This window comes from Saccharopolyspora sp. NPDC003752, from assembly GCF_053605825.1.
This window is the reverse complement of sequence record NZ_JBSGJZ010000004.1, coordinates 230687-288357: the sequence shown is the minus strand read 5'-3', so window position 1 is coordinate 288357 and position 57671 is coordinate 230687. Positions and strand designations below refer to the sequence as shown.

Sequence of the window (57671 nt, the reverse complement as noted above, 5' to 3'; positions counted from 1 at the left end):
ACCTGGACGACCTCTTCGACCCGGACCCGGGCGCGGTCGGCAAGTCCTACGCCCGGCACGGCGGATTCCTGGACTCCCCGGCGGCTTTCGACGCCGCGTTCTTCGGGATCAGCCCGCGCGAAGCGCTGGCGATGGACCCGCAGCAGCGGCTGCTGCTGGAGACCACCTGGGAAGCGCTCGAACGCGCCGGGATCGACCCGGAGGCGCTGCGCGGCACCAGCGCCGGGGTGTTCCTGGGCATGATGTACCAGGACTACGCCACCCGGCTGGCCGGTCGTTCGCTCGGGGAGCTGGAAGGGTTCCTCGGCAACGGCAGCGCGGGCAGCGTCGCCTCTGGCCGCATTTCCTACACCTTCGGGTTGGAGGGACCGGCGGTCACCGTGGACACCGCCTGCTCGTCCTCGCTGGTGGCGATGCACCTCGCCTGCCAGTCGCTGCGATCCGGGGAATCGACGCTCGCCCTGGCAGGCGGAGTGACCGTCATGGCATCGCCGGGGATCTTCATCGAATTCAGCCGCCAACGCGGCCTGGCGAAAGACGGGCGTTGCAAGGCCTTCTCCGCCAACGCCGACGGCACCGGCTGGGCCGAAGGCGCCGGCGTCATCGTGCTGGAACGCTTGTCGGACGCCAAGCGCAAGGGGCATCACGTCCTGGCGGTGATCCGCGGCAGCGCGGTCAACCAGGACGGCGCCAGCAACGGCCTCACCGCACCCAACGGGCCGTCGCAGGAACGCGTCATCCACCAGGCGCTCGCGAACGCGGGGCTCACCCCATCGGACATCGACGTGGTCGAGGCCCACGGCACCGGGACCTCGCTGGGCGACCCCATCGAGGCCCAAGCACTCCTCGCCACCTACGGACAGCACCACACCACCGAACGCCCGTTGTGGCTGGGATCGCTGAAGTCCAACATCGGCCACACCCAAGCCGCCGCAGGCGTGGCGGGCGTCATCAAGATGGTCCAGGCGCTCCAGCACGGCGAACTGCCCGCGACGCTGCACGCCGACGAACCCTCACCGCACATCGACTGGAGCAGCGGCACACTCGCGCTGCTCACCGAACCCCAGCCCTGGCCGGAAACCGACCGGCCACGCCGCGCCGCCGTCTCCGCCTTCGGCGTCTCCGGCACCAACGCACACCTCATCCTCGAACAACAGGAGTCCACACAGGACGATCCAGATTCGCCGGAGATCACGGAGGTGGATCGCACCGGTGACGACGTCGTCCCGTGGGTGATCTCCGCCCGAAGTCCGGAAGCCCTTGCAGCACAAGCAGAACGACTGCACGGTCACTTGGCGATCGATTCCGGCTGGACACCGTCGAAGGTGGCGTGGTCGCTGGCCACCACACGTGCCGCGCTCGAACACCGAGCCGTGATCCTCGCGCGCGGCCGCGAGGAGCTGCTCGCGGAACTCCACACCATGTCCCGCGGCAGCGACTCCCCACGGATCGTCCGACGTACCGGGGCCGAGGCACCGGACCCGGACCGCGTGGTGCTGGTCTTCCCCGGTCAGGGCGGCCAGTGGCCCGGCATGGGACGCGAACTCCTCGACACCAGCCCCGTTTTCACCGCCGCCCTCGACGAGTGCGACCAAGCGCTGTCGCGATACCAGGACTGGTCGGTCGCGGAGCTGCTGCGCAGTGGGGACGAGCTGGAACGGGTGGACGTCATCCAGCCCGCGCTGTTCGCCGTCATGGTGTCCCTGGCCCGGGTCTGGCAGTCCTACGGGGTCCGGCCCGCCGCCGTCGTCGGCCATTCCCAGGGCGAGATCGCCGCCGCGCACATCGCGGGCGCGCTCGACCTCGACCAGGCCGCCCGGGTGATCGCGTTGCGGTCGCAGCTGATCCACGCGCACCTAGCCGGACACGGCAGCATGCTCTCCACCGCACTGTCCGTCGACGACCTCAAGCCGTACCTCGACTCGGAGCGGGTCTCGGTCGCGGCGATCAACGGCCCGACCGCGACCGTGCTCTCCGGCGACACCGACGCCATCCGCCGCCTCCACCAGGTGCTGATCGAACAGGGAATTCGAGCGCGGCTGCTACCGGTGGACTACGCCTCGCACAGCCACCACGTCCACGCCCTCCAGCAGCACCTGCTGGAAGAGCTGGCCGGACTCACCCCGCAGGCCAGCGAGATCCCGTTCCACTCCACCGTCACCGGCGACGTGCTGGACACCACCGGACTCGACGCCGAGTACTGGTACACCAACCTCGCCACCACCGTGAACTTCCACGACACCATCACCCGGCTGAACGCCGCCGGGCACCGGGTGTACCTCGAACCGAGCCCACACCCCACGCTCACCCACCACATCGACCACCCCGACGCGATCACCGCGAACACCCTGCAGCGCGACCGGTCCGACAGCGACACCCTGTTGGCCAACGCCGCCCGCCTCTGGACCCACGGCACGCCGATCGCCTGGGCCGAGGTCCTGCCCACCGAGCGGCACATCGCGCTCCCCACGTATCCGTTCCAGCGCGAGGACTTCTGGCTGACCGTGCCCAGCGCCGCGGGCGAACCGGCGCAGCTGGGGCTGACGGGCACGGGCCACCCGCTGCTCGCCGCGCGGACGGAGGTGCCGGACACCGGGGAGACCGTGTTCACCGGGAGCGTCTCGCTCGACACGCAGCCGTGGCTGGCCGATCACGCGGTGAATGGGACGGTCCTGCTCCCCGGCACGGCGTTCCTCGACATGGCGCTGCATGCCGCCGCGCAGCTCGGATGCGAAGGCGTCGAGGAGCTCACCCTCCACGCTCCGCTCGTGCTGCCCGTGGACGGCCGGCTCACCGTGCATCTGACCATCGCGTCCGGCGAGCCCGCCTTGAGCCTGCATTCGAGGGACGAGAGCGACGGTTCCTGGACACGCCATGCCACGGGCGTGCTTCTCGAAAACGCGCTCGACGACGAAGAAGACGTGTTCACCGCGTGGCCGCCGCCGGGCGCGACACCGATCGACGTCGGCGATCTCTACGACGCGGTGTCCGAGCACGGCTTCGACTACGGCCCGGCGTTCCAAGGGCTCCACACCGCCTGGCAGCTCGGCGATCGCGTCTACGCCGAGATCGGGGCCGACGCCCTCCGCAGCGCGGGCGAGTGGGCGGTCCATCCGGCCCTGCTCGACGCCGCCCTCCACACCGCGTTCGTCGGCCAGGCCGAGGACGCCGAGCCCCGAGTGCCCTACTCCTGGTCCGGTGTGCGCCTGCACCAGCACGGGGCGGCGCCGGCGCGGGTCCGCATGACCCGCACCGGCGCCGACACCATCCGGATCAGCACCGCGGACGACACCGGCCGTCTGGTGGCGACCGTCGAGTCGTTGACGCTGCGCCCGCTGCCCGCCGTGCGGACCGAAGCACCGGGCGGCCTGTTCCAGGTCACCTGGACGCCCGTGGCCGAAACGGCCGACGACGCCGAACTCCCGGAGCTCGTCCTGCTCGACCACCGGGCACCCGGCACCGGCGAAGCCCCGCCGGAGCTGGTGGAACGGCTGACCCTGCAGGTCCTCGAAGCGGTGCAGGACTTCCTGAGCCGCGCCGAGACCACTGCCGCTCGACTGGTGCTGCTCACCCGCGGCGCGGTCGCGGTCGACGAGTCCGAAGCTCCTGACCCGGCGACCGCCGCGTTGTGGGGGCTGCTGCGCTCAGCGCAGACCGAGCACCCGGACCGCTTCCTGCTCATCGACACCGATCGACTCGGTGACGACGACGCGGTGCACCGGGCGATCGCAATCGCGTTGCGGCACGACGAACCGCAGATCGCCTTGCGCGGCACCACGATTGTCGCTCCGCGCTTGACGTCCATCGATCCGCAGGACGACGTCGCCCTGCCCGACAACGGCACCATTCTGATCACGGGCGGCACCGGCGGCCTCGGCAGCGCCCTCGCCCGACACCTCGCCGCACGGCACACCGGGCACCTGCTCCTGGCGAGCCGGCAGGGCCCAGCCGCACCGGGAGCCGCCGAACTCCACGACGAGCTGCGGGCCATGGGAGCGAGCGTCAGCATCGCGGCCTGCGACTTCACCGACGCCGATGCCGTGCGGGAGCTCCTCTGCGACGTCCCGGCCGAGCACCCCCTCACCGGCGTCATCCACACCGCCGGCGTCCTCGACGACGCGCCGGTGCACGCCCTGCGCCCGGAGCAGCTGGCGGCCGTCCTGGCCCCGAAGGTCACCGCCACGTGGCACCTGCACCAGGCCACTCGCGACCACGACCTGGCGATGTTCGTGCTGTTCTCGTCCGCAGCCGGGGTCTTCGGCGCGCCGGGCCAGGCCAACTACGCGGCGGCCAACGCCTTCCTCGACGCCCTCGCCCAGCACCGGGTCGCCCACGGCGCTCCGGCCCGCTCCCTGGCGTGGGGCACGTGGAACACCAGCCAGAGCATGACCGAGCACCTGTCCGCCGCCGACCGGGATCGCCTGGTCCGCTCGGGTGTCCTCCCGCTCGAACCCGAGGAAGGCATGCGGCTGTTCGACGCGGCCTGCGGCACGGCACTGCCTGCTTTGGTGCCGCTGCAACTGGACACCGGGGCACTGCGCGCTCTTGCGCGGTCGTCCACCCTTCCGCCGCTGCTGAGCGATCTGGTCCCGCACCGGCGTCGGGGCACCAACTCCCGCTCCCTCGCGGGGCGACTGGCCGGAATGTCCGAAAAGGACGGCGTGCGCGTCCTCGTGGCCCTGGTGCGCGACAACGTCGCGACCGTGCTCGGTCACGGCAGCCCGGAGGGGATTCCCGCCGACCGCGCGTTCGCCGAGCTCGGCTTCGACTCGCTCACCGCGGTGGAGCTGCGCAACCGGCTCGGGGCGGCCACCGGCCTGCGGCTGCCCACCACCCTCGTCTTCGACCACCCCACGCCCGGCGCGCTCGCCGCGTTCCTGCACGGCGAGCTGCTCACCCGCCGTTCCCGCGCGGTGGTCACGCGCGCTGCCACCGACGAACCGATCGCCGTGGTCGGCATGGCCTGCCGCCTGCCGGGTGGCGTGGATTCGCCGGAACGGCTGTGGGAGCTGGTGGCCTCGGGCACCGATGCGATCTCCGGTTTCCCCACCGGTCGCGGCTGGGATCTGGACGCGATCTTCGACCCGGATCCCGACGCGTCGGGGAAGTCGTACGTCCGGCACGGCGGGTTCCTGCACGACGCCGACCAGTTCGACCCGGCGTTCTTCGGGATCAGCCCGCGCGAAGCGCTGGCCATGGACCCGCAGCAGCGACTCCTGCTGGAGACCACCTGGGAGGCGTTGGAGCGCGCGGGAATCGACCCGACCGGCCTGCGCACCAGTGCCACCGGTGTCTTCACCGGGCTGATGTACCAGGACTACGGGATCCGGTTCGCCGGGCAGGCGCCGCCGGAGGCGGAGGGATACCTCGGCAACGCGGGCAGCGTCGCGTCCGGCCGGATCTCCTACCTGCTGGGCCTGGAGGGACCGGCGGTGACCGTCGATACCGCGTGCTCGTCGTCGCTGGTGGCGATGCACCTGGCGTGCCAGTCGCTGCGATCGGGCGAATCCGCGCTCGCGCTGGCCGGCGGGGCCACGATCATGGCGACTCCCGGGATGTTCATCGAGTTCAGCCGCCAGCGCGGGCTGGCGAAGGACGGGCGCTGCAAGGCGTTCTCCGCCGACGCCGACGGCACCGGTTGGGCCGAAGGAGCGGGCGTGGTGGTGCTGGAACGCCTTTCCGATGCCGAGCGGAACGGCCACCAGGTCCTGGCCGTGATCCGCGGTAGCGCGGTCAACCAGGACGGCACCAGCAACGGGCTCAGTGCGCCGAACGGCCCGTCGCAGGAACGCGTGATCCTGCAGGCGCTGGCCAACGCCGGGCTCACGGCGGCCGACGTCGATGCCGTCGAAGCACACGGCACGGGGACGTCGCTGGGCGATCCGATCGAGGCCCAGGCGCTGCTGGCGACCTACGGTCGGCACCACAGCGCCGAACGACCGTTGTGGCTGGGATCGCTGAAATCCAACATCGGCCACACCCAAGCCGCCGCAGGCGTCGCGGGCGTCATCAAGATGATCCAGGCCCTCCACCACGACGAGCTGCCCGTCACGCTGCACGCCGACGAACCATCGCCGCACATCGACTGGAGCAGCGGCACTCTCGCGCTGCTCACCGAGCCGCAGCCGTGGCCGGAAACGGACCGGCCGCGTCGCGCCGCCGTGTCCTCCTTCGGCGTCTCCGGCACCAACGCGCACCTCATCCTCGAACAACCGACTGCGGGGTCCACAAAGGACGACTCTGGTGAGGTCGTGTTCGTGGACACCACCGAGGGGCTCGGCGATGTGCTGGTGCCGTGGGTGATCTCCGCCAAGACACCGGACGCCCTGGGCGACCAGGCGGCGCGCCTGCACACCTACCTCCGCGATCAGGACGGCTGGAATCCATCGGATGTGGCGTGGTCGCTGGCCACCACCCGGGCCGCGTTCGAATACCGCGCCGTGGTGCTCGGCGGCAGCGCCGACGAGTTCCTGACCCGGCTGCACGCGTTCGCCGGTGGCGAATCGTCGCCGCGCCTGGTGCGCAACGCGGGCCCCGTGGCGGCCGATGCCGACCGCGTGGTGCTGGTCTTCCCCGGCCAGGGCGGCCAATGGTCAGGCATGGGTCGCGAGCTGCTCGACACCAGCCCGGTGTTCGCCGCCGCCATGGCCGAATGCGATCAGGCGCTGTCGAGGTACCAGGACTGGTCGGTCACCGACCTGCTCCGCAACGGAGCCTCCCTGGAACGCGTGGACATCGTCCAACCGACGCTGTTCGCCGTCATGGTCTCCCTGGCCCGGCTGTGGCAGGCACTCGGAGTTCGGCCGGCGGCCGTCGTCGGCCACTCCCAAGGAGAAATCGCCGCCGCGCACATCGCCGGCGCGCTCGACCTCGACCAAGCCGCACGCGTCGTCGCCCTGCGATCCCAGCTCATCCACACGCATCTGGCCGGGCACGGCGGCATGCTCTCCGCCCCGTTGTCCCTCGCCGACCTCAAGCCCCACCTCGACGAGCGGGTCTCGGTGGCCGCGATCAACAGCCCCACCGCCACCGTGCTCTCCGGCGACACCGACGCCATCCACCACCTCCACGCCACGCTCACCGACGAGGGCGTCCGTTCGCGGCTGCTGCCCGTGGACTACGCGTCCCACAGCCACCACGTCCAGAACCTCCGGCAACCGCTCCTGGAGCAACTCGCCGGGCTCTCCCCCCAAGAAGCCGAAATCCCGTTCCACTCCACCGTCACCGGCGACGTGCTGGACACCACCGGACTCGGCGCCGAGTACTGGTACACCAACCTCGCCACCACGGTGAACTTCCACGACACCATCACCCGGCTCCACACCACCGGGCACCGCGTCTACCTGGAGCCCAGCCCGCAGCCCACGCTCACGCACCACATCAACACCACTGCCGCCGATGTCGTCACCGCGACCAGCCTCCACCGCGACCACCCCAGCACGGACACGCTCCTGACCAACGCCGCTCACCTGTGGGCGCACGGCACACCCATCGCCTGGGAAGCGGTCGTGCACGGCCGCGAACGCGTCGCACTCCCCACGTATCCCTTCCAGCGCGAGCGCTTCTGGCTCGAACCGGCCGCCGACCACGCGACGGCAGCGGAAGCCCGGGACGACACCGAGTTCTGGGAGACCGTCGAGAGCCGCGACGCGACCGCACTCGCTGCCGCCCTCGACATCGACGAGACGACACCGCTCCGCGACGCGCTGCCCGCGCTCGCCGCCTGGCGAGACCAACAACGGCACGACACCACGGCCCACACCTGGCGCTACGACATCACCTGGGAAGTGCTCCCCGAACCGCCCGCCGCGACCCTCACCGACACCTGGCTCGTCATCACGCCGCCCGATGCGGCACAAGTCGTGACCGACGCGATCAACGCACACGGCGCGCAAGCGCACGAACTGGTCCTCGACACCATCGAGCCGCTCGACCGCGACGCCTTCGCAGGGCTCATCCGCCGCGAACTGGAGGACATCGCACCACTGGCCGGGATCATCTCGCTCCTCGCCGCCCCCGGCGAGGACTCCACGGAGGACACGACGGCCGAAACCGCCGTTCGCGCGGTCACATCCACCGTGGCGCTCATCCAGGCCCTGGGCGACCTCGACGTCACCGCTCCGCTGTGGTGCCTCACCCGGGGCGCCGTCACCACCGGTCCGCACGACCCCCTCACCCATCCCGCGCACAGCACCGTCTGGGGGCTCGGCCGCGTCACCGCGCTCGAACACCCCCACCGCTGGGGCGGGCTCATCGACCTCCCCCACACGCCCGACCACCGCACCGCCACCCGGCTCGCCGCGCTCCTCCACGACCGGACCCAGGACCAAGCCGCCATCCGGCCGACCGGCACCCACACCGCGAGGCTCGCCCGCACGCCCAAGCCCAGCACCGGCACCGCGCCGTGGAAGCCGACCGGCACCACCCTGGTCACCGGCGGCACGGGTGGCATCGGAAGCCAGGTGGCGCGCTGGCTGGCCAGGATGGGCGCCCCGAACATCGTGCTCGCCAGCCGTCGCGGCGAGAACGCGCCCGGCGCTCGCGAACTCCGGGCGGAACTGGCCGAACTGGGCAGCCGCGTCACGATCGCCGGCTGCGACGTGACCGATCGCGCCGCCGTGGCGGAGCTGCTCGAATCCGTGCCGGAGGAGTTCCCGCTGTCGGCGGTGTTCCACACCGCGGGCACCCTCGACGACGCCACCATCAACACCATCCGGCCCGAGCAGATCGCCCACATCCTCCGCCACCGCATCGACAGCACCGCGCACCTCCACGAACTGACCCGGCGCCAGGACCCGCTGATCGTCCTGTTCTCCTCCATCGCCGCCACCTTCGGCGCCCCCGGGCAGGGCAACTACTCGCCCGCGCACGCCTACCTCACCGCGTTCGCCGAACACCACCGCCACAACACGATCAGCATCAACTGGGGCCTGTGGCACGACCAGGGCATGGGCGAGATCCACAACACCGGCATCCGCCACGGCATCCAGCCCATGGCGCCCGAGACCGCCCTGCACGGCCTCCACACCGCCCTCACCCACCGGCACACCGCGCAGATCATCACCGACGTCAACTGGGACCGGTTCCACGACGCCTACACCGCCACCCGTCCCAGCCCGCTCCTCGCGCGCTTCGCCCCCGCCGCCGAAAGCACCCGGCCCACCAACACCCTCCGTCAAGAGCTCGAAGGGCTCCCGCAGCAGCAGCGACACGCCCACCTGCTCGGCCATATCACCCACCACACCGCCGAGATCCTCAACCACTCCGACCCCAACGCCATCCCCACCCACCACACCTTCCACCAGCTCGGCTACGACTCCGTCACCGCGATCCAGCTCCGCAACCAGCTCACCGCCACCACCCAGGTGCCCCTCCCCACCACCCTCATCTACGACCACCCGACGCCCGCCCAGCTGGCGACGTTCCTCCTGTCCCAGCTGGTTCCCGAAAGTCCACAGTCGACGGTCCAGGCGCCGGCTCGGAAGATCGCGGCGGACGAGCCGATCGCGATCGTCGGCATGGCATGCCACTTCCCCGGCGGCGTGAACACGCCCGAGCACCTGTGGGAACTGGTGAGTTCCGGCACCGACGCGATCACCGGGTTCCCCACCAACCGCGGCTGGAACCTCGACGCCCTCTTCGACCCGGACCCCGACGCCGTCGGGAAGTCGTACTCGCGGCACGGCGGATTCCTCGACAACCCGGCGGGATTCGACGCGGCCTTCTTCAACATCAGCCCGCGCGAAGCGCTCGCCATGGACCCCCAGCAGCGGCTGCTGCTCGAAACCACCTGGGAAGCGGTCGAGAACGCCGGGATCGACCCCGACTCCCTCCGCGGCGCGAACGCCGGCGTGTTCACCGGCACCAACGGGCAGGACTACGCGGCCGTGCTGCGCCAGGACCACGAGCAGTTCGAGGGATTCGTCGCGACCGGAAACACCGCGAGCGTCATGTCGGGCCGCATCTCCTACGCGCTCGGCCTGGAAGGCCCGGCGGTCACGGTCGACACCGCGTGCTCGTCGTCGCTGGTGGCGATGCACCTGGCGTGCCAATCGCTGCGGTCGGGCGAGTCGGGCCTGGCCCTGGCCGGGGGCGCGACCGTGATGGCCACGCCCGGCATCTTCCTGGAGTTCAGCCGCCAGCGGGGCGTGGCGCGGGACGGCAAGTGCAAGGCGTTCGGATCCGGCGCGGACGGCACGGTGTTCTCCGAGGGCGTCGGCGTGGTGGTGCTGGAACGGCTCTCCGACGCCGAACGCAGCGGTCACCGCGTCCTGGCGGTGATCCGCGGCAGCGCGATCAACCAGGACGGCGCCAGCAACGGGCTGACCGCCCCCAACGGGCCGTCGCAGGAACGCGTCATCGAGCAGGCTCTCGCCAACGCCGGGCTCACGGCCGCCGACATCGACACCGTCGAAGCGCACGGAACCGGGACGGCCCTCGGCGATCCGATCGAGGCCCAGGCACTTCTCGCCACCTACGGCCGGCACCGCACCAAGGACCGCCCCCTTTGGCTGGGGTCGCTGAAGTCCAACATCGGCCACACCCAGGCCGCCGCAGGCGTCGCCGGGATCATCAAGATGGTCCAGGCGCTCCACCACGACGAACTGCCCGCCACGCTGCACGCCGACACGCCTTCGACGCACGTCGACTGGAGCGACGGCACCGTCGCTCTCCTATCGCGACCCCAGCCCTGGCCGGATGCCGACCGGCCTCGCCGGGCCGCCGTGTCGTCCTTCGGCGTCTCCGGCACGAACGCCCACGTCATCCTGGAACAGCCAGCACTCGGAAAGTCCACAAGAGACGGTTCTGCCGAGACCCGGGGTGTCGGCGGCACGTTGGTTCCGTGGGTGGTTTCCGCCAAGACGCCGGAGGCTCTCGAAGCGCACGCGAAGCGCCTGCACACCCACCTCAGTGGCCAGGACGGCTGGGAACCGGTGGATGTCGGGGCGGCTCTGAGCAAGCGCAGTGACTTCTCGCACCGCGCCGTCCTGCTCGGCGAGGACCGCCAGAACCTGCTGCGACACCTGGCCGGTCTCGCCAGCGGCACCGAGGCACCGGGCATCATCCGGCCGACGCAGATCCCCACTCGCAGCACCGACCGCATCGTCATGGTCTTCCCCGGTCAGGGCGGCCAATGGCCCGGCATGGGCCGCGAACTGCTCGACACCAATCCGGTGTTCACCACGGCCCTGGCCGAATGTGATCAGGCGCTATCGGCGTACCAGGACTGGTCGGTGACCGCCCTGCTCCGCGACGGCGACGCCTTGGAACGGGTGGATGTCATCCAACCGGCCCTGTTCGCCGTCATGGTGTCCCTGGCCAGGGTCTGGCAGTCCTACGGAGTCCTGCCCGCCGCCGTCATCGGGCACTCCCAAGGAGAAATCGCCGCCGCGCACATCGCAGGCGCACTAGACCTCGACCAAGCCACACGCGTCGTCGCCCTGCGATCCCAGCTGATCCGCACCCACCTCGCCGGACACGGCAGCATGCTGTCGGTCCCGCTCTCCGTCGATGATCTCCGACCCCATCTCGACCCGGAACGCGTTTCCATCGCCGCGATCAACAGCCCCACCGCCACCGTCCTCTCCGGCGACACCGACGCCATCCACGCACTCCACCGTTCCCTGAACGAACGGGGAATCCGATCGCGGATCTTGCCCGTGGACTACGCCTCCCACAGCCACCACGTCCACACCCTCCGGCAACCACTGCTGGAACAACTCGCCGGACTCACCCCGCAGACCAGCGAAATCCCGTTCCACTCCACCGTCACCGGCGACCTGCTGAACACCACCGAACTCGACGCCGACTACTGGTACACCAACCTCGCCACCACCGTGAACTTCCACGACACCATCACCCAGCTCCACACCACCGGACACCACGTCTACCTCGAACCCAGCCCACACCCCACGCTCACCCACCACATCAACCACCCCGACGCGATCACCATCACGACCCTTCGCCGGGACCACGACAGCGGGCACCAGCTGCTCACCAACGTCGCTCTCGCGCACACCCACCACGTCGCGGTCGACTGGACGCCGCACTTCCCGAACCCCCGGCACATCGACCTGCCCACCTACGCCTTCCAGCACCAGGACTTCTGGCTGTCGCCGCGCTCGTCCGCCGGCGATCCCGGTGACCTCGGCCTGACGGCCACGGGGCATCCGCTGCTCACGGCCCGCACCGACGTGCCCGGCACCGGCGAAATCGTGTTCACCGGCAGGGTTTCCGCCCGGACGCACCCGTGGCTGGCCGAGCACGTGGTCCAGGGCCGAGTGGTCCTCCCCGGCACGGTGTTCGCCGAGATGGCGCTGCTCGCGGCCGAGTACCTCGGCGGCCACGAGGTCGAGGAGCTGGTCCTGCAGAGCCCGTTGACGCTGTCCGGCGACGATCAGGCCACCCTGAACCTCGTCGTCGCCTGCGACGAGTCGGGCCGCCACGCCATCACGATCCACTCCCGGTCCGACGACGACTGGGTCTGCCACGCCACGGGAACGCTCGTCGCACAAGGCGAATCCCCCGACGAGGAACCGGCCTTCGAGAGCTGGCCGCCGCGCGGTGCAACCCCGGTCGACGTCGTCGGTCTCTACGACGATCTGGCCGACCACGGCTTCGAGTACGGGCCCGCGTTCCAAGGGCTGCGCAGCGCGTGGCAGCACGGGGACGACATCTACGCCGAGGTCGGTCTCGACGAGGACGACCGGGGCGACTGGGTCGTTCACCCGGCGCTGCTCGACGCCGCTCTGCACACCGCGTTCCTGATCGGTTGGGACAACGGTCTCCGGTTGCCCTTCTCCTGGAAGGGAGTTCGCGCACGCCGCGGCGCCACCCGGCTCCGGGTTCGGCTGCGCCGGACCGGCGATGCGCTGCAGGTCGTCACCGCCGATGACAGCGGCCGGTTCGTCGCCGGTATCGACTCGCTGACCCTGCGCCCGGTGACCGGCCCAGCCCACGACCCGCTGTTCCGCCTCTCCTGGCTACCGCACGGCCTCGCGGAGGAAGCCGCCGCCGCGCAGTGGGCGCGCATCGAACCGGACGCGAACCTGGACGAGCTCTGCCGTCAGCCGGTGCCGGATGTGCTGGTCGCCGACTTCCGCACCGACGAGCGGCGCGGCTCCGGTGTTCCGGACGCGGTGGCGCGCACGGCGCAGCAAGCGGTGGATCTGGTGCAGTCGTGGCTGGCCCGCGAGGAATTCGCCTCGACCCGGCTGGTCCTGCTGACCCGGAACGCGGTTGCGGCGCAGCCGGGAGAGGTTCCGGACCTGGTCACCGGCCCGCTGTGGGGCCTGCTGCGCGTGGCGCAGAACGAGCACCCCGATCGCATCCTGCTCGTCGACGTCGACCTCGACGCCGATCTCGACGACGTGCTGGGGCGGGCCGTCGGCATGGCGCTGCGGCACGGCGAGTGGCAGCTCGCGGTGCGGGGTGGCGCGATGCTCGTGCCGCGTCTGACCCGTGCCCAGGAGGCCCTCACCCCGCCCGAGGGGCGTGCGTGGCGGCTGGACGTGACCGAGCGCGGCAGCGTCGACAATCTGCGCCTCGCCTCGTTCCCGCAGGTCGCAGGACCGCTGGAAGCCGGTCAGGTCCGGGTCGCGGTGCGGGCCGTCGGGCTGAACTTCCGCGACGTCCTCAACACCCTCGGCATGTACCCCGGCACCCCGCCGCTCGGCGCGGAAGGTGCCGGCGTCATCGCTGAGATCGCCGGCGACGTCACCGGCCTGCGGGTCGGCGACCGGGTGTGGGGCATCCTGCCCGGCGCGATGGGCCCGCTCGCGATCACCGACCACCGGCTGCTCGCCCGCGTGCCGCAGGACTGGACGTTCGCCCAGGCCGCCGCCACGCCAGCGGTGTTCCTGACCGCCTATCACGCGCTGCACGGCCTGGCCGAGGTCCAACCGGAACAGAAGGTCCTCGTGCACGCCGCAGCAGGCGGTGTCGGCATGGCCGCCATCCAGCTCCTCCAGCACTACGGCGCCGAAATCTATGCCACCGCCCACCCAACCAAATGGGCAACCCTACGCGAACTCGGCATCCCCGAGGACCACATCGCCTCGTCCCGCACCACGGACTTCGCAACCCGGTTCCCCGCCGTGGACGTCGTCCTCAACTCCCTCACCGGAGACCTCCTGGATGCTTCGCTGAAGCTGCTCACACCCGGCGGGCACTTCATCGAACTCGGCAAGACCGACCCCCGCAACCCCGCCGAACACCCCGGGTTGCGCTACCACGCGTTCGACCTCACCGAGGTCGACCCCGACCACCTCCAGGCCATGCTCGGCGACCTCACCACGCTGTTCGATCAAGAACACCTCCGCCCGCTACCGGTGACCGCGTGGGACATCCGGCGAGCCCCGGAAGCCTTCCGGCACCTCAGCAACGCCCGCCACACCGGCAAACTCGCACTCACCATCCCCACCCCACCCGATCCGCGCGGCACCATCCTCATCACCGGCGGCACCGGCGCCCTCGGCACCACCCTCGCCCGACACCTCGCCGCACAACACCCCGCAAACCTCCTCCTCGCCAGCCGCCAAGGCCCAGCCGCACCCAACGCCAAGAGCCTCCGCAGCGAGCTGACCGCCCTGGGCGCGAAGGTCACCATCACCGCCTGCGACACCACCGACCCCCGCCAACTGGCCGAGCTGATCGACGGCATCCCCGCCGAGCACCCGCTGACCGGCGTCGTCCACACCGTCGGCGCGCTCCGCGACAGCGCGCTCCACGCGCTGACCGCCGAACAACTCGCCGCAGTGCTGGAATCCAAAGTGGACACGACGTGGCACCTGCACCACGCCACCCGGCACCACGACTTGGCGTTCTTCACCATCTACTCGTCCGCCGCAGGAATCATCGGCAACCCCGGCCAGGCCAACTACGCCGCCGCCAACACCTTCCTCGACGCCTTCGCCCGGCACCGCCACGCCCGCGGACTTCCCGCCCAGTCCCTGGCCTGGGGCCCCTGGGACACCACCAGTGGCATGACGGAGCACCTCACCAGCACCGACCGGGACCGCATGGCCGCCGGCGGCGTGCTGCCCTTCGGCCCCGATGACGGCATGGCCGCCTTCGACGCGGCCCGCGACCTGCCCGATCCGCACGTCGTGCCGCTCCGCCTCGACGGCAAGGCCCTCCGCTCCCACGGCGATGCGCTCCCGCCGCTGTTCGGCGAGGTCATCCGGCGTCGTGCCCAGGACGGTCGCCGCAGCAACGGGCCGGAGCGCGAAGTGCTCCTCCAACGGCTCGCGAGCCTCCCCGAGGCCGAGCAGCGCCGAACCCTGCTGGAACTGGTCTGCTCCCGCGCCGCCGTCGTCCTGGGCCACGCGGACGCCGGGGCGATCACCGCGGACCGGCCGTTCCTGGAGCTCGGTTTCGACTCCCTCACCGCAGTGGAGCTGCGCAACCGGCTCGCCACCGCCACCGGCCGCCACCTGCCGACGACGCTGGTCTTCGACCACGCCACCCCCGCCGAACTGGCCGATTTCCTCCGGAAATCCCTGGAAACCCCGGTCCCGCAGCAGCGCTCCGGCGAAGAGTCCAGTCCGGGCGACGACGAACTCGTCCGCGCCTACCGGCAGCTCGGCGACCTGGACCGGTTCGACGAGGGCATCGAGCTGCTGAAGATCATGTCGCGGCTGCGCCCGACCTTCGACGCGGGAGACCCGAGCGCGGCCGTGGAGCCCGTGCCGCTCACGCGCGGCGGGACGAGGCCGGGGCTGATCTGCTTCCCGTCCCTCGTCGCGCCGACCAGCCCCTACCAATTCGCCAGGTTCGCGTCGGTGTTCCGCGACCAGCGGCCGGCCCAGGTGCTGCCGACCCCCGGCTACCAGAACGACGAACCGCTTCCCGCGACGCTCACCGCCGCCGTCGAGACGCAGGCCGACAAGGTTCTCGACTGCGGCGGCGACGAACCCGTCGTGCTCGTCGGCTATTCGTCAGGCGGCTGGTTCGCCTACGCCGTCACCGCTTTGCTGGAACAGCGAGGCGCCGCCCCGGCGGCACTGGTGCTGCTCGACAGCCCCGCGCCGGGAGGCGGCTGCTTCGCGCAGATGGCCCGGGTCGCCCACCGGCTCGACGGCACGCTGCCGAACCTGCGCACCGACCAGGCGCAGCTGACCGCGATGGGCGCGTACCTGCGGCTGTTCGAGGGCTGGACGCCCGGCCCGGTGTCCACACCGCTGCTGTTCGTCCACCCCGAGCGGGAAACGCCCGACTTCCCGCGGAACCTGTCCGCCGACGCCGCGCCCGATGACCGGCACGTGCTCTTCGTGCCGGGAGACCACTTCACCATGATCGACCGCTACGCCGAGCAGACCGCGTCGCTCGTGGACGGTTGGATCACCACGAATTTCGAGCACCGCGACGAGTGCTCGAAAGTCCGCTGAGAGAAAAGGATCGCCGATGACTCTGACCTCCGAATCCACCACCGCGCAGCCCGCCGACGGCCGCCTCGGGCTCGCCGCCCGCGATCACCTGATGCGGGGCTACGGCGAGCCGACGGATGGGCCGGTGTCCATCATCACCCGCGGTGAGGGGCCCTACGTCTGGGACGAACAGGGGCGCCGCTACCTCGACGCGGTCGCCGGCGCGTTCGTCGTGCAGGTGGGGTACGGGCGGCCGGACCTCGCCGCCACCGCGGCGCGGCAGGCAGCCGAGCTCGCCTACTTCCCGGCGATGGAGCACGCGCCCCGCCCCGCCGTGGAGCTCGCCGAGCGGCTCGCCGCCGCGGCGCCCGGCGACCTCAACCGCGTGTTCTTCACCTGCGGCGGCAGCGAAGCCGTCGACAGCGCGTGGAAGCTGGCCCGCCAGTACTTCGCGCTGACCGGGAGGACCGGCAAGCACAAGGTGATCAGCCGCGAGTGGTCCTTCCACGGCAGCACCTACGCGGCCGTGGCGATGGGCGGTTTCGCGCTGCTGCACCAGATCTTCGAGCCGCGCGGGCCGGTCAGCCGCAACGTGGCCGACCCGTACGACGCCGAGGAGATCCGGGCGGCCATCGAGCAGGAGGGCCCGGAGTCGGTCGCCGCGGTGATCCTGGAGCCGCTGCCCCACCCGAGCGCCTGCGTGGTGCCGCCGGAGGGCTACTTCGCCCGCGTCCGCGAGATCTGCGACCAGTACGACGTGCTGCTGATCTCCGACGACATCGTGGACTCCTTCGGCAGGCTCGGCCACCTCTTCGGCTGTGACCGCTTCGGCTTCCAGCCCGACATCATCTGCTGCGCCAAGGGGATCACCAGCGGCTACGCGCCGCTCGGCGCGACGATCGCGTCCGAGCGGCTGCTGGAACCGTTCCTGCCGGAGCACGTCATGTTCGCCCACGGCTACACCTTCAGCGGCCACCCGGTGTCGACCTCCGTGGCCATGGCGAACATGAACGTCCTGGAGCAGGAGCGCGTCTACGAGCACGTGCTGCACAAGGAGGCGGCGCTGCGCAACACGTTGGAGGGTCTGCGGAAACTGCCGGTGGTCAACGACGTGCAGGGCGCCGGGTTCCTGTTCTCCCTGGAGCTGATCAAGGACAAGGCGACGCAGGAGCCGTTCTCGCCGGAGGAGTGCGAGCAGCTCATCGACCGGCGGCTGCGCCGCGAGCTGTTCGACGCGGGCCTGCACATCCGGTGCGGGGACCACGACAAGCCCTACATCCACCTGGCGCCGCCGCTGATCTGCGACCAGCCGGAGTTCGACGAGATCGCGGAGGTGCTGCGGTCCGTGCTGCCCCGGCTGTCGGCCTGGGTCTGAGGGCCGCGTGCGCGGTGGCGGAGCGTCCGCCACCGCGCACCGGCCGGGATCAGCTGGTCCGGAGCGGTCCCAGGCGCACCGGGAGTTCCTCCACCGCGCGCATGTAGCCGGGCCGCCAACTCAACTTCTCGACAGGCACGGCAAGTTCGAGGTTCGGGTAGCGCTCGAAGAGCGAGCCGAGGCCGATCTCCATCTCGACCTTGGCCAGGGAAGCGCCGAGGCAGTAGTGCATTCCCCGACCGAACGCGACGTGCCCGTTCTCCGCGCGATCGAAGTCCAGCGCGTCCGGCGAGGCGAACCGCTCGGGGTCGCGGTTCGCGGCGGCCAGCGACGCGAGGACCCAGGAACCGGCGGGGATCGTGGTGTCGTCGAGCTGGATGTCCGCCGTGGTGAAGCGGAAAACCCCCGGCGTGGAAGGCCCGTCGTAGCGCAGCAGTTCGTCGACGTGCGCCGCCAACGCGGTGGGATCTTCCCGCACGGCGGCGAGTTCCGCCGGGTGGTCCAGCAGGGACAGCACGCCGAGCGCCAGGGAGTGCGACGTCGTCTCGTGCCCGGCGACGAACAGCAGCAGCGCCACTCCCGCGAGCTCCCGATCGGCCACTTCGCCGCCGGCACCCGTCACCAGCGCGCTCAGCAGGTCGTCTTCCGGATTCCTTCGCTTGGCGTCGAGCAATTCCTCGAAGTAGGCGTAGAAGGAGTTCACGGCGGAGACCACCTGGGGCGCCTTTTCCGGGTCTCCGACGAATCCGAGCGCCTGGTTGGTCCACTCCCGGAACTGCACGGCGTCCGCTTCCGGAATGCCGAGCAGCGCGCACAGCACGGACACCGGGAACGCATAGCTGTAAGAGCGGACGAGGTCGACTTCGTCCTCGCCGCGCAACGCATCCAGCAGCCTGTCGGCGATGGCCCGCACCTGCGGCCGCAGCGCTTCCACGCGGCGCGCGCTGAACTCGCGCACCACCAGTTTGCGCAGCCGGGTGTGGTCGGGTGGATCCATGTTGATGAACAGTCCCTGCCGGATGGACCGGAACGCCTCGGCCACCTCCGGCGCCACCTCGTCGGCGCCGCTGCGCTCCGGCGAGAGGTCGCAGCTCACGTGAGGACTGGACAGCACGTTCACGACGTCGGGATAGTGCGTCACCACCCAGCACTCGCGCCCGTCCGGCAGGACGACCGGCTGCGCCGGACCACTCTCCCGCCAAGCCGCGAGGCACGGGTGGGGATTGGCCAAGAACTCGTCGCTCATGGACAGTTCCACCGGGCCGGCCACGTCGCTCGTGCCCATCTTTCCTCCTGTGATCCGATGCTGGAAAATTCGGTGGGAATTGCGGACGACGAACCCGATGCTAGGTGTACCGAAATGGCCCAGCAACGGCCGAGAATCGCCGACACCCGGTATTCCACCGGTTCACCCCAGCGGATTATCGACACCCGCACGCGACGCGACGAAACGGCACCGCTGATCCACTTTTCCGAAGTGGTTCCACGATCAGGTCGAAGTCGTTTCCTCGGTTGCAGCACCCCATTCCGCTGCAATAGCGTGCAGTGCGGTCCCCGAATTCCGCCGGTCCGGCACGGCCGGATCGCGCCGGAACGAATTCCGCAATCACCGCAGCCTCGAAGGCGAGATCCACGAGATGAACCGAGCACAGCGACCATCACCGGGCGCCGGTGAAGTCCACGACGAGCACGGCGACGTGTTCACCGCGCTGCTGGACGGCAGCCTCCACTTCGGACTCTGGGACGACGCCACCCGCAGCATGCGGGAGGCCGCCGACAACATGACCGACCTGATGATCGAGAAGCTGGCGGTGGAGCCGGCGCGGTCCGTGCTCGACATCGGCTGCGGCATCGGGGAACCCGCCGTCCGCCTGGCCCGCGCCAGGAACGTCGACGTGGTGGGCGTCAACGTCAGCCGCCAGCAGCTCGCCGCGGCGACCGAACGCGCGGTGGAGGAAGGCCTGCAGGACCGGGTGCGCTTCGCGTTCGCCGACGCCCTGGACCTGCCCTTCCCACCGGAATCCTTCGACGCGGCATGGTTCTTCGAGTCCCTGCTGCACATGCCCGACCGCCGCCGCGCGCTGTCGCAGGCCGCGCGCGTGCTGCGCCCCGGCGGCAGGCTCGCCGTCGCGGACTTCATCCGGCGCGGCCCCGACCTGGACGAGCAGACCGCGGTCGAGGAACGGCTCGCCGGGTTCCACATCTCCGCCATGCCGACGCTGGAGGACTACGCCGAGACTGTCGCGGACGCCGGCCTCGTCATGGTGGAGGCGATCGACGTCTCCGACCGCAGCTGGCGGCAGACCCTGGCGGTGGTCCAGGACAACCTCGCCCGCCTGCAGCACACCTTCACCACCCCGTCCGGCCAGGAGGACTACTGGGTCGAAGCGCGCGAAACGCTGCCCAGGATCGCCGAGAATTCGGCGCTGGGCTACGCGGTGTTCGTCGCGGCCAAGCCGCAATGATCCGAAACCACTGAGGTTTTTCCAACCTCGATTTGCGTGGCGGTGCGGGTAGCGGAACCTCAGAGGCTCCCTGGACTGTGGGTGCCCTGCCTTATGTATGTCCAATACACGGCGTCAGGGCCGTCCTCGCCAGGAAGCCTCTGAGAACCCGCGGCGGTGCCAGTGTCGTAGGTGGGTTATGCGCCTGCGGCGCATGCGACAGCCCATCGACGTGCAGCTTTGCGACCCGCGGCTGCGGGCCGACCAGGATGAAAAAGGCTCACTCGAAGGCAGGAGACATGATTCCCGAGGCACCCATCGGTGAAACCACCTTCCCGCTGCCACGCCGCACGTGCCCCTTCAGCCCACCGCCGATCTACGCGCGGCTGCGCGCGGAGCGGCAGATGGTTCGAGTGCGGACGCTGGACGGCGGCAGCGCCTGGCTCGCGACCCGCTACGAGGACGTCCGCAGGATCATGAGCGACCCGCGCATGAGCGCAGACCGGCACAACCCGGGCCTCCCACCGCTGATGCCTGGTCAGGGAAAGCTGACGAGGGGTGTACCGCAGACGATGACCGGGATGGACGCGCCCGAGCACACCCGTGCCCGACGGGCCGTGCTGCCCGAGTTCACCGCCAAGCGGGTGAACCGGCTGAAGCCACGCACCCAGCAGATCGTCGACGAGTGCCTCGCGACGATGCTCGACGCCGGGCCCCCCGTCGACATCGTGGAGACGCTGGCGTTGCCGGTACCGTCCAGGGTGAGCTGCGAAATGCTGGGCGTTCCCTACGCCGAGCACGAATACTTCGAGGAGCGCATCTCGCGCCTGTCCAGCCAGCGCACTGCGGACGAGGAACGCGCCAAGGCGCACGTGGAACTGCACGACTTCGTCGACGACCTGGTTCAGCAGAAGGAGAAGAACCCCACCGACGACCTGCTCGGCCGCCAGATCATCAGGCAGCGGGCGGAAGAGGGCCGGGACGACCACGAGGCGATAGTCGCTCTGGCCTTCCTGCTCGTGCTCGCCGCGAACGAGACGACGGCCGGCGCAATCGCCCTGGGCGTCCTGGCGTTCCAGCAGCATCCCGAACAACTCGCCGCGATCCGGCAAGACCCCGGCCTCATTCCCGGCGCTGTCGACGAGGTGTTCCGGTACTTCACCATCGGGGACGTCGTCACTTCGCGAGTAGCGGTGGAGGACGTGCAGATGGGCGATGTCGTGATCCGCGCCGGCGAAGGCGTGCTCCTGTCGTTCTACGCAGCCAATCGCGATCCCGACGCGTACGACCGCCCGGACGAGTTCGACATCTGGCGCGATGCGCGGCACCACTTGACGTTCGGCTTCGGTCCGCACATGTGCCTTGGCATCACGCTGGCGCGAGTCGAGCTCGCGATCGTCTTCGAGACGCTGTTCCGCCGCGTTCCTGATCTCCGCCTGGCCACCCCGCTGGCGGACATCCCGTTCAAGGAGGACGCCACCATCTACGGGATGCACGAACTCCGAGTGACTTGGTGATCGACCTCCCTCCGAGGGGCCGCCGCTGTCGATCGCACGGCCACGCCGCCGGAGGCTGATCCGGTGAAGCGGTCCCTTGCTCTAGGCTGCTGCTCGATCATTCCGATCCAACTTCGAACTCCCTGGAGGAAGTCCTTGGCAAGCGATGCGCTGACCGCTGTCGTCACCGGTGCCGCGAGCGGGATCGGGCGAGCACTGGCCGAGGCGCTCCACGCCAAGGGCGCCGACCTCGTCTTGGCCGACGTCGATGCCGACGCGCTCTCCGCGACCGCGGAGCGGCTCGGCGCGACAGGCGTGACGGCCGATGTGTCCGACCCGGCCGCGATGAGCGCCCTGGCCGCGCAGGCCCCGCAGGCGCGCCTGATCTGCCTCAACGCCGGTGTGGTGGGAGCGTCGCTGGGCGCGCCGTGGGAGGTGCCGGCCGACGAGTGGGATCGCGTGTTCGGCATCAACGTCGGCGGCGTCGTCAACGGGCTGCGGGCGTTCGTGCCGGGCCTGCTCGCCTCCGGTGAGCAGGCCCACGTGCTGATCACCGCGTCGCTGGCGGGCCTCACGGTCTTCCCGGGCGGCGGGGCGTACGGGCCGTCGAAGCACGCCGTCGTCGCCGTCGCCCAGCACGCGGCGATGGCCCTGGCCGGCACACCGGTGCGGGTCACCATGATCTGCCCGGCGCTGGTCTCCACCGGCATGTCGCCGGACGGGATCGAGCCGGGCCTCGTCGCGCACGAGGCGCTGCAGGCCGTCGACGATGGTGTCTTCGCCGTCGTTCCCGCTGAGTGGCAGGCGGCCGTCGTCGCGCAGGTCGAGCAGATCGCATCCGGACAGCGACCCACGCCACCCACTCCGCGGTCGGCGTGACCGCCGTCAGGGCAGCGCGGCGCCGCGGGCCGTGATCCAGAGCCGGTACCACTCCTCGTGCGTGAGGTCGGGTTCCCGTTGCGCCGCGTCGCGGCAGGCGCGGATCCGTTCCGGCTTCGCGCTGCCGATGACCGGCGCGATCTCCGCAGGGTGGCGCTGCAGCCACCACAGCACGATCGTCTCCGGAGTCGTGCCCTTCTCCTCGGCCAGGGCCGCGACGAGTTCCGCTGTCGCCCGCTCGGTCGGCGTATCCTGACCGCCGGTGAACCGGCCGCGCGCGAGCGGGCCCCAGGCCTGCAAGGAGATCCCGTTCGCCCGGCAGTGCTCGATCGTGCCCAGCGGGAAGCCGATCGACGCGGCTTCGGCGGTGTTCACCAGCACCCCGGCCTCGCACCAGTCGCGCCGGTGCAGGCTCATCTCCAGCTGGTTGGCGACCAGCGGCACGCCGAGGTGCGCCTGCAGGTGCGCGATCTGGGCCGCGCTCATGTTCGACACCCCGAAGCGCCGCACGAGGCCCTGCTCGTGCAGCGACATGAGCGCCTTGGCGACGTCTTCCGGGTCGGCCAGCGGGTCGGGCCGGTGCAGGAGGAGCACGTCGATCATGTCGGTGCGCAGCCGGGCGAGGCTCTCCTCCACCCGCCGGACGATGCTGTCCCCGCGCAGGTCGTAGATCCCGGGCCGGTCGCCCTCGGCCTGCCGGATGCCGCACTTGGTCTGCAGCACGACGCGTTCGCGCAGCCCGGGTGTGCGGGCGAGCACCTCGCCGAAGGCCGCCTCCGCCTTGCCGCGCCGGTAGATGTCGGCGTGGTCGAACGTGGTGATCCCGATCTCCAGCGCCGCCTGGATCGCCGCCTCGGCCGCGTCGATGTCGGCCGCGGCGAGGGGTTCGGCGTCCCAGCTCCCGCCGAGCCCCATGCACCCGTACAGCACGCGATCCGCGCTCGTCTCCGTCGTCACCGGGCCATCCTTTCACGGAGGTCACCGCGCCCGGCCGGGGCTGCCACGACCACATTTGTCCACAGTGGACGAATGGAGGGTGAGGAATGCCATCCGCCCGCGGGGCCGAATCGGGCGCACACTCGGGTCATGGACGGGCAGTGGACGCCGCGGGACCAGGAGGAGCTGATCGCGGGGTGGCGGCTGTGGCTCGCGCTCGGCTCGTCGGCCTGGCCGCGCGCCGACTGGGACGGCACGCCCGGGCAAGCGGTGCGCGGCCTGCGGGAGCTGATGGCGGCGTGCGCCGAGATCCTGGCCGACTACCTCGCCGCGGGCGGCACCGAGTCCGCCGAGGTCGCGCGGCTGCTGACCTCGATGTACCCGGCCGCGAGCTGGACGTGCGAGCTGTGGGCGGACGACACCGCGCCGCTCGACGACGAGCGCGCCGCCCTGCTGCACCGCGACCTCGCCGGGTTCGCAGACCACGCCCTGGCCGTGCAGACCCTGCTCGCCCGGGGCGGCGGCTGGGCATCGCTCGCGCTCTGACCGGGCCTGGTTCAGCCGGGCGCGCAAGTGTCCTGCGCCCACGGCATCGCCGATGACGACGAGCACTCGGCCAGCTGGCGGGAACTCCACGTCGTTCACCACGTGGCACGACCGGAGGAAGCTCGCTGCCGTCCCGTTGATCTTTCTGCCTCAGCAGGTCTCGGCGGCGGCTCGCCGGCGGACGGTGCGTTCGAGGATCCCGAGGGTGGCCTTGAGCGCGGACTCGGGGACCACCGGGAAGACCATGCGCTCCTTCCACACCTCGTCGATCTCCGACCAGTCGTAGTAGGAGGTGACGAGGGTGCCGCCCTCGGCCGACTCCAACCGGTAGCCGTAGATGTGGCGGGCGTGGGGCCGGACCCGGGCTTCGACGGTCCAGGCGATCTCCTCGTCCTGGGTGAGCCTGACGATGACGACCTCGACGTCGTACTTGCCCAGGGGGACGTCCCCGAGGGCGTCCCGGTCCATGTGGACCACGAACCGGTCGCCGGGCCGCTCGACCCGTTCCCCTTCGGCGTCCATGAGCATTCCCGACGCGTCGATGTCCACGTGGCCCTTCGGGTCGGTCAGGACCGCGAAGATGTCGCCGGCCGGGGCGGGGATGAGCCGGGAAACCTCGATCCGCTCGGCGTCTTCGCCCACGCGCGGCGTTTCCGCCGCACCGATCAGGGTGGCAGGGTCGCTGGCGCTCATGGCGTCGTCCTCTCAGGCCGTGCTGCGGGAGTGGCGATGATCCGGCCGGCGGAAGCCCTTCGCTCAGAGGCACCACCAACAAATCGACCATAACACAAATAATCGATTTTCTACCGGATCGTCTACGCTGGCGGGATGCCCCGGACGGCCCACACCTCGACCTCGTCGGGAAAGCAGATGCTCTCCGAGCAGGTCTACGCACATCTGCGGGACGCGATCATGCGCGGGGACTACGCCCCCGGTGAGGCACTCAAACCGCAGGACCTCGCCAAGGAACAGGGCGTGAGCCTGGCCGTCGTGCGCGAGGCGCTCGTGCGGGTGGTCGGCGAGGGCCTCGCCGACCGGCTGCCCAACCGCGGCTTCGCCGTCCCCGCCTTCTCCGACCGCCGCTGGCAGGAGATCGCGGAGGCCCGCCGGACCATCGAACCGCTCGTGCTGCGCATGTCCATCGAGCGCGGTGACCTCGACTGGGAGGCCCGCGTGCGCGCCGCCCACCACCGCCTGGCCCGCACCCCGGCGTTCGTGCCGGAAGGGGGCCAGTACGTCAGCGGCGCATGGTCCGAAGCGCACCGGGTCTTCCACCGCACCTTGCTGGAGGGGTGCGGCAACCCCGTCCTGCTGGAGACCTTCGACCGGATGTGGTCCGCGAGCGAGCTGGCTCGCCGCTGGTCGGCGCACCGGACCCCCGGCCGGGACCACGTCGGCGAGCACCGCCGGCTGGAGGAGGCGGCACTGGCCCGCGACGCCGACGCCGCGGCCGAGGCACTGGCCCAGCACCTCACCCTGACCGCGGCCGGCCTGACCGGCCGCACCCACCACGAACCCTGATCCCGTCTCGTCGACCTGGCCCGGCAGGTTCCGCGTCGCGGCCCGGTGCTCTTCCACCTCGGCTCGGCTCGGCGCATCCTCGGGATGGCGTCCGCAACATCCTGCCGAGCGAGGGAACCGCGATGAGAGCAGCACGCTTCCACGGCCGTGGCGACATCCGCATCGACGACGTGCCGGAACCCACGACCCGCCCCGGCACCGTCAAGGTGGCGGTCGAGTGGTGCGGGATCTGCGGCACCGACCTGCACGAATACCTCGAAGGCCCGATCTTCGCGCCGCGCGCGGGCGCCCCGCACCCCCTCACCGGCGAAACCGTGCCCCTCACGCTCGGCCACGAGTTCGCCGGAGTCGTCAGCGAGCTCGGCGACGGGGTGCTCGACCTGCGGGTCGGCGACCGCGTCGCCGTCGAGCCGTACCTGGTGTGCGGGCGGTGCGACCCCTGCTTGCAGGGCCGGTACAACGTCTGCCGCAGCCTGGGTTTCGTCGGGCTTTCCGGCGGGGGCAGCGGATTCTCGCAGTTCGTCGTGGCCGAGCGCCGCTGGATCCACCCGCTCGGCGAGCTCGGCACCGACGTCGGGGCGCTCGTCGAGCCGCTGGCGGTCGCCTACCACGCGGTGCGGCTCTCCGGCGCCCGCCCGGGGCACACCGCCGCGGTCTTCGGGACCGGCCCCATCGGCCTGGTGACCACCGCCGCGCTCCGGGCGGCGGGCGTCGAGCGGGTGATCGCCGTGGAACCGGCGGAGGTGCGCAAGGCCAAAGCGCACGCGGCCGGCGCCGAACACGTGCTCGATCCGTCCACAGTGGATGTCGCTGCCGCCGTGCTGGAGCTGACCGGGGGGCGCGGCGCCGACGTGACGTTCGAGTGCGCCGGGATCGACGCCGTGCTGAAGTCGGCGATCCGCGCCACGCGTGCCGGTGGCACCTGCGTGAACGTCGCGATCTGGGGCCACGAGGCCGCGGTCGCGATGAACGATCTGGTGTTCGGCGAGATCAACCTCGTCGGCAGCCTCGCCTACGCCGGTGACCATCCCGCGACCATCGAGATGATCGCCGCTGGCAAGGTCGACCCGTTCCAGTTCATCACCGGCCGCATCGGGCTCGACGACATCGTGGCGAAGGGGTTCGACGAGCTCGTCGGCAACAAGGAGGCCAACGTCAAGATCCTCGTCCGGCCGGAGTGACCCGGGCTAGGTCGTTTTATGAGCGGCGGTAGCCGCTTGCGGTGGCGGACTCAACTCGCACCGCCGCGGGTTCTCGGTGCCCACTCCCCTGGAGTTCTCCCAGCGAGGACAGCCCCGACGTGGTGAATTGGTCATTCATGATGTCGGGGATCCCACAGCGAGGGGGCATCTGAGGTTCCGCCACCCGCACCGCTGCGCGAACCAATTTCGAAACACTCTCTAGTAGTCCAGGGCGGCGAACCAGTCGCCCCGGCCCCGGGGCGTGAGGTCGAGGAGGTGCCAGACCGGGCTGAGCAGGTCGATGCCGCGCTGGTCGATGTCGTCGGCCATGCGCGGGTGCGCCGAGTAGAAGTGGCGGACCGATCCGCTGCCGTCGCGGGTGAACACCGACACCGTCGAGTCCTGGTCGCCGTCCGCGTCCTCGCTGCCGAGGTCGTACTTGAACGTACCGGTCCCGGCGCTGAGCAGGCGGAGGTTCGTCCACCCCCGGCGCCGGGCGTGCGCGCGCAGCTCCGGCAGGCCGGCGGCGGCCACGACCGCGAGGTCGACGTTCTGCGCGACGTGGCGGGCGACGCCGTTGAAGCCGTCGATCCACATCGTGCACATGGGGCACGGCTCGGTCTGCCGCTTGCCGTACATCAGGTGGTAGATCACCAGATCGCGGCCGGGCCCGGTGAACAGTTCGCTCAGCCGCACGGTCCGCACGGGCTCGTCGCCCGCATCGAGGTCCGCCGGGCCTTCTTCGAACGCGTAGTCGTCGACGACCGGTCCCGGCGGCAGCCTGCGGCGCAGGTCGGCGACCTGCTCGCGCTGGCGCATCAGCTCGATCTCGGCCTGGCGCAGCTCCTCGCGGGCGCTGGCATATTCGGCCGGTTCCGCGGTGAGGTTGGTGTGGCGCATCGCTGGCTCCTGGACCGCCGACGGTAGTTGTCCCTGCCATTGTCCGCCGCCCGCGGGCGGTGGCCAACCGCGGCGCTGACAGCCGGTAGCCACGAATCTGATCCAATGTGGACATTCGCGGGATCGCGGCGGTTCGGGGACGGTGGCGGAACGGATGCCGAACAGCCCCTGAACACTCGGCGAAGGCATACCGATGACGGCATGGATCAGGCGGACAACTTTCCGCCGACGAGATCTCATAGGTTCGGGTGCGGACCCACGACGCCATCGCCGCAGCGGGATGAGGATGGACGAGCAGACCACGACGACCAGGACGAGCACCGCCGAGCGGGTCGGCGACCTGCTCACCTCGTGGGTCGACCGGCTTCCCACCCGGCTGCGCCGGGTGCTGTCCCGCGAACTCGTCGGATTCCTGATGCTGGGCGGGTTCACGTTCCTGATCGACCTCGGGATCCTGGCGGCGCTGCGCGCCTGGACCGCGCTGCCGCTGCCGGCCGCCGTCACCGTGGCGTACGTGGCCGCCTTCGGGCTGAACTTCGTGCTCAACCGCACGGTCAACTTCCGGTCGCACGCCCCGGTCGGCGGCCAGGCCCTCCGCTACGCGGTGGTGATCGCGTGCGACTACCTGCTCACGATGGGCGTGACCACGGGGGTTTCGGCGCTGGGCGTCGACTTCCGGCTGTCGCGGATGGCCGCCGGGGCGTGCGTCGCGGCGTTCACCTACACCGCATCGCGGTGGTGGGTGTTCCGGGAGAAGTCCGGCTGAACCGCGCCCTTGGCATACTGGGCGCGGTGTCCCGCAAACTGCTGATCCTGCCGGTCGCGGCAGGACTCCTCGTCGGCGCGGTGCTCTTCGGCGCGCTCATCTTCCTCGGCCCATCGATCACCTTGCGCGAGGCGGTGTTGCACGAGGAATCGTCCCGGGATTCCGGGGTGACCTACGAGTACTCGGGTTCCCGGTGGGCGAGCGAGCTCTACCTGGTTCGGGTCACCCGGCTGACCGGCACCTGGCACGAGCTGCGGATCGGCCCGGGCGCGGCCGACCACTACTACCCGGTGCGGCTGAGGTTCGGCTCCGGTGAGCCGCGGATCCGGTCCGTCGAGTGGCGACCCGACGAGGTCGCGGTGACCTTGGAGTCGGGCGACTCCGTCCACGTGCCGGCGGACAACTTCCGCAGCGTCCGCTAGCGCGCCTGCTTGCGCACTTGTTCGCGCAGTGGCGCGTGCGCGCTGCCTGGCGCGGAGTGAACGGACCGATCGTTCCGATAGACGAGGTGAACAGGCCGTTCGCCACCCACCCGACACCAGCTGGCGCGGAGTGAACGGACCAATCGCCCCGATAGACGAGGTGAACAGGCCGTTCGCTTCATCTCCCGCAAGGCACAAGCCTGCCCCGCCGCATCCGGGACAGCCGCTAGCCGGCCGGTTCCGCCCGGCGCCCCAGCGCGCGCATCGCGAGCGCCCCGAGGATCGGGCCCGGCGCGAGGACGAGGAAGGCGAATCGCCAGCCGACGAGCGCCGAGAGCACCGGCACGAGGTTGATCGTGACCACCGTCAGCAGGAAGCCGATCGCGGTCTGCGCAGTCAGCGCCGTGCCGACGTAGCGGGAGTCGGCGACCTCGCTGAGGGCCGTGGAGAACACGCCGGAATCCGCGATCACCGCCGCGCCCCAGATCGCGAGCAGCACCAGGAGCAGCGGCCACGACGCGCCGAACACCAGCGGGGACAGCAGGCAGCACGCGCCGCTGACGACGAGGGCCGTCCCGGCCGCGGGAGCCCGCCCGAAGCGGTCGGCGGCCCAGCCACCGAGCAGGCAGCCGAGGACGCCGGCGACGCCGATGGCCGCGAACGAGACCAGGCCGACGGTCGCCTCCCCGCTCCCGGTGCTCACGGCCACGTACGACGGCAGCCACGTCCACAGCGCGTACAGCTCCCACATGTGGCCGAAGTAGCCGAGGTTGGCCAGCCTCGGCCCGCGCTCCCGGAACATCTCTAGCGCGTACCGCGGCCGGTGGCTCGCGCCGCCGCCGGACAGGTGCGGTCCCGGCCGCACGAACATCGCCGCCAGCACCGCCGCCCCGACACCGATGGCGGCCGCGGTGATGAGCACGCCCTGCCACGGCAGGCCGTCGAGACCCTTGATCAGGTGCGGCAGTGCGGAGCCGACGGTGAGCGCGCCGATGAGCACGCCGAGCGCGAGCCCGCGCCCGGCGGCACCGAACCACGAGGCCATCAGCTTCATGCCCACCGGGTAGACGCCGGCGAGGAAGAAGCCCGCGCACAGCCGGCAGAGCACCGCCGGGCCGAAGCTGTCGGCGAGCAGCGGGACGGCGACGGTCGCGGCCGCCGCGCCGAGCGCGGAGCAGGCGACCACCCGCTGCGGCGGGAAGCGGTCGGGCAGGTTGGCCGCGGCCGACACGACGGCCCCGGCGACGAACCCGACCTGCACCGATGCGGTCAGCCAGACGGCCTGCACGTCGCTGATGCGCCACGCCTCGCGCAGCGCGGGCACGACGGCGGAGGCGGAGAACCACATCGCCATGGCGAGCACCTGCACGGCGGCGATCAGCCCGAGCTGGACGTACCGGTTACCACTTGCCATTCGACTGCCGCTTTCCGAGAAGCTCCCGCGTCACTCCGGGCACGACCGCCACACGAGTCCGGCCCGCACCTCGTTCGCGGGCGGTCGCATACTTCCACAGGCGGATGCCCGCGGTCACGCCGCTCAGCTGTAGGCGGTGGGCTCGGGCGGCTCGCCGGTGAGGTGGTGGGCGCCGAGTTCACGGGCCTTGTAGACCACCGGATCGTGCAACGTCAGGGTACGGGCATTTCGCCAGAACCGGTCGAATCCGAAGGAACCGGCCGTGGCCCTCGCGCCGAGGAACTCGAAGATCCTGGCCGTCGTCTCGTTGACGGTCCTGGTGGCGACGATCTTCGCCGCGGCGATGGTCGTGGCCGCCGCGCCGCGCTGTTCCGCGGTCAACTCGGCACCCCGATCCGCCGCGTCCTGCAGCGCGGCCGTGCCGTGGTCGGCGAGCAGACCTGCCGCCCGGACGCTCGCGACCAGCTCGCCGTAGCCCGCCAGGACGTACGGGTCCTCTGCCGCGGCGGCCACGCCGCTGAGCAGCCAGGGCCGGGCGCGGCGGCGGGTGTGGTCGGCGGCCTCCGCGAGTGCGCCTTCGGCGATCGCCACGCAGATCTGGGCGAGGATCGCCTGGAAGGCCAGCGATGTCAGGGAGATCCGGACGTCACCGCTCGGCGGCGAGCCCAGGACGTCGTCCGCGTCGACGCGCACGTCGTCGAAGACGACGCTGCCGCTGGCCGACAGGCGTTGCCCGATGTTGTCCCAGTCGTCGGGGTGGCCGATGCCGGGCGCACGGGCGTCCACCAGGAACGTGCGGATCTCGCCGTCGTCGTCCCGGGCGCTCGCGATCAGCCGGTCCGCGACGGCGGCACCGGTGGCGAACGTCCGCCGGCCGTTGACCAGGAATCCTCCGTCCACAGTGGTCATCCTCAGCCCGGCGTCCGCCGGGTTGGGCGGGCTGCTCACGCCCGCCCAGAACAACCGGTGCTCGGCGGTTTCCCGCCGCATCCGCGCGGCCACCTCGGGATCCCCGAACAGCCCGGCCCGCCACAGGTGCAGGTAGTGGTACCCGAGCAGGTGCCCGATGGAAGGATCGGCCGCCGCCACGATCCTGGTCACCGCGTGCGTGGTCAAGTGATCGTCCGGCGGAACGACGATCAGCCCCGACCCGCGGAGCAGCTCGACCTCGTCGACCGGCCGCCGGTTCGCGCGGTCCCGGTCGGCGGCGTCGGCCCGCAGCCGATCGGCGACCGCCTTCGCACTAGCCAGATCCATGTCTCTCCTCGGGGTTCTCTCGGCGCCGCAACACGATGACCAGCAGCGGCGGCAGGAGCACGCACTGCGCCGCCACCGCCAGCCAGAAGAAGTGGGCGTTTCCGGCTCCGTCGAACGCGCCGTAGCCGAGGCCGCCGATGATGCCGCTGGCGAAGGCGCCGATCCCGGCTGCGAGGCGCTGTTGCCCGAACACGACCGCCGGTGGCCGCCCGGAACGGGCGAGGGATTCGAGGTCGTTCTTCAGGAACAGCACCACCTCGCCGAGGCAGATGGCCAGCGCACCGGCCAGGATCGCCACGGCACCGCCAGACGCCAGCGCGGCCGTGCCGGTCGCCATCGCGGCGAAACCGATCAGCATCGCACGGGCGTACGGCAGCCGCCCGATCCAGCCGGCCAGCAGCGGCTGCATCACCACCAATCCCAGCGAGTGGAGCATCAGCGCGACGCCGTAGAACACTGTGGACACTCGTGGAACGGCGTAGACCGCCAGGTAGTTGTAGAAGAACATGTGCAGGTACAAGGTCAAGGCGGTGATCGCGAAGGGCAGCAGGGGAATTCCGGCCAGCACCCGGTCCGGCTTCCCCACCGGGCGGTCGGCGCCCCGCTCCGCGGGCAGCAGCGCGTGCCCGATCGTCACGACGGCGAACAGCACCGCGACCGTTGCGAACAACGCCGCCGAGTCGTCGAGCACGAACGGCGCGGCGGCGACCGGCCCGAGCGCGATTCCGCCGTTGATGGCCGAGTTCCCGGCCGACACCAGCAGCGGACGGCGGTCCTCCTCGACGCCCAGCAGCAGGTACGCCTTGTTCGCCGGGAGGTAGAGCGCCGCGCCGCAGGAGGTCAGCACCAGCGCGGCGACGGCCGCGGCCGGCCAGCGCAGCCCCACGACGAACCCGGCGAACCCGGCGGTCCGGATCACCAGTGCCAGCACCATGGTCCGCTGCAGGCCGACGCGCTCGGCGACGGCCGCGCCCGCGATCGCCCCGGCGAACTGCACGAGCGAGGCGACCGCGAGGACGACGCCGACGATCCCCAGGTTCAACCCGAGACGCTGGTGCAGCACCACCGACATGTACGGCAGCACCGCGAACCCGCCCAGCGCGATGAAGAACGAGCTGACCAGCAGGAACCCTTGCCGGTGGGTGAACGAGGCCACCTCAGCGCCCGGCGACGACCGGGTGCACGCCGCCGGCGGCGCTGAGCGCGCGGTGCAGCGCGAGTTCGGCCGTGGCCGCCTCGGCCAGCACGATTCCGGTGCAGGCGCGCTGGTCGGCGAGGCTCTCGATGCGGTTCCCGATCGTCATCGTCGGATACCACTCCGGGCCGCCGGGGAACCCGGCCAGCCGCTCGATCCCGGCCATGCCGGTGAACGTGCCGGTCCGGTCGGGGTAGACCAGCACGAATGCCACCGCAGGGCCGGATCCTGTGGTGGCGTCGAGGAGTTCCGGTTCCTTGCCCAGCGCCATGTCGACCATCGCTTCGTAGACGTTGGTGCCCAGCGACCGGCACAACGCCTCCCCCACCATCGCGCCGCCGATCCGGCCGTTGATCTCGACCAGTTCCGGCCCCTCGGCGGTGAGCACGAACTCGACGTGCGCGAACCCGCCGCGGTGACCGGCGACCGCGAGCACCCGCGACACCCACTGCTCCAGTCCGGCGCGATCCGCGTCCGGGAACGCGACGGGGAACGCGGCCGCTTCCTCCCGCACGTGCTGCTGACGCGACAGCTGCCTGCTGTGGACGCCCAGCAGCCGGGTCCGGCGCGCCCAGGTGAGCGTTTCCGCGCTGTACAACGGCCCGGCGAAGAACGGCTCGGCGAGCAGCCGACCGAACAGCGGCCGGTCCGCCGCTTCGTCGACGGCGCTGCGCAGCTGGTCCTCGTCGTGCACGAGCCACACGTTGCGCGAAGAGGTGCCCGCCGAATCCTTCAGGACCGCGGGCAGGCCGACCTCCCGCCGGACGAGTCCGGCCGCCGACGAGCCGCCGGGCACCGCGATGGCCGTGCCGCGGCTGAGGCCGTGCCGGTGCATCAGCACCCGGACCGCGCGCTTGTCGCGAATGGTGCGCGCCGCCTCGGGATCCGGGCCCGCCAGGCCGAACCGGGCCGCGAGCTCGGCGCCCGGCAACAGCCAGGTGTCCGTGGAGTTGATCAGGCCGTCGAGCCCGGGAAGCCGTTCGAGCGCGGCCGCGCAGGCGGCCATGTCGCGGGTGTCGACGTCGACGACGTCCAGCGCGCCCGGGTCGAGCAGCGACAGCTCGTGCTGGTAGATGTCGCGGTTGCCGGTGAGCAGGCACAGCCGCTGGCCGGCGCGGTCGGCGGCGTCGACCAGGCGCCCCAGGCCGAAGGTCAGGGCTTCCAGCGCTGCGATCGTCATTCCACCGGCTCCTGTTCGCTCCACCGCCGGCGCGCCCACTCCATCGCCGACCAGGGCGGCGCGAGGTCGTCCAGCGAGGTGATCTCCTTCGGCCGCAACCCGGCGGGGTCCAGCGCCTCGCGATGCCGGGCGAAAACCCGCTCCACGTAGCGATGTCCGGTGTCCGCGCCGATGACCAGGTGCGTGCCCTCCGGGTGCCGCGCCGACTCCCAGCCGGCGACCAGGTGCGCCGCGCCGGTCGACAGGCCCGCGAACACGGCGTGCTCGCGCAGCAGGCCGACCGTGCCGGCCATCGCGTGCCGGAAGTCGACCCAGTGCACCGAGTCGTAGAGGTGGTGGCGCACGTTGTCGAACCAGATCGAGCTGCCGATCCCGGCGATGATCGCATCGGGATCGCTGTGGCCGTCGCTGCCGAACGTGACGCTGCCGAAGGGCTGCACGCCCAGCAGCCGCACCTCCCGGCCCCGCCCGCGCAGCGACTCGACGAGTCCGCCCGACGAGGCGCCGGTGCCGACCGCGGCGACCACCGTCAGCGGCCCGTCCGGCAGCCCGTCGGTGACGAGGTCGGCGAACTCCCGGTAGCCCAGGTAGTGCACGCCGTCGTGGTACTGGCGCATCCAGTGCATCCCGGGGCGCTCCGCGAGGAGTTGCCGCACGCGCTCCACGCGCCGCCGCTGATCGAGCCGGAGGTCCTGCGAGGGCGGCATCTGGTCCACGGTCGCGCCGAGGACCTCCAGCTGCGCACGCATCGAGGAGTCCACTGTGGTCGATGCGACGATGTGGCAGCGCAGGCCGTAGCGGTGGCAGGCCATCGCCAGTGCCAGCGCGTAGATGCCGCTCGAACTGTCCACAAGGGTTTGACCAGGCCGGATCGTGCCGCGCTCCAGGAGGGTTCGCACCGCGCCGAGCGCGGCGTAGACCTTCATGGTCTCGAACCTCGCGAGGACGACGTTGCCGCCCAACCGGATCAAGGAAGGCGTCTTGAGCGCATCTGTGATGTGCTCGTGCACCGTCGCCGCGGCGGCGGGGGCTGTCGCGGTCACGGCCTCACCGCCCGATCGAGCGCAGGTAGGCGGCGAAGTCTTCGGCTCCCTTGACGTTGCGCGGCCCGCTGACGGCGTCGCCGTAGGACAGCACGAAGTAGCGCTTCTGCTGCACCGCGGGAACCGACCGCATCGCGGGCAGCGATTCGAGGAACGCCTGCTTCTCCGCCGCGGACTGCCCCGCGTAGTCGATGATGACGATCACCTCGGGCTTCGCGGCGACGACGGACTCCCAGCCGACCGTCGTCCAGCCCTTCCCCACGTCGGCGAGCACGTTCCACCCGCCCGCCGCGGCGATGATGTCGGTCGGCGCCGCGTACCGGCCCGCGGTGTAGGGCTGGTCCGCGCCGGAGTCGTAGACGAAGACCGGCACGGGCGTGACACCGGCGGGACGGCCCTGCTCGACCTTCGCGATGCGTCCCCGCAGTTCGGCGACGAGTTCGTCGGCTCGCTGCTCGACGCCGAAGATCCGGCCCAGGTTCTGCAGGTCCGCGTAGAGCGCCTCCAGCGGCGGCACCGGCTTCTTGTCGCCGTAGTCCCAGCACGTTTCGGTGTGCACGTAGCTGCGGATGCCCAGTTGGTCGAGCAGTTGCGGGGTGATGCCGCGCTCCTCGCTGAACCCCGAACCCCAGCCGGCCAGCACCCAGTCGGCCTGGGCGTCCACCACGATCTCCCGGGTGATCCGCGAGGTCCCGAGCCTGGGCACGCGGGCGTAGTCGTCCCGCCACGGCGAACCGGCGATCGAGGGTTCGGCCTGCGCGTTCATCACGTACCCGCGCATCCGGTCCGCCAGCCCCAGGGCGAACATCTTCTCCGTGCCGCTGACGTCGTAGGACACCGGCCGCTGCGGGCGCGGATAGGGCACCGGCACGCCGCAGTTGGTGATCGTGACCGGCGCCGGGCCGTTCTGGACGGCCGGTTCCACCGACGCGCCGCAGCCGGTGGCCAGCAATGCCGCGACCAATGGCACTGCCGGCGACCGCCGCTTCGCGAATCGGATCATGATCGGGTCCCTTCGTAGTCGGCGCTGAGGTCGTAGAGCAGTTGCGGCGCGCCGGTGCGCGGATGGGTCACGACGGTGACCTCCACGCCGAACACCTGGCGGATCAGCTCGGCGGTGAGGACGCCGGCCGGGCTTCCGGTGGCGACCAGCGAGCCGCCGGAGAGCACCGCGAGGCGATCGCAGCAGCTCGCGGCGAGGTTGAGGTCGTGCAGCGCGACGAGCACGGTGAGCCCCGAAGAGCGCAGGAACGACAGCAGTTCCACCTGGTGACGCACGTCCAGGTGGTTGGTCGGCTCGTCGAGCACCAGCACGCGCGGCTCCTGCACCAGCGCCCGCGCGATCAGCACCCGCTGCCGCTCGCCGCCGGAGAGGCCGAGCACGCCGCGGTCGGCGAGGTGCGCGATGTCGGCCCGCTCCATCGCCTGCCGGCACAGCTCGTGCTCCCGCTCGCTGAGGGCCTGGTTGCCGCGCAGGTGCGGGGTGCGGCCGAGGGCGACGACTTCCGCGACCGTGAAGTCCAGTTCGCCGCGGCTTTCCTGGGTGAGCGCGGCGATCGACCGGGCGCTCTCGCGCGGCGCCATCCCGGCCACGTCCGCGCCGTCGAGCAGCACCGCACCGGCGGTGGGGCGCAGCGCCCGGTAGACGCAGCGCAGCGCGGTGGACTTCCCGCTGCCGTTGGGGCCGAGCAGCCCGACTATCTCTCCACTGTGGACGTCGAGGTCGAGGTCGCCGACGAGCGTCCGGCCGGCGATCTCCACCGCCACCCCGTCCAAGCGCAGGTCCATCTACCGGCCTCCGAACAGGTATCCGCGGCGTCGCAGCAGGGTGATGAACACCGGCACGCCCACCAGCGCGGTGATCACGCCCAGCGGGAGTTCCTCCGGGGCGAACAGGGTGCGCGAGACGAGGTCGGCCCACACCAGGAAGCACGCCCCGGCCAGCGGCGCCACCGCCAGCACCCGGCGATGGCTGGAGCCGACGACGATCCGGACCAGGTGCGGCATCACCAGCCCGACGAACGCCACCGCGCCGCTGACCGCGACGAGCAGGCCCGTGACCGCGGATGTCAGCAGGAACAGCCAGCGTCGCAGCGCCACCGCATCAACCCCGAGGCTGGCCGCCGTCTCGTCGCCCATCGACAGCACGTCCAGCGAGCGGCTGTGGCGGCTCAGCACCAGCACGCACACCACAACCGCGGTCGCCGCCAGCGGCAGCGATCCCCAGTTCGCCGCGCCGAGACTGCCCAGCAGCCAGAACAGCACCGTCCGCGCGGCGTCGCCGTTGGGCGCGAGGAAGACCAGCACGCTCATCACGGCCTGGAACCCGTACGCCAGCGCGATCCCGATGAGCACCAGCCGCAACGGGGTCATCCCGCCGCGACTGCTCGCGGCGGCGTAGACCAGCACCGATGCGGCCAGCGCGCCGAGGAACGCCGCCACCGACAGCGCGTACACACCGAGGCTCGCGAACACCCCGAACACCACCACCGCCGTCGCGCCCACCGACGCTCCCGACGAGATGCCCAGCACGAACGGATCGGCCAGGGCGTTGCGCACCATCGCCTGGATGGCCACCCCGACCACGCTCAGCCCGGCGCCGACCACCACCGCCAGCAGCACCCGCGGCGTGCGGACCTGCCAGACGATGCTGTAGCCGGTCACCTCGTCGAAGCGGATCGTGCCGCCAGTCAGCGCCGCGTGGAGGTAACGCACGACCTCGTCCGGCGCCACCACCGTCGGCCCCAGCGCGATGCCCGCCAGCACCGACGCGACCAGCACCGCCGACAGCACGAGCACGACCGCGAACAGCCGCGCCCGGCCGCTTCGCGCGGGCGGGCGGGATGCTTCGACCGTCGACACGTCCCGGCCCTGCTGCATTCGGCATCCTCCTGGCGAATCCGTCCTCCTGTTGGTCGGGCGGTCACCGCTCGAAGTTCCCGGGGAGATCAATCGCGCCGGATCCCGCGGACCACCAACCGCTTCGCGTGGTTGTCGTAGGGTTCCGCGCCGAAGCCGCCGAAGCACTCGACGTCCGCGAAGCCCGCCGCCTCGAACAGCGCGATCAGCTCCGCCGCGCTGTAGACGAAGCAGGTGATCGACGCGTGCTTCGCCGCTTCGCCGCGCACGAGCGTCCAGTCGGTCCGGAACCGGGTCCAGCCGTCGAAGACGGTGTCGCGCATGACGACCATGCCGTCGTCGAGCTCCACCACCTTCGGCGGCCCGACCCAACCGGCGTAGATCTCCTTGCCGAGCACGTCGACCAGCAGCTGCCCTCCCGGCGCCAGCGACGCGTGCGCGTTGCGCAACACCTGGAGGTTCTGCTCCGGATCGTCGAAGTAGCCGAACGACGTGAACAGGTTCAGCACCACGTCGAACTCGCCCGGGCGCACGTAATCCAGCACGTCCGAGCGCTCCAGCCGGGCCCGCACGCCCGCGTCCGCGCACGCCTTCTCCGCCTGCGCCAGCAGCAGCGGGCTCAGGTCGACGCCCGTCACCGGATATCCGCGGCGCGCGATCGGCACCGTGAACAACCCGATCCCGCAGCACTGGTCGAGAACCCGCGCCCCGGTGGGAAAGTCGAACAGCGGCGAGTCCGTCACCACCTCGGCCGCCAATGCGGCCCGCTCGGGCGAGAACATCACCGGCGAGAACACCGACCACAACTCGTCGTCCGCGTACCAGGCCATCCCGGCGGTCCTCCTCGAATCGATGCGCGTCGTCGACACACCTGTCGGACCGGGGGCGCCCGCGGTTCCCGCCGCCGGACGTGAAATTTCCCGCCGGCTGGGAACATCCTGCAAGGGACCTGTGCTCCTGGGCACACCGCGCAGGCGCCTGTACTCACAGCGTCACCGGCCTACTAGCCTGCCGGGCTATGAGTCGCTCGGAGGCCGAGGACGCCCGTCTGACGAAGCTGGCGCTGGCGGCGCGATCAGGTGATCGCGGCGCGTTGGAGGGATTCATCCGGGGCACCCAGCGCGACGTGTGGCGCTTCATCGCCCACCTCGCCGGCGTTCACCTCGCCGACGACCTCGCGCAGGAGACCTACCTGCGGACGCTCAAGAGCATCCGCCGGTTCTCCGGGCGTTCCTCGGCGCGCACCTGGCTGCTGTCCATCGCCCGGCGCGTGGTCGTCGACCAGGTGCGCTACGAACGTTCCCGGCCCCGCACCGACGCCGGGGCCGACTGGGCCGCGGCGGCCGATCGGGGCGCGGGCGAGCGAGCGGGTTTCGAGGGCGTCGTCGAGCTGAACATGCTGCTGGACGAGCTCGACGGCGAACGCCGCGAGGCGCTGCTGCTCACCCAGGTGCTAGGTCTGTCCTACCAGGAAACCGCCGAGATCTGCGGCTGCCCGATCGGCACCGTGCGCTCCCGGGTCGCTCGCGCGCGGGAGCAGCTGCTCGAGAAGACCACGCAGCAGTCGGAAGGAACCGGTTGAAGCACCGACCCGCCGGGAACTCCGGCCGCCCTCCGAGCGACAGTATGGGCGTGGACTGCTACACGTACCGCGAGGCGCTGTCGGCGAGGCTGGACGGCGAGCCGGCGCCAGTGCCCGATGGCCGGCTGGAGGGTCACCTCGCGGAATGCGCCGGTTGCCGGTCCTGGCAGCAGCGCGCGGCGGAGCTGAACCGCGCGCTGCGGGTCCGCCCGGTCGAACCGACACCGGACCTCGCGCATTCCGTGCTCGACGCCGCCCGCACGATGCGCGCCCCCGTCGCGCGCCGGTGGCCGCGGGTGCTGCTCGCGGCCGTCGCGCTGTGCCAGGTGGCGCTGGGCATCGCGCAGGTGCTGGGCGTGACGCACTTCGCGGACCACGGCATGGGCGACGTCATGACCGGGCACCTGCTCAACGAGAGCACGGCGTGGAACCTGGCGCTCGGCCTGGGCATGCTGTGGACGGCCTGGCGGATCCGCGCGAGCACCGGCCTGCTGCCGGTGATGGCCGCGTTCCTGTTGGTGCTGGGCGGTTTCAGCGTCTTCGACATCATCAACAACGCGGTCCCCGCCACCCGCCTGCTCTCCCACGGCCTGCTCGTCGTGGGCCTGGTGCTGCTGCTCGTGGTGCGCCGCGACCTGTCGCGCTGGGGCCCGCGCCCGGGAGACGCGCAGAACCCGCGCACGACGACGACCGCCGAGGCGCTTGAAGACCACGAGCCCGGCCCGAGGGCGGAGAACCACCGCCACCTGGGCCCGACGGGCTACCGCCGAGCGGGCTGACCACGGGGCGGAAACGTCGCTCCACGAACGGAGCAGCCGTCAGCCGAAGGTGATGAGCTGGCGGGCGACCTCGCCCCGCTTGAGGTTCTCGTAGGCCTCGTTGATGCCGGCCAGCGTGGTCGTGCCGCTGATCATCGAGTCCAGGTCGAGCTTGCCCGAGAGGTACATGTCGACGTAGCGGGGCATGTCGACGCGGAAGCGGTTCGAGCCCATCGTCGAGCCCTGGATCTTGCGCTCGCGGAGGAACGAGTAGCCGTCCAGCGAGATCTTCTCGCCGAACGGGATCATGCCGATGATCGTCGCCGTGCCGCCGGGCCGCAGCATCTGGAAGCTCTGCTCGGCGGCGCTGGCCAGCCCGACCGCCTCGAAGGAGTGCTCCACGCCGCCGGAGGTCAGCTCCAGCACCGCCTGCACGGCGTCCACATCGGACGCGTCGACCACGTCGGTGGCGCCGAACTTCGCTGCCAGGCGCAGCTTTCCCGGCAGGCGGTCGACCGCGATCACCCGGCCCGCGCCGGCGATCGCCGCGCCCTGGATCGCGGCGAGCCCGATCCCGCCGCACCCGATCACCGCCACGGTCTCCCCCGGCCGCACCCCGGCGGTGTTGAACACCGCCCCGAGCCCCGTGGTCACCCCGCAGCCGATCAGCGCCGCCTTGTCCAGCGGCATGTCCGGCCGGATCTTCACCGCCGCGTGCTCGTGCACCAGCATGTGCTCGGCGAAGCTCGACGTGTTCAGGAACTGGTGCATCGGCTCGCCGCCGCGGCTGAGCCGCTGCGGGCCGTCGGCCGGGCGCACCACGTCCTCCTTGGTGCACAGGTTCGGCCGGCCGGTGGTGCAGTACTCGCAGTGCCCGCAGAACACCGACAGGCAGGTGATGACGTGGTCGCCGGGCGCCAGGCCGGTGACGGCCGAGCCGACCGCCTCGATCACCCCGGCCGACTCGTGGCCGAGCACCACGGGCAGCGGATGCGGGTACTTGGCCTCCATGAAGTGCAGGTCGGAGTGGCACACCCCGGCCGCGGCGGTGCGGATCAGGATCTCGTTGGGTCCGGGCGAATCGAGGTCGACGTCGCTGATCACGAGCGGTCCGGGGGCGGTCTCCAGCACTGCGGCCTTGCACTGCATGGCGTCTCCTGCCGTGAACGCGGAGGGCTTTTCTGGAATCTCCTTCTAACCCGGGATCGCCCGAGGTGTCAACGACTACTCGGGTACGGCGACCGGCGAACGCGGGTCCCGGGCGGGCCAGCGGTCGTGGTCCACCTGCGCCAGGAAGCGCTCGACTTGGTGGTTGAACAGTTCGGGCTCTTCGAGGTTCGCGAGGTGGCCGGTCTTGGGCAGCACGACGAGGCCGCTGCGCGGGATGGTCCGCTTCAGCATCAGGTCGGCCTCCAGCACGCCGTCGTCCTCGTCGCCGGCGACGATCAGCGTCGGCACGTCCATCGCCGCCAGCTCCGGTCGCAGGTCGTACAGCGACGGCCGGGTCATCTGCACCCCGCGGATCGTCAGCGCCGCGCCCACCGCGTCGTGCTCGGCCAGCACCTCGACGTGTTCGGCGTGCCCGCGCGGGTCCTTGTTCTGGAACTGCACGCGCGCCGGGCCGAAGCCGTACCACTTGGCCACCTCGGCCGGGCCGTCGGTTTCGAAGGCGGCCGCGAGCGATTCGAACTCCGCGCGGAACTCCTCCCGGGCGCCGGGGTGCGCGCCGTAGCCGCAGCCTGCGACGACCAGCGACCGGGCCCGGCCGGGATACCGGAGTCCGAAGTGGAGGGTGCAGAACCCGCCCATCGAGTTGCCCACCACGTGCGCGCGGTCCGCGCCGATCGCGTCGAGCACCGCCACCAGGTCGTCGACCGCGCGGTGCTGGCCGTAGCGCTCCGGTTCGGCGGGGACGTCCGAGGGCGGGTAGCCGCGCGCCGCGTACACGACGCAGCGGTACCGGCGGGCGAAGTGCCGGACCTGCGGCTCCCACGAGCGGTGGTCGCCGCCGAACTCGTGCACGAAGACCAGCGGCACGCCGGTGCCGGTTTCCTCATAGTGCAGGCGGATTCCGCCGTCGGTGGTCGCGAATGGCATCCGTGCCTCCCGGTCGGGTGCCGCATTGTCACCCGTCGAACGCGGCTTCCACAACGCCGCACGCGCCCGCCGTACTCGGCCACTAGGCTGAGTGGCGGACCTTGCCGCCGGATGTGGGGAGCGAACCCATGGCGATCGCCCGCGCCGATCGAGTCGACCGCGAAGCCCTGCTGGAGTTCCTGCGGCCCCGGCACCGGGGCGTCCTGGTCACCACCCGCGCCGATGGCCGCCCGCAGATGTCCCCGCTGACCTGCGGGGTGGACACCGAGGGCCGGATCGTGGTGTCGACCTACCCGGAGCGGGCCAAGACCCGCAACGCCCGCCGCGATCCGCAGGTGTCGATCTGCGTGCTCTCCGACGAGTGGAACGGGCCGTACGTGCAGGTCGACGGCCGCGCCGAGGTGCTGGACATGCCCGATGCGCTCGACGGGCTCGTCGAGTACTTCCGGTGCATCTCCGGCGAGCACCCGGACTGGGCGGAGTACCGCGAGGCGATGGCCCGGCAGGGCAAGTCGCTGATCCGCATCCACATCGAGCGCTGGGGCCCGATCGCCACCGGCGGCTTCCCACCCCGCCTCGGCTAGCGCCGCCGCGCTGGCTCACCCCCCGCCGCAGTTTCAATTGAAACTGCTGACCACCGGCGTGTCACACCCCGACACACCGACGCCTGTGGACAACTCCCGCAATTTCAATGGAAATCAGAGGTCCGATTTCCATTGAAATTGCGGAACGACCAGCACGACCCGGCACGCATCGGCGTGGTTTCCCGCAGAACCGGCACCCGCGTCACGCAGAACCGGCACCCGCGTGACGCAGAACCGGCACCCGCGTCACGCGGGGTCGGGCACCCGCGTCACGCGGGGCCTGGGAGCCCCTGGAATCGCGGGAGGGTGACCGCGAGCGCCGCGAGCCAACCGAAGCCGACGATCAGGGTCAGGCGTTGGAGGAGGCCGCCGACCGGCATGAGCGCCGAATTCTGGGCGAATCCGGCGCCGGCCAGCGCGAACCCGATGAGGAACACGACCGCGGTGCCGATCGAGTAGGCGGCCCAAGCCCGATGACCGGTGCGGGCGAGGCGGTAGCCGACCACGCAGCAAGCCGCGGGCAGCGCCGTGAACACCGGTGTCGAGAAGAGGTCGTGCAGCACACCGTGCGTGGTTCGCACGACGGTCACCGGCGGTGTGCCCGGCGGGTAGCCGCTGATCGGGTCCGCCGCGAAGAACCCGGCGCCGATCAACCCGACTCCCACCAGTCCGATCAGCACCGGCGCCCAGCGGCCACCGCCCAGCCTCCGCAGCGCGGGCCGCAGTCCGACGGCGAAGGCGAGGACCAGCAGGCCGGTGACGATGAAGTTCACCGCCTGCACCCAGCCGGACTCCCCGATCGACAGGGAACTCACCGGATGCCGCAGCGGGCTGTAGCCCGCCCGGAACGCGCCCTCCACCAGGAACAGCACGACGAACAGCACCGCGCCGACCGCACCGCAACCGAGCAAAGCCCGCTCGAAGCGCCGAATCCCCGCCATGGCGGCACAGCCTACGCCGGTGCTGCAATGTCAATGAACATCCTGGCCAGGTGCGCGCCGAACAGGGGTCGTGAGTGATTTTCCGGCTCCAACCGGAATCCCCGCTCACGAGCGCAACCGGCGTGTCGTCGCCCGACATGCCGACTCCTGTGGACAACTCCCGCAATTTCAATGGAAATCAGAGGTCCGATTTCCATTGAAATTGAAGACCTGACGTGTGAAGGTCGGATCTGCGGGGTTTCTGGGCCTACCGGAGGGCTTCGCCCTTGCGGTCCGGTAGCAGGAACATCATCAGCATGTCCGCCGCGTACAGGACCGCGAGGAAGGCGATGGCGACCGCGAAGCTGGACGACTGGGCGATCAGCGCGAACACGATCGGCGCGAAGCCGCCGACCGCGCGCCCGAGGTTGAACAGCACGTTCTCGGCGGTCGCACGCGCCGCCGTCGGGTACAGCTCGGCCATCAGCGCCCCGTAGCCGCCGAGCATGCCGTTGACGAACACGCCCATGATCGCACCGCCGACCAGCAGCGCGTACTGATCGGTGAGCTGGCTGTAGCCCAGCACCGACAGGATCGCCCCGGCCTGGAAGATCCAGAACGTGCGGCGGCGGCCGATCCGGTCGGCGAGCTGCCCGAAGATCCACATGCCCGCGGCCATGCCCAGCACCGTCACCGCGGTCCAGGTGCCGGACTTGGTGAGGCTGAACCCGAACTGCTTGGACAGGTAGGTCGGCAGCCAGGTCATGATGCCGTAGTAGCCGAAGGTCTGCACCGAGCACAGCACCAGCAGCGCGATGCTCGACCGCGTCGTCCGCGCGTCGGCGAACAGCAGCCGCAGCGGGAAGCGCCGCCGTTCGCGCTCGATCTTGGTGAACGCCTCCGGTTCGGCGAGCCGGTTGCGGAGCACGAAAGCGATCAACGCGGGGATCGCGCCGATCACGAACAGCGCCCGCCAGCCCCACGCGGTCACGATCGGCCCGGCCGCCAGCGTGCCGATCAGCACGCCCGCCTGGCCTCCGACGCCGACCAGCGACGTGGCCCGCGCCCGCATCTTCGCCGGCCAGGTCTCGGCGACCAGCGCCATGCCCACGCCGAACTCGCCGCCGAGCCCGACTCCCGCGATGAACCGGTAGATCGCCAGGTCGAGGTATCCCTGCGCCAGCGCGGTGAGGCCGGTGAACACCGCGAACAGGATCACCGACCAGGTCAGCGTCCGGACCCTGCCGAAGTAGTCGCCCAGGATGCCGAACAGCACGCCGCCGAGCACCGCACCGATGAGCGTCACCGTGGCCAGCGAGCCCGCCTCGGTCTGGGACAGCCCGACGTCGAGGCTGATCGCGGTCAGCGCGACGCCGAGGATGAGGTTGTCCATCCCGTCGATGCCGTAGCCGACCGCGGATGCGACCATCGCCTGCTTCGCGTAGCGGCTCGGTCGCTCATCGGAACTGTCCTGCTCGCGGGCAGGCGTCACCTGTCGGCCCATTCGACGACTCCTGGTCTGCGGAAGGGCACGGCGCGTTGCGGTGCTAGATTTTCGCCGTGCGGATGCCGGGCATCAGCATCCACCGGGCTTCCCGGCGGGTAAAGGCCGAGGGCGCCCGACGAGGCGCGCATCACTCCCGCTTGGACAGTCCATATTGGACATTTGACGCATTTCGGAGGGCAGCTCATGGCGCGCCGAGCCGCGGACCCCTGGGACGGTGACCGGCCGCCGCACCTCCCGTGCCGCCGCGGGGAACTGCCGGAGATCTGCCTGCTGCCGGGCGATCCGGCGCGGGTGGACCTCGCCGCCGAGGTGCTGAGCTCCTTCCGCGTCCTCGGGCAGAACCGGGAATTCCGCGTCGGAACCGGGCTTTTCGACGGCGTCGGGATCGGCGTCTGCTCGACCGGGATCGGCGGCCCGTCCACCGAGATCGCGCTCGTGGAGCTAGCCGGGCTGGGCGTGCGCACGGTGATCCGCATCGGAGGAATGGGCGCGATGCGCCCGGAGATCGAGCCCGGCACGCTCGGCATCGTGCGGCGCGCCCGGCGCGAGAGCGGCGCGGCGCGCCACTACCTGCCGGACGGGGACGCGGTGCCCACCCCGGCCGTCGCCGAGGCACTGGCCACCGCCGCCCGGCGCCTCGCCCGGCCGTCCCGCCCGATCACCGTGCTGTCGACCGACTCCTACTACCTCGGCCAGGGCCGACCGCTGCCGCGCTGGGAAGACCGCGCCGCGGAACGCATCCGCGAGGTGGAGCGGTCCGGCGTCGACGGGATGGACATGGAGGCCGAAACCGTGCTCGCCGTCGGGCGCGCGGTCGGCTTGTCGGTCGGAGCGGTCCTCGCGGTGCACGCCAACCGCGCCACCGACGCGTGGCTGGAGGAGTACCGCGATCCGCAGCTGGACGTCGTGCGGGTCGCGGCGATCGCGGCCACCATCCTCGCCGGGCGGGACTCCGGCGAGCAAGACCTGCTTCCGGACTCCTGAGGAAGCGCTTCGACCCGAAGGCACCCGGTGGCCTGCGGGTTGGCGATTTCGCGCGAAATCGCCATTCCGCAGGCGTGGAGAACGCTGATTTCGCGCGAAATCGCCGCCAGAGCGAGTGCCGAGCCTCCTCAGGGCATCGCCTCGACAGCGGGTCAGGTGGCGGTTTCGTAGGCGTGGGCGACGCGGTAGAGCGTCGCTTCGTCCCAGTGGCGGCCGATGAGCATCATGCCGATCGGCAGGCCGTCGCCGCTCCCGCAGGGCAGGCTCAGCGCCGGGTGGCCGGTCGCGTCGAACGGCGCGACGTTGCCGATCATCTCGAACGAGCGCCGCACGATCAGCTCGCGCGGGCCGTCCGCGGTCGGCAGCGGCGTCGCCTTCATCGGCAGCGTCGGCATGACCAGCACGTCGAACTCCGCCAACGCCGCGTCGTAGGCGGCGGTGAGGACGCGAGCCAGGTTCTGCGCCTTCGCGTAGGTGGTGCCGCCGTAGCGGCGCCGGAACAGGTTCCCGGCCAGCATCGACGCCTTGAGCGATTCGCTGAACTCGTCGGCCCGGTCCTGCCAGCCGCGCATCGCGGTCATCAGGCTCGTCACGTACTCGCCGCGCCAGTTCATGCCGAACCCGTTGCCCAGCAGCATCTGCCACACCGCGCCTTCGAGGGCGATCGGGCTCCAGATCGCCACGCCCGAGCTGTGCAGCGGCACCGATGCCTCGGCGACCTTCGCGCCCAGCCCGGCCAGCACGCCCGCCGCCTCGCGGACCGCCTCGTCCACGTCGGATTCGGCGCCGGCCGTGCCGAATCCCTCGCGCACCAGGCCGATGCGCAGGCCACCGCAATCACCGGTGAGCGCCCGCGTGTAGGTGTCGGTGCGGGTTGCGGTCTGGCGCGGATCGAGGCCGTCCGGGCCCGCGATCGCCTCCAGCACGAGCGCGTTGTCGGCGACGTCGGCGGTGATCGGCCCGGCGTGGTCGATGGTGGCCTCGATCGGCATGATCCCGGTGTAGGGCACCAGTCCGTGCGTCGGCTTCATCCCGACCGCGCCGCACCACGACGACGGGATCCGGATGGAACCGCCCTGGTCGCCGCCGATGGCCAAGTCCACCTCGCCCGCGGCGACCAGCGCCGCCGAGCCCGAGGAGGAACCGCCGGCGGAGTGCGTCGGCTTGTGCGGATTGCGGACCGGCCCGTCGGCGCCGGTGTGCGAGCCGCCGGAGAAGCAGAGGAACTCGCAGTGCGCCTTGCCGGCGATGGTGGCGCCCGCGTCGAGCAGCCGGGTCACCACCGTCGCGTCGACGTCCGGGACGTAGCCCTTCAGCGTCGACGAGCCGTTCATCATCGGCACCCCGGCCAGGCAGATGTTGTCCTTGAGCGCGACGGTGCGGCCCGCCAGCGGCCCGTCGTCGCGGGTGCGCAGCTCGGTGCGCGCGTACCACGCGCCCAACGGGTTGTCGCCGGGTTCGCTCCACTGCCGCTGCGGGATTTCGGCGACGGGCTCCTCGAACGCGTCCACCACGCGGTACGCCTCGACGTTCGCCGCGATGAGCGCCAGGTACGAATCCGTTGTCGCGTCGTCCAGTTCCAGCCCCAGTTCGGCTGCTGCGGCTTGCAGTTCGGCCCGATCGGGATCCGGCACGGCCATCGCTACCTCCCACGTCGCGGACCAGGCGAGGCTACGCAGGAGACCGCGCGCGGCGGTAGATCTTCCCGGGTGACAACGGGATCAGTGGTGGTGCGCGACCAGCTCGTGGTCGGCGCCCGCCGGGTGGGCGTGGATCGTCGCGCCGCCGAGCCGCGGCAGGGCGTGCCGCAGGCGGTGCTCGGCGTCGTGCGCGACGCGGTGCGCGTCGGCGAGGCTGAGTTCCGGGGCGACGTCCAGTTCGGCCTCCGCGTGCAGTTCGTGGCCGATCCAGCGCATCCGCAGCCCGCCCACCGCGCGCACCCCGGGCGCACCGGCCAGCGCGAGCTCCGCCCGGCCGACCAGCTCCGGATCCACCGCGTCGAGCACCCGGCCGAGGACTTCCTTCGCCGAGCCCCAGAGCACCGCTGCGATCGCCGCCGTGATCAGCAGACCGATCGCGGGGTCCGCCCAGCGCCAGCCCAGCGCGGCGCCGCCGGCCGAGCCGAGCACGGCGAGGCTGGTGAAACCGTCGGTGCGCGCGTGCAGGCCGTCGGCGACCAGGGCGGCCGAGCCGATCTCCCGGCCCACCCGGATGCGGTAGCGGGCGACCAGCTCGTTGCCGGCGAAGCCCAGCAGCCCGGCGGCCGCGAGCCAGCCCAGGTGCTCGACCTGCTGCGGGTCGACCATCCGCCGGATCGCCTCCCAGCCCGCCAGCGCCGCCGACGCCGCGATCACCGCGAGCACGACGAGTCCGGCGAGGTCTTCGGCGCGGCCGAGCCCGTAGGTGAAGCGGCGGGTCGCCGCGCGCCGGGCGAGCAGGAAGGCGACCGCGATCGGCACCGCGGTCAGCGCGTCGGCGAAGTTGTGCAGGGTGTCGCCGAGCAGCGCGACGGAGCCGGTGAGGGCCACCAGCACGGCCTGCCCGATGGCGGTGACCAGCAGCGCCGCGAAGGAGATCCACAGCGCCCGCATGCCCTTGCGGCTGGCCGCCAGCGGTTCGTCCACGACGTCGGCGGCGTCGTGGCTGTGCGGCGTCACCGCGTGCTTCAACCCCGCCCAAGCGCTGCGGTGTCCGTGGCCGTGGCCGTGGTGCGGAGCGGAATCCACGTGACCTCCTCCGGTCCGGCGAGCGGGCACCCCGAACGATAGGCCGCCGACCAGGCATGCGACAACGCTGCTACTAGGAATCAGTTGCAGGAGAATGCCTTTTGCGGAAGCCCATCACGTCCAAAGTGGACCTGTCGCCGCCGGGAGCCGACGCACCTCTTTCAGCGGAGTCGGCGCACTGCGGCGCTGCCGCCGATCAGCAGGAGCAGCGCGACGAGGGCCCAGCGCCGCTTCTCCTCGGTGTCGTGGCCGACGGTACCGCCGCCCCGCTCCGCCGTCGTCGGCGTGTAGCCGCCCGGTTCCGGCAGCGGCGGCAAGACGGGCGGCGGGGGCGGAACCGCTCTGCTAGGAGGCGCCGGGCGCCGGCTGGGCGGCGCCGAAGTCGGGGACGGAGTGGGCCGCGGCGTCGATGGCGTCGCGGATGCGGTCGTGGACGGCGGCGAGGTCGTCGGCGGCGGTTGGGGCGGCGAAGGTGGGGGCGGCGGTTGGGGCGATGGGACGCGAGTCAGGCATCCGGAGGCGTCCGAGCCCAGCGTCGGCGGCAGGACGGCCAGCTTCGCCACCGAACCGTCCCGGTCCACGCGGTACAGCCCGCCGGCCTCGTCGGCCGTGACGTACAGCGCCCGGTCCGGGCCGATCGCCACCGATCCGTAGGTGCTCGGCGGCAGGCCCGGCGCGTCGGCCAGCTCGGTGACCCGCCCGCTGACCGGGTCCAGCCGCGCGACCACCGCCGTGCCCCGGTGGGTCATCGACACCCCGTACAGCTCGCCGTCCACCGGGTCGACGTCGAAGTCGCCGAACCCGAACGGCCAGTGCGGCGACCGGATCGCGGTCATCGCCAGCACGCTCAGGTAGGTCGGGCGGGTCGGGTCGACGTCCACCGCGTACAGGTAGGACCCCTGCCGCACGTACCAGCGGTTCCCCTTGACCGCGCCGGCCGTCGGCGCGGTGAGCGGGTACCAGGCGCGGCCGGCCCGCACCGGACCCAGGTCGTGCGTCCGGCCGGACCGGTCCAGCGTCACCACGTGGGCACCGTCCGGGGACGGACCGGACGCGGCCATGCCGTACACCAGACCCTGCGAGCGGACGTACCCGAGCGCGTTCAGCCGGTGGTCCAAGGCTCCGATCCGGACGCTTTCCCCGGCGGGCAACGACACCCGGTACAGCGCGGAAGTCCAGCCCGGCGCGGAGTTCCGGACCTGCAGCACAGTGCACCCGGGAGCCGCGCCCGCGGACACCACCCACACCACCGACGCCGCCAGCACCGCGACCGCCGAGGCGGCCGACACCGCCGCGGCCCGCCACCACCTCAACTTCGACCGAGCCGCTCTAGCGCCCACAGGAACGCGTCCGGGCCGATCTGCGATCCGCCGCTGAACGGGTTCTGCAGCTGGAAGATCGCGAACAGCAGCAGCGCCAGCGCACCGGCCAATGTGGACACCAGCACGATGTGCGGGAACAACCTGGTGCCACCGAAGAGGTTCGGCAGCAGCACGCACACCACGCTGCCCAGGATCAGCACGAACCACACCACCGCGACCACGCCGCGGTCGAACGCCCTCGTGACCCGCTCGTGCCGCTCCTCGTAGACCTGGCCGAGCTCCGTGATCGCCTCGGTCTTGCGGCCCTCCTCGAACTCTCCGTCGGCCGGCGCCTGCAGCACCGCCGCGCGCAGCCGGTCGAGCTCCGCCCAGCCCGGCCCGACCACCTGCCCGCCCTGCTGCATGACCGGCCACTCCTCGCCGACGACCGTCTGCAGGTACCGCACGCTGAGCTCGCGCGCCTCGTCCCCGGTCGGCGCGGGCAGCGAATCCACCGCCCAGGAAACCGAAACCAGGGCCTGCGCCTCGCGGTAGGCGCCCTCCCGCGCGTCGGTCACGGTGTCGAACAGCGTCACCAGCACGAAGGCGAGCACCACCGCTTGCAGGCCGCTGACGATGGTGAAGACCTGCCCGGCCGCGTCGTTGTTGCTGGGGCGCCCCTCGTCCTGGCCGAGCCTGCGCACCAGGTAGCCGATCACCGCAGCGGCCACGGACGCGCTGAGCACCCAGATCAGACCGCTGAGGTAGATGCTCATTCCGCACCTCCGGCGGCGGACCCGCCGCGCACCACGACCTTCCTGGGTTCCGGCACCAGCAGGTCGCCGACGTTGCACCCGAGCACCGAGCAGATGATCTCCAGGTCGTCCAGCTTCAGGCTGGCCGGGGTCTTGGACCACAGCCCGGACATCTTCCCGGCGGAGATGACCAGCCCGTGCTCGGCCAGCTGCCGCTGCAGCTCGGTGGCCTTCCAGATGCCCCGCTGCGCCGCGACGAGCCGCAGGTTCCACTTCACGACGACATCTCCCCCCGACCTGCTCCGATCGACTGGACGCCGCACTCGCACACGATCCGCCGCCTCCCAAACTCGAGCCTGGACGCCGGTAACGCCCGGCCGACGAATTTTCAGAATTCCCGAAGAAGAACCGCCGAAGATCTCTGTTTCGACGTGGCCCGAACAGTACTACCGCACCACCGGAAAACAGATAACCCGATTCGTGGAATCCGGGATCACAGGATTCGTCGCCCACCTGGAGCAATCACCCGGCGGAATATTCCGAATATCGCGTTCGCGATTGATGCACACGAGTCGCGAAACCACCGAATATCGGAACGAATGCGGCAGATGATCACGCTGCGTTCCACACAAGGGGCAATTCAGGTGATATCCGCAGTGCGACATTTGCGCCGGGTCTGACCGACACACGAAGCACGTTCGGGTGACTGTACGGTCGTGATCACTGGTGCTAACGTCGCCGTCGGCAACGAGAAACGATGCCGCAGAACCGGCGAGTATTAGCACCGGGACATTTCAATTCGGACAACTCACAATTCCCTGAACAATCACGGTTCAGCATTTCCTGCCCGCCTCTTTACGAACAGAGATGATTGGTGGTATTGGCGTGACTGTGACGGAACCGCTCAACACCGACGACGGCGATGCGCCGCAGTTGAGCCTGAGCACGGCGGCGGCCCGGAACCTGGCCACCACGACCAAGTCCGTCCCGCAGATGCAAGGCATCACCTCGCGCTGGCTGCTGCGGCTGCTGCCATGGGTGCAGGCCGCCGGCGGCGCGTACCGCGTCAACCGCCGCCTCAGCTACACCCTCGGCGACGGCCGGGTCACCTTCACCAACACCGGCGCCGAGGTCCGGGTCATCCCGCAGGAACTGCGCGAACTCCCGCTGCTGCGGGGATTCGACGACGACGCGGTGCTCGGTGCGCTCGCGGATCGCTTCGTGCAGCGGGAGGTCGAGCCGGGCCAGGTGATCGCCACCGCCGGCCAGGCCGCCGACCAGGTCGTGCTCATCGCCCACGGCAAGGTCAACAAGATCGGCACCGGCGAATACGGCGACGACACCGTGCTCGGCGTGCTCGCCGACGGCGAGTACTTCGGCGCGCACGTCCTGGCCGGCGACTCGACCACCTGGCAGGCGACCTACAAGGCGGTCACCCCCTGCACCGTGCTCTTCCTGCGCCAGCAGGTGTTCCGGGACATGAACGGCAGCTCCGAGGCGCTGCGCGAGCACATCCGCAACGCGCTGTCCGCCCCGAAGGGCGCGCACAACGTGCACGGCGAGGCGGACATCGAGATCGCCTCGGGGCACTCGGGCGAGCCGACGCTGTCCGGGACCTATGTGGACTACGAGCTCGCGCCGCGCGAGTACGAACTCAGCGTCGCGCAGGCGATCCTCCGCGTGCACAGCCGCGTCGCGGACCTCTACAACCAGCCGATGAACCAGACCGAGCAGCAGCTGCGGCTGACCATCGAGGCCCTGCGCGAACGGCAGGAGCACGAACTGATCAACAACCGCGACTTCGGCCTGCTGCACAACGCCGACCTCCGCCAGCGCATCCACACCCGCACCGGCCCACCCACCCCCGACGACCTCGACGAGCTCCTGACGCTCGTGTGGAAGGACCCCGGGTTCTTCCTCGCGCACCCGCGGGCCATCGCCGCCTTCGGCCGCGAGTGCAGCAAACGCGGCATCTACCCGCAGAGCATCGACCTCGGCGGCCACCAGGTGCCGGCGTGGCGCGGCGTGCCGATCCTGCCGTGCAACAAGCTGCACGTCGGCGACACCCGCACCAGCTCCATCCTGCTGATGCGCACCGGCGAGGAGAGCCAGGGCGTCATCGGCCTGCACCAGACCGGCATCCCGGACGAGTACCGGCCCGGCCTGTCCGTGCGCTTCATGGGCGTCAACGAGCAGGCCGTCATCTCCTACCTGGTCAGCGCCTACTACTCGGCGGCGATCCTGGTGCCGGACGCGATCGGAGTGCTCGAACACGTCGAACTCGGCAGGGAGAGCTGAGCGACGCACAGCCCCCGGAGCGGGTGGCCGCGACCCGCCCGCTCCGGGCCCGCCCAAGACCTTTCCGCCGAGCAGCGCAAGGAGAAGTGACATCGTGACCGTGACAGAGCCGGACCTCGGCGTCGAGCAGGCCGCGCAGAGCCTCGGCACCGCGGCGGCGCGGAACCTGGCCACCACGACCAAGTCCGTCCCGCAGATGCAGGGCACCACCTCGCGGTGGCTGGTGCGGATGCTGCCGTGGGTGGACATCTCGGCGGGCACCTACCGGGTCAACCGCCGACTGACCTACGCCGTCGGGGACGGGCGGATCACCTTCACCAACACCGGCGCGGACGTGCGGGTCATCCCGCAGGAGCTCGGCGAACTGCCGCTGCTGCGCGGTTTCGACGACGATTCGGTGCTGGGCGCGCTGGCCGACCGGTTCGTGCAGCAGGAGTTCGAACCGGGCCAGGTGATCGCCACCGCCGGCCAGGCCGCCGACCAGGTCGTGCTCATCGCCCACGGCAAGGTCAACAAGATCGGCACCGGCGAATACGGCGACGACACCGTGCTGGACGTGCTCGCCGACGGCGAGTTCTTCGGCGCGCACGTCCTGGCCGAGGACCAGGCCGCGTGGCACCACACGTACAAGGCGGTCACCCCGTGCATCGCCCTGACGCTGAACACCCAGGCCCTGCAGGCGGTGAACAACCAGTTCGACCGGCTGCGGGCGCACATCGCCGCCATCCGCGACAACCCGGCGCCGGCGCAGAACAAGCACGGCGAGGCGGACATCGAGATCTCCTCCGGCCACTCCGGTGAGCAGACCCTCGCCGGGACCTATGTGGACTACGAGCTCGCGCCGCGCGAGTACGAACTCAGCGTCGCGCAGGCGATCCTCCGCGTGCACAGCCGCGTCGCGGACCTCTACAACCAGCCGATGAACCAGACCGAGCAGCAGCTGCGGCTGACCATCGAGGCCCTGCGCGAACGGCAGGAGCACGAGCTGATCAACAACCGCGACTTCGGCCTGCTGCACAACGCCGACCTCCGCCAGCGCATCCACACCCGCACCGGCCCACCCACCCCCGACGACCTCGACGAACTGCTCTCCCGCCGCCGCAAGACCCGGTTCTTCCTGGCTCACCCGCGGACCATCGCGGCCTTCGGCCGGGAGTGCAACCGGCGCGGCATCTACCCGGCGACCGCCGAGGCGGAGGGCCGCCAGGTGCACGCCTGGCGGGGCGTGCCGATCCTGCCCAGCGACAAGATCCCGATCAGCGATCGCGGCACCAGCTCGATCCTGGCGCTGCGCACCGGCGAGGACGACCACGGCGTCATCGGCCTCCAGCAGACCGGCATCCCCGACCAGTACCGGCCCGGGCTCAACGTCCGGTTCATGGGCATCAACGAGCAGGCGATCATCTCCTACCTGGTCAGCGCCTACTTCTCCGCCGCGGTCCTGGTCCCCGACGCCCTCGGCGTGCTCGAGAACGTCGAAATCGCCCGCTGACACCGCGTTCGGACGCGGCGAACCACCTCGTGACCGGTGCTCGAAACGAGTCCGGAACACCGCACCGTCCTCTTGGACCGCAGTTTCAATTGAAACTGCGGTCCACACACCGCCACGCAAAGCGAGCCTGGAATTACCGCTTTTTGTCGAAGGGAAGTCGGATGGCCACGATTCAGCAGGACGCCAACCGGGCGGGTACGGCCTACGAAGCGCTCACGCGCAGCCGCACGATGGTCGAGCCCGCCCTGCGGGCCGCGGTCGACCGGTTGCCCACTCGCATGCAGCAGATATCCGGCTACCACCTCGGCTGGCTGGACGAGCGCGGCAACCCGGTCCGCGCCGACCGGGGCAAGGCGCTGCGGCCCACGATGGTGCTGCTCTCGGCCGCCGCCGTCGGCGGCGATCCCGCGGCTGCGGTGCCCGCGGCCGTCGCGGTGGAGCTGGTGCACAACTTCTCGCTGCTGCACGACGACGTGATGGACGGCGACGTCACGAGGAGACATCGCCCGACGGCGTGGACCGTTTTCGGCAGCGGACCGGCCATCCTCGCCGGCGACGCCCTGCTGTCGCTGGCCGCCGACGTGCTGGGCGCGTGCCGGCATCCCGAGGCCGCCGCCGCGGTACGGACGTTGAGCACCGCCGTGCTGAACCTGATCAACGGTCAGACCGCGGACCTCGCCTTCGAGGACCGGCGCAACGTGGAACTGGCCGAGTGCCAGCGGATGGCCCGGGACAAGACCGGGGCACTGCTGGGCTGCGCCTGCGCGCTGGGCGCGATGTTCGGCGGCGGATCGGCCGAGCAGATCGCCCGGATGCGCAGCTACGGCGAGCGACTGGGCCTGGCGTTCCAGCACGTCGACGACCTGCTCGGCATCTGGGGCGATCCGGCGATCACCGGCAAGCCGGTGTTCTCCGACCTGCGCACCCGCAAGAAGACCCTTCCGGTGGTCTCCGCGCTGACCTCCGGCACGCCGGCCGGACAGCGGCTGGCCGCGATCTACCTCCGCGATCAGCCGCTGTCCGGCAGTGACCTGGCCCAGGCCGCGGAGCTGATCGCGCTGGCCGGCGGCCGCACCTGGAGCCAGCACCAGGCCGACGACCTGCTCGCTTCAGCCCTCAGCGACCTGCGCCGCTGCGACCCGGCGCCGCGCGCGGCCGAAGAACTCGACGCTCTAGCCCACCTGGTCACCCGCCGCGACCACTAGAGGGTGTGCCCGATGCAATTTGCGTAGCGGTGCGGGTAGCAGAACCTCAGGGGCCGCCTCACTCCGGGATCCCCGACTTGTGTATGTCCAGCTGGGGCTGTCCTCGCGAGGCGACCCCTGAGAACCCGCGGCGGTGCAAGCTGAGTCCCGCGCCCCAAGCGGCTACCGCCGCTTCAGAACAGACACTGACGCCCGGTGCCGAACCGGCCGCGGGGCGCGCGGCGGTCCGGCACCGGGGTTCAGCCGACCGACATTGGAGTGCAGTCATGCCGAGTCAACAGCGCACGGTGCTGCTCGCGGCGCCGCGCTCGTTCTGCGCCGGAGTCGACCGCGCCATCGAGATCGTGGAACAGGCGCTCGCGCTCCGCGGCGGCCCGATCTACGTCCGCAAGCAGATCGTGCACAACACGCACGTGGTCGCCGACCTGGAGGACCGCGGCGCGGTGTTCGTCGAGGAGCTCGACGCGGTGCCCGACGGCGCCACCGTGGTCTTCTCCGCGCACGGCGTTTCCCCCGCCGTGCGGTCGGAAGCGGACCGGCGCGGCCTGGCGGTCATCGACGCCACCTGCCCGCTGGTGGCGAAGGTGCACGCCGAGGCGCGGCGGTTCGCCGGGCGCGGCGACACCCTCCTGCTCATCGGCCACAGTGGACACGAAGAGGTTGAGGGCACGCTCGGTGAGGCGCCCGGCCAGACGGTCCTGGTGGAGTCCGTCGAGGACGTCGCCGACGTCGAGGTGCCGAACCCGAAGCGGGTGTCGTACCTGACGCAGACCACCCTCGCCGTCGACGAGACGGCCGGCATCGTCGCCGCGCTGCGCGACCGCTTCCCGGCGCTGCGCGGCCCGTCGGCGGAGGACATCTGCTACGCCACCACCAACCGGCAGGACGCGCTGTCGGCGATCGCCGGGGAGTGCGACCTGGTGCTGGTGGTCGGCTCGGCCAACTCCTCGAACTCCCAGCGCCTGGTGGAGCTGGCGCGCCGCCAGGGCACGCCCGCCCACCTCATCGACGACGCCGGCGACATCCAGCCGGCCTGGCTGTCCGGCGTCGGCACGATCGGCCTCACCGCGGGCGCCTCGGCCCCGCCGGGCCTGGTCGAGGACGTCATCGACCACCTCGCCCCGACCACGGTCATCGAGCACGAGATGACCCGGGAGAAGGTCCACTTCGAACTCCCGGCGCCCCTGCGCTGAGGGGCCGTTCCAGAACGAGGGTGCGGACGCGCGTGAGACCTGGCCGCCTGGACGCAGGGCGACGATTTCGCGCGAAATCGCCGCTTGCCGTGGGGGCGGGTTGGCGGTTTCGCGCGAAACCGCCACCCTGTCCGGCACCGGGCCCCTCCGGGAGGAGCTTTCCAAGTCACTCCTGTCCGGTGAAGCGGCGGGTTTCCGGCGGTGCCCAGCCGGGATCGCCGGTCCGGGCGAAGCGCACCCACGCCCCGTGCATGCACTCGGCCAGCGCCGCGGACGGCTCCGCCGGGCCGAGCAGTCCACGGGGACCGCGCAAGGCGGGAAGGTCCAGGCGGTCGAACACGTACGGAAGTTCCACCACATGCGCCGCGCCGAGAGTTCCGTCCACTGCGGACGATCGCCAGGCGAACTCGTAGGTGTAGGTCGGGCCCCGCCCGCGTGCCGCATGCGCCTCGGCGAGCCGGCGGCTTCCCGCCCCGAACAGCGCGTCG

At 71.1% G+C, this 57671-nt stretch carries 41 protein-coding genes (2 of these 41 running past the window's edge); 18 read left to right on the top strand and 23 right to left on the bottom strand.

The window, feature by feature from the left end:
- On the top strand, positions 1–16388 hold the 3' portion of the coding sequence (locus tag ACWEV3_RS08010; protein WP_452613171.1) for a type I polyketide synthase. 10402 nt of this gene lie to the left of the window's left edge; only the last 16388 of its 26790 coding nucleotides appear in the window; its start codon lies off the left edge, out of view; its stop codon occupies positions 16386–16388.
- A gap of 16 nt (positions 16389–16404) precedes the next feature.
- Positions 16405–17742 carry an aminotransferase class III-fold pyridoxal phosphate-dependent enzyme gene (locus ACWEV3_RS08005; protein WP_452613170.1) on the top strand — a complete coding sequence of 446 codons (1338 nt, stop codon included), beginning with the start codon at positions 16405–16407 and terminating at the stop codon, positions 17740–17742.
- Positions 17743–17791: 49 nt separating this feature from the next.
- Here ACWEV3_RS08005 and ACWEV3_RS08000 read toward each other — a convergent pair whose 3' ends face one another.
- On the bottom strand, positions 17792–19027 hold the full coding sequence (locus ACWEV3_RS08000; protein ID WP_452613169.1) for a cytochrome P450 family protein: 1236 nt from the start codon (positions 19025–19027) through the stop codon (positions 17792–17794).
- Positions 19028–19379: 352 nt separating this feature from the next.
- On the opposite strand from ACWEV3_RS08000, the gene ACWEV3_RS07995 reads away from it, so the two are divergent.
- From ACWEV3_RS07995 to ACWEV3_RS07985, 3 genes are all read left to right on the top strand, one after another.
- On the top strand, positions 19380–20207 hold the full coding sequence (locus ACWEV3_RS07995; protein ID WP_452613168.1) for an SAM-dependent methyltransferase: 828 nt from the start codon (positions 19380–19382) through the stop codon (positions 20205–20207).
- A 278-nt stretch (positions 20208–20485) separates the two neighbouring features.
- Positions 20486–21703, top strand: a complete 1218-nt coding sequence (locus ACWEV3_RS07990; RefSeq protein WP_452613167.1) for a cytochrome P450 — start codon at positions 20486–20488, stop codon at positions 21701–21703.
- A 135-nt stretch (positions 21704–21838) separates the two neighbouring features.
- The gene (locus tag ACWEV3_RS07985; protein ID WP_452613166.1) at positions 21839–22561 is read left to right on the top strand and encodes an SDR family oxidoreductase; all 723 of its coding nucleotides are present in this window, start codon (positions 21839–21841) and stop codon (positions 22559–22561) included.
- Between the two features lie 6 nt (positions 22562–22567).
- Here ACWEV3_RS07985 and ACWEV3_RS07980 read toward each other — a convergent pair whose 3' ends face one another.
- Positions 22568–23518: an aldo/keto reductase gene (locus ACWEV3_RS07980; RefSeq protein WP_452613165.1), complete on the bottom strand. Its 951-nt coding sequence runs from the start codon at positions 23516–23518 to the stop codon at positions 22568–22570.
- A 129-nt stretch (positions 23519–23647) separates the two neighbouring features.
- Between ACWEV3_RS07980 and ACWEV3_RS07975 the strand changes: the two genes are divergently transcribed.
- Entirely contained in the window at positions 23648–24043 is a 396-nt protein-coding gene (locus tag ACWEV3_RS07975) for a hypothetical protein (RefSeq protein WP_452613164.1), read from the top strand.
- 150 nt (positions 24044–24193) lie between these two features.
- Here ACWEV3_RS07975 and ACWEV3_RS07970 read toward each other — a convergent pair whose 3' ends face one another.
- Complete coding sequence (locus ACWEV3_RS07970) at positions 24194–24736, bottom strand: SRPBCC family protein (protein ID WP_452613163.1); 543 nt, start codon at positions 24734–24736, stop codon at positions 24194–24196.
- A gap of 177 nt (positions 24737–24913) precedes the next feature.
- Between ACWEV3_RS07970 and ACWEV3_RS07965 the strand changes: the two genes are divergently transcribed.
- Both ACWEV3_RS07965 and ACWEV3_RS07960 read left to right on the top strand, forming a co-directional pair.
- A complete protein-coding gene (locus tag ACWEV3_RS07965; RefSeq protein WP_452613207.1) occupies positions 24914–25564 on the top strand; it encodes a GntR family transcriptional regulator in 651 nt (216 codons plus the stop codon).
- Positions 25565–25686: 122 nt separating this feature from the next.
- A complete protein-coding gene (locus tag ACWEV3_RS07960) occupies positions 25687–26745 on the top strand; it encodes a 2,3-butanediol dehydrogenase (protein WP_452613162.1) in 1059 nt (352 codons plus the stop codon).
- 219 nt (positions 26746–26964) lie between these two features.
- Here ACWEV3_RS07960 and ACWEV3_RS07955 read toward each other — a convergent pair whose 3' ends face one another.
- Positions 26965–27645 carry a DUF899 family protein gene (locus tag ACWEV3_RS07955; RefSeq protein WP_452613161.1) on the bottom strand — a complete coding sequence of 227 codons (681 nt, stop codon included), beginning with the start codon at positions 27643–27645 and terminating at the stop codon, positions 26965–26967.
- Between the two features lie 286 nt (positions 27646–27931).
- Here ACWEV3_RS07955 and ACWEV3_RS07950 point away from each other — a divergent pair, with 286 nt between their 5' ends.
- Together ACWEV3_RS07950 and ACWEV3_RS07945 are read left to right on the top strand one after the other, a co-directional pair.
- The gene (locus tag ACWEV3_RS07950) at positions 27932–28411 is read left to right on the top strand and encodes a GtrA family protein (RefSeq protein ID WP_452613160.1); all 480 of its coding nucleotides are present in this window, start codon (positions 27932–27934) and stop codon (positions 28409–28411) included.
- A 26-nt stretch (positions 28412–28437) separates the two neighbouring features.
- On the top strand, positions 28438–28833 hold the full coding sequence (locus ACWEV3_RS07945; protein WP_452613159.1) for a hypothetical protein: 396 nt from the start codon (positions 28438–28440) through the stop codon (positions 28831–28833).
- A gap of 226 nt (positions 28834–29059) precedes the next feature.
- Here ACWEV3_RS07945 and ACWEV3_RS07940 read toward each other — a convergent pair whose 3' ends face one another.
- The 9 genes from ACWEV3_RS07940 to ACWEV3_RS07900 all read right to left on the bottom strand — a co-directional run bounded on the left by ACWEV3_RS07940 (position 29060) and on the right by ACWEV3_RS07900 (position 38611).
- Positions 29060–30247 carry an MFS transporter gene (locus ACWEV3_RS07940; RefSeq protein ID WP_452613158.1) on the bottom strand — a complete coding sequence of 396 codons (1188 nt, stop codon included), beginning with the start codon at positions 30245–30247 and terminating at the stop codon, positions 29060–29062.
- Positions 30248–30370: 123 nt separating this feature from the next.
- Positions 30371–31504 (bottom strand): acyl-CoA dehydrogenase family protein, encoded by a 1134-nt coding sequence (locus ACWEV3_RS07935; RefSeq protein ID WP_452613157.1) that lies wholly within the window; start codon positions 31502–31504, stop codon positions 30371–30373.
- Positions 31491–32660, bottom strand: coding sequence for an MFS transporter (locus tag ACWEV3_RS07930; RefSeq protein ID WP_452613156.1), 1170 nt, complete (start codon positions 32658–32660; stop codon positions 31491–31493). Before ACWEV3_RS07930 ends, ACWEV3_RS07935 begins: the two co-directional genes overlap by 14 nt.
- A gap of 1 nt (position 32661) precedes the next feature.
- The gene (locus ACWEV3_RS07925) at positions 32662–33879 is read right to left on the bottom strand and encodes an ATP-grasp domain-containing protein (protein ID WP_452613155.1); all 1218 of its coding nucleotides are present in this window, start codon (positions 33877–33879) and stop codon (positions 32662–32664) included.
- A complete protein-coding gene (locus ACWEV3_RS07920; RefSeq protein WP_452613154.1) occupies positions 33876–34922 on the bottom strand; it encodes a pyridoxal-phosphate dependent enzyme in 1047 nt (348 codons plus the stop codon). The genes ACWEV3_RS07925 and ACWEV3_RS07920 overlap by 4 nt, the downstream gene beginning before the upstream one ends.
- A 4-nt stretch (positions 34923–34926) precedes the next feature.
- Positions 34927–35925, bottom strand: a complete 999-nt coding sequence (locus ACWEV3_RS07915) for an ABC transporter substrate-binding protein (protein ID WP_452613153.1) — start codon at positions 35923–35925, stop codon at positions 34927–34929.
- Positions 35922–36710, bottom strand: coding sequence for an ABC transporter ATP-binding protein (locus tag ACWEV3_RS07910; protein ID WP_452613152.1), 789 nt, complete (start codon positions 36708–36710; stop codon positions 35922–35924). Before ACWEV3_RS07910 ends, ACWEV3_RS07915 begins: the two co-directional genes overlap by 4 nt.
- On the bottom strand, positions 36711–37802 hold the full coding sequence (locus ACWEV3_RS07905; RefSeq protein WP_452613151.1) for a FecCD family ABC transporter permease: 1092 nt from the start codon (positions 37800–37802) through the stop codon (positions 36711–36713).
- 68 nt (positions 37803–37870) lie between these two features.
- The gene (locus tag ACWEV3_RS07900; RefSeq protein WP_452613150.1) at positions 37871–38611 is read right to left on the bottom strand and encodes a class I SAM-dependent methyltransferase; all 741 of its coding nucleotides are present in this window, start codon (positions 38609–38611) and stop codon (positions 37871–37873) included.
- A gap of 188 nt (positions 38612–38799) precedes the next feature.
- Here ACWEV3_RS07900 and ACWEV3_RS07895 point away from each other — a divergent pair, with 188 nt between their 5' ends.
- A complete protein-coding gene (locus ACWEV3_RS07895; protein ID WP_452613149.1) occupies positions 38800–39363 on the top strand; it encodes a sigma-70 family RNA polymerase sigma factor in 564 nt (187 codons plus the stop codon).
- 50 nt (positions 39364–39413) lie between these two features.
- Complete coding sequence (locus ACWEV3_RS07890) at positions 39414–40142, top strand: zf-HC2 domain-containing protein (protein WP_452613148.1); 729 nt, start codon at positions 39414–39416, stop codon at positions 40140–40142.
- Positions 40143–40181: 39 nt separating this feature from the next.
- On the opposite strand, the gene ACWEV3_RS07885 is transcribed toward ACWEV3_RS07890, so the two are convergent.
- Both ACWEV3_RS07885 and ACWEV3_RS07880 read right to left on the bottom strand, forming a co-directional pair.
- Positions 40182–41270 carry a Zn-dependent alcohol dehydrogenase gene (locus ACWEV3_RS07885; protein ID WP_452613147.1) on the bottom strand — a complete coding sequence of 363 codons (1089 nt, stop codon included), beginning with the start codon at positions 41268–41270 and terminating at the stop codon, positions 40182–40184.
- A gap of 75 nt (positions 41271–41345) precedes the next feature.
- Positions 41346–42218, bottom strand: a complete 873-nt coding sequence (locus ACWEV3_RS07880; RefSeq protein WP_452613146.1) for an alpha/beta fold hydrolase — start codon at positions 42216–42218, stop codon at positions 41346–41348.
- Between the two features lie 128 nt (positions 42219–42346).
- Between ACWEV3_RS07880 and ACWEV3_RS07875 the strand changes: the two genes are divergently transcribed.
- Positions 42347–42802, top strand: a complete 456-nt coding sequence (locus ACWEV3_RS07875; protein WP_452613145.1) for a PPOX class F420-dependent oxidoreductase — start codon at positions 42347–42349, stop codon at positions 42800–42802.
- 269 nt (positions 42803–43071) lie between these two features.
- Here ACWEV3_RS07875 and ACWEV3_RS07870 read toward each other — a convergent pair whose 3' ends face one another.
- Together ACWEV3_RS07870 and ACWEV3_RS07865 are read right to left on the bottom strand one after the other, a co-directional pair.
- Entirely contained in the window at positions 43072–43743 is a 672-nt protein-coding gene (locus ACWEV3_RS07870) for a DUF998 domain-containing protein (protein ID WP_452613144.1), read from the bottom strand.
- Positions 43744–43990: 247 nt separating this feature from the next.
- Positions 43991–45226, bottom strand: coding sequence for an MFS transporter (locus tag ACWEV3_RS07865; protein WP_452613143.1), 1236 nt, complete (start codon positions 45224–45226; stop codon positions 43991–43993).
- A 186-nt stretch (positions 45227–45412) separates the two neighbouring features.
- Here ACWEV3_RS07865 and ACWEV3_RS07860 point away from each other — a divergent pair, with 186 nt between their 5' ends.
- The gene (locus ACWEV3_RS07860; RefSeq protein WP_452613142.1) at positions 45413–46213 is read left to right on the top strand and encodes a nucleoside phosphorylase; all 801 of its coding nucleotides are present in this window, start codon (positions 45413–45415) and stop codon (positions 46211–46213) included.
- A gap of 152 nt (positions 46214–46365) precedes the next feature.
- Here the strand turns inward: ACWEV3_RS07860 and ACWEV3_RS07855 are convergent, their stop codons facing one another.
- The 5 genes from ACWEV3_RS07855 to ACWEV3_RS07835 all read right to left on the bottom strand — a co-directional run bounded on the left by ACWEV3_RS07855 (position 46366) and on the right by ACWEV3_RS07835 (position 51273).
- Complete coding sequence (locus tag ACWEV3_RS07855; RefSeq protein WP_452613141.1) at positions 46366–47853, bottom strand: amidase; 1488 nt, start codon at positions 47851–47853, stop codon at positions 46366–46368.
- A gap of 81 nt (positions 47854–47934) precedes the next feature.
- Positions 47935–48939, bottom strand: coding sequence for a cation diffusion facilitator family transporter (locus ACWEV3_RS07850; protein ID WP_452613140.1), 1005 nt, complete (start codon positions 48937–48939; stop codon positions 47935–47937).
- A 161-nt stretch (positions 48940–49100) separates the two neighbouring features.
- A complete protein-coding gene (locus ACWEV3_RS07845; RefSeq protein ID WP_452613139.1) occupies positions 49101–50252 on the bottom strand; it encodes a DUF6923 family protein in 1152 nt (383 codons plus the stop codon).
- The gene (locus ACWEV3_RS07840; RefSeq protein WP_452613138.1) at positions 50249–51016 is read right to left on the bottom strand and encodes a bestrophin-like domain; all 768 of its coding nucleotides are present in this window, start codon (positions 51014–51016) and stop codon (positions 50249–50251) included. Before ACWEV3_RS07840 ends, ACWEV3_RS07845 begins: the two co-directional genes overlap by 4 nt.
- A complete protein-coding gene (locus ACWEV3_RS07835) occupies positions 51013–51273 on the bottom strand; it encodes a helix-turn-helix domain-containing protein (RefSeq protein ID WP_132495597.1) in 261 nt (86 codons plus the stop codon). Before ACWEV3_RS07835 ends, ACWEV3_RS07840 begins: the two co-directional genes overlap by 4 nt.
- A gap of 589 nt (positions 51274–51862) precedes the next feature.
- On the opposite strand from ACWEV3_RS07835, the gene ACWEV3_RS07830 reads away from it, so the two are divergent.
- The 4 genes from ACWEV3_RS07830 (at position 51863) to ispH (ending at position 57183) form a co-directional block, all read left to right on the top strand.
- A complete protein-coding gene (locus ACWEV3_RS07830; RefSeq protein ID WP_452613137.1) occupies positions 51863–53293 on the top strand; it encodes a family 2B encapsulin nanocompartment shell protein in 1431 nt (476 codons plus the stop codon).
- 94 nt (positions 53294–53387) lie between these two features.
- Positions 53388–54785: a family 2B encapsulin nanocompartment shell protein gene (locus tag ACWEV3_RS07825; protein WP_452613136.1), complete on the top strand. Its 1398-nt coding sequence runs from the start codon at positions 53388–53390 to the stop codon at positions 54783–54785.
- Positions 54786–54946: 161 nt separating this feature from the next.
- Positions 54947–55990 carry a family 2 encapsulin nanocompartment cargo protein polyprenyl transferase gene (locus tag ACWEV3_RS07820; RefSeq protein ID WP_132485814.1) on the top strand — a complete coding sequence of 348 codons (1044 nt, stop codon included), beginning with the start codon at positions 54947–54949 and terminating at the stop codon, positions 55988–55990.
- A 266-nt stretch (positions 55991–56256) separates the two neighbouring features.
- Positions 56257–57183, top strand: a complete 927-nt coding sequence (ispH, locus tag ACWEV3_RS07815; RefSeq protein ID WP_452613135.1) for a 4-hydroxy-3-methylbut-2-enyl diphosphate reductase — start codon at positions 56257–56259, stop codon at positions 57181–57183.
- A gap of 166 nt (positions 57184–57349) precedes the next feature.
- On the opposite strand, the gene ACWEV3_RS07810 is transcribed toward ispH, so the two are convergent.
- Positions 57350–57671, bottom strand: partial view of a carboxylesterase/lipase family protein gene (locus ACWEV3_RS07810; RefSeq protein ID WP_452613134.1) — the 3' end only. It continues 1094 nt past the right edge of the window; 322 of the gene's 1416 nt are visible here — the last part of the coding sequence; its start codon lies off the right edge, out of view; its stop codon occupies positions 57350–57352.

Bases quoted from the DNA above. Each gene is read 5' to 3' on its own strand.
- ACWEV3_RS08005 (WP_452613170.1), top strand. From the start codon at position 16,405: ATGACTCTGACCTCCGAATCCACCACCGCGCAGCCCGCCGACGGCCGC.
- ACWEV3_RS08000 (WP_452613169.1), bottom strand. From the start codon at position 19,027: ATGGGCACGAGCGACGTGGCCGGCCCGGTGGAACTGTCCATGAGCGAC.
- ACWEV3_RS07995 (WP_452613168.1), top strand. From the start codon at position 19,380: ATGAACCGAGCACAGCGACCATCACCGGGCGCCGGTGAAGTCCACGAC.
- ACWEV3_RS07990 (WP_452613167.1), top strand. From the start codon at position 20,486: ATGATTCCCGAGGCACCCATCGGTGAAACCACCTTCCCGCTGCCACGC.
- ACWEV3_RS07975 (WP_452613164.1), top strand. From the start codon at position 23,648: ATGGACGGGCAGTGGACGCCGCGGGACCAGGAGGAGCTGATCGCGGGG.
- ACWEV3_RS07970 (WP_452613163.1), bottom strand. From the start codon at position 24,736: ATGAGCGCCAGCGACCCTGCCACCCTGATCGGTGCGGCGGAAACGCCG.
- ACWEV3_RS07965 (WP_452613207.1), top strand. From the start codon at position 24,914: ATGCTCTCCGAGCAGGTCTACGCACATCTGCGGGACGCGATCATGCGC.
- ACWEV3_RS07960 (WP_452613162.1), top strand. From the start codon at position 25,687: ATGAGAGCAGCACGCTTCCACGGCCGTGGCGACATCCGCATCGACGAC.
- ACWEV3_RS07955 (WP_452613161.1), bottom strand. From the start codon at position 27,645: ATGCGCCACACCAACCTCACCGCGGAACCGGCCGAATATGCCAGCGCC.
- ACWEV3_RS07950 (WP_452613160.1), top strand. From the start codon at position 27,932: ATGGACGAGCAGACCACGACGACCAGGACGAGCACCGCCGAGCGGGTC.
- ACWEV3_RS07940 (WP_452613158.1), bottom strand. From the start codon at position 30,247: ATGGCAAGTGGTAACCGGTACGTCCAGCTCGGGCTGATCGCCGCCGTG.
- ACWEV3_RS07935 (WP_452613157.1), bottom strand. From the start codon at position 31,504: ATGGATCTGGCTAGTGCGAAGGCGGTCGCCGATCGGCTGCGGGCCGAC.
- ACWEV3_RS07925 (WP_452613155.1), bottom strand. From the start codon at position 33,879: ATGACGATCGCAGCGCTGGAAGCCCTGACCTTCGGCCTGGGGCGCCTG.
- ACWEV3_RS07915 (WP_452613153.1), bottom strand. From the start codon at position 35,925: ATGATCCGATTCGCGAAGCGGCGGTCGCCGGCAGTGCCATTGGTCGCG.
- ACWEV3_RS07910 (WP_452613152.1), bottom strand. From the start codon at position 36,710: ATGGACCTGCGCTTGGACGGGGTGGCGGTGGAGATCGCCGGCCGGACG.
- ACWEV3_RS07905 (WP_452613151.1), bottom strand. From the start codon at position 37,802: ATGCAGCAGGGCCGGGACGTGTCGACGGTCGAAGCATCCCGCCCGCCC.
- ACWEV3_RS07900 (WP_452613150.1), bottom strand. From the start codon at position 38,611: ATGGCCTGGTACGCGGACGACGAGTTGTGGTCGGTGTTCTCGCCGGTG.
- ACWEV3_RS07895 (WP_452613149.1), top strand. From the start codon at position 38,800: ATGAGTCGCTCGGAGGCCGAGGACGCCCGTCTGACGAAGCTGGCGCTG.
- ACWEV3_RS07885 (WP_452613147.1), bottom strand. From the start codon at position 41,270: ATGCAGTGCAAGGCCGCAGTGCTGGAGACCGCCCCCGGACCGCTCGTG.
- ACWEV3_RS07880 (WP_452613146.1), bottom strand. From the start codon at position 42,218: ATGCCATTCGCGACCACCGACGGCGGAATCCGCCTGCACTATGAGGAA.
- ACWEV3_RS07875 (WP_452613145.1), top strand. From the start codon at position 42,347: ATGGCGATCGCCCGCGCCGATCGAGTCGACCGCGAAGCCCTGCTGGAG.
- ACWEV3_RS07870 (WP_452613144.1), bottom strand. From the start codon at position 43,743: ATGGCGGGGATTCGGCGCTTCGAGCGGGCTTTGCTCGGTTGCGGTGCG.
- ACWEV3_RS07865 (WP_452613143.1), bottom strand. From the start codon at position 45,226: ATGGGCCGACAGGTGACGCCTGCCCGCGAGCAGGACAGTTCCGATGAG.
- ACWEV3_RS07860 (WP_452613142.1), top strand. From the start codon at position 45,413: ATGGCGCGCCGAGCCGCGGACCCCTGGGACGGTGACCGGCCGCCGCAC.
- ACWEV3_RS07855 (WP_452613141.1), bottom strand. From the start codon at position 47,853: ATGGCCGTGCCGGATCCCGATCGGGCCGAACTGCAAGCCGCAGCAGCC.
- ACWEV3_RS07840 (WP_452613138.1), bottom strand. From the start codon at position 51,016: ATGAGCATCTACCTCAGCGGTCTGATCTGGGTGCTCAGCGCGTCCGTG.
- ACWEV3_RS07830 (WP_452613137.1), top strand. From the start codon at position 51,863: ATGATTGGTGGTATTGGCGTGACTGTGACGGAACCGCTCAACACCGAC.
- ACWEV3_RS07820 (WP_132485814.1), top strand. From the start codon at position 54,947: ATGGCCACGATTCAGCAGGACGCCAACCGGGCGGGTACGGCCTACGAA.
- ispH (WP_452613135.1), top strand. From the start codon at position 56,257: ATGCCGAGTCAACAGCGCACGGTGCTGCTCGCGGCGCCGCGCTCGTTC.